The sequence below is a fragment of the Mycobacterium sp. E802 genome, from assembly GCF_001666875.1.
Taxonomy (GTDB): Bacteria; Actinomycetota; Actinomycetes; order Mycobacteriales; family Mycobacteriaceae; genus Mycobacterium.
The window spans coordinates 1-56,031 of the sequence record NZ_LZJD01000130.1; the positions used below are offsets into that span (position 1 = coordinate 1).

Below are 56,031 nucleotides of genomic sequence, written 5' to 3' on the forward strand. Positions count from 1 at the left end.
GCCACCACCGACCTCCCGACCGCGCAGCGCTGGTTCGACGAGTTCGAAGGGGCGGGTCTGGACGGCGTGATCGCCAAACCACTCGATCTGACCTACCAGCCGGACAAACGCGTCATGTTCAAGATCAAACACGAGCGGACCGCCGACTGCGTGGTCGCCGGCTACCGCGTCCACAAATCCGCGGACGACGCCGTCGGCTCGCTGTTGCTCGGGCTCTACACCGACGACGGTGAGCTGGCCTCCGTCGGCGTCATCGGGGCGTTTCCGATGGCGACCCGGCGCAAGCTGTTCACCGAATTGCAGCCGCTGGTAACGAGTTTCGAGCATCATCCATGGAACTGGGCCGCGCAGGTGGCCGCCGACCCGGATGCGGCCCGCAGATATGGCGGCGGCTCACGCTGGAACGCCGGCAAGGATTTGTCGTTCGTACCGCTGCGACCCGAGCGGGTGGTGGAGGTGCGTTACGACCACATGGAGGGGCGGCCCGGGGCGAGCGCAGCGACGGGGAGAAATCTACGATTCCGCCACACCGCGCAGTTCAACCGGTGGCGGCCCGAGCGCGACCCGCACTCGTGCACCTATGGCCAGCTGGAGCAGCCGGTGACGTTCCGGCTCGACGACATCGTGCCGGGCCTCATCTGAGCCGACGGCTGCAACCACACCGCCAGATTCCGGACGTAATCCTTGAACACCGCCAGATGCGACGGATCGGCCTTGATCTGGCATCCGGGCCGGTCGGTGACGAACGACGGCGCCCCGCAGTCCAGATCCCAGTTGTAGTCCGCGAAGTGGTGGAAGGTCGACTCGGCCACGGCCCGGCCCATCAGCGTGCCGTCGGCGTTGCGTTCCCCATCAAGGGCAACCGCAAGGTTGAACTGCCTGCCCGTCGCGGTGCTGCGGCCCTGTGCCACCACGGTGGCGAACGGCACCGCGGCCGAGACCGCACCCTCGTGCGGATGGGCCGGGAACCACTCGATCCGTCCGCTGGCGGTCCTGGCGGTGCGCAACAGTGCGTGCGCCGGCGGCGGCGCCAGCACGGGCTGATAGTCGCCATTGGCGCCCGAGTGGTAATTGGGCCAGGAGATGTCAGGGTTGTCCTGGTCATCGCACCGAGACACCGGGTCGAGGCCCGGGTCGTGGAACTCGTTGACCAGTCCCAGCGAACCCAGGCCCAGCAGGCAACTGCCGAGGTCCTGGTGGTCACGCGCGGTGAGCACGCCGCCGCCGAGCTCGCGGAACCTGCCGATCGCCGCGCACTCATCGGCGGTCAGGCCGTTACCGACCTCCACCGCCATCAGCCACAGCTGGTCGAATCCGAGTGTGTCGAGATGACCGAGCACCGGATCCTGCTCGCCGCGCTCGGTCCGGTTGCGCGCGAGCACGTCGTGCCCGGCGGCCCGGAGCTCGGCGGCCAACATGGTGAAACGGCTGACATCCCAATCGTCGGGGTCCGCCGGGATGGTGGTCTGCAGCAAGATCGTCGCCATGTGACGAGCCTGGCGGTTGCGATGACGCTGCGGACCCTTGAAACCCCGTGGTTCAGGCAGTCCACGACGCTGATCGCAGCTGCCTGCGCGAGCTCACGCCGAGCTTGACGAACACCTTGCGCAGGTGCCATTCGACGGTGTGCGTGCTGATGAAAAGTTGGGCACCGATCTCCTGATTGGTCAGCCCCTCACTGGCCAACTGCGCGATCTGCGCCTCCTGCGCCGTCAGGTCGTCGCCGCTGCCCACGGGTTGCTTGCGCACCTTCTCCCCGGTGGCGGTCAACTCACGACGGGCACGTTCGGCGAACGCTCGGGCACCCATCTTGGTGAACATCTCGTAGGCGGTGCCGAGATGTTCCCGCGCCTTGGTGCGCTGCTTGCGACGGCGCAACCATTCCCCGTACCGCAGGTGGGTGCGGGCCAGCTGCACCTTGACCCGACTGCGGCCGAACCGCTCGATGGCCTCTTCGAACAGCGCGTCGGCCTCCCCGTCACCGGCGAGCATGGCCCGCGCGGCAGCCACAGTGCCCGAGCCCCAGTCGGTTCCGCTGGACCCGGCACCCGCCTCCAACCGGCGCACCGCATCTTCGGCCACCGCGCGCTCCCCCATGCGGGCCGCGGCCTCGGTCAGCTCGAGCAGACACCACCCGTAGAAGCCGAGATCGTGGTATTCGCAGGTCTTCTGCGCCGCGGCCAACGCCTCCTCGTACCGGCCCAGGCCGTTGTAGAGAACCGCGGCGGCGTATCCGGTGACCCCGAGCAATCGCCCCTCGCCCTTGGCGGTGCCCTCTGCCGTGCCGGCCTCGATCAGATCGCCGGCCTCACGCAGATCGCCGCGCCACGCCGCCAACTCGACCCGGTGGTATTTCATCGGACGGTGACCGATCGCCTCCGAGATGGATTCGGCCTCCTCCAGAAGCCTTGCTGCGGTGACGAATTCACCTTCGTGGACGTGCACACCGGCCTCGAAGGCGATCGCTGACGGGAGGAGGGCCAGCGCTCCGCCGGCGCGCGCGTAGGCGACCATGTCGGTGGCGAGCCGAGCGATCAACTCGTCGTCCCACATTTCACCGGCAACGGATTCCTGTACCACCGGGAAGGCAAGCGACAGCCACCGCAACGCCCGGCCGTCGTGGCGACGGGCGTGTTCCGACCAGAGTTCGAGCGCGGTGCGCAGGTGGCCGACGGCGGCTGGCAGGCCGTCGGTGACCAGGTTGGCCATGCCGATGAGCAGGAAGTCGATGGGCCGCGTGGGTGCGGTGATCTTCGCGACCGCGATACCGGCGGCCGCTGCGGCCACCTCAAGGGCCTCGGGCTGACTGCGCGAGGCATACATCGCCGCGGACAGCGCCTCGATGTAAGTCTCGCGGGCCAGGTCGTCGTCGAGCGTCTCCAGCCGGCCGGCCGCGTCGAGCAGCAGGGCCGCCGCGTGCCGCACCGGTGGTGCACCAGGCTGGCCGCCGCGGCTGCGGGTGAACTCCATCTGCGCCCGCAGCCGGCCCACCTGCGCCCGCTGCAGTTCGGACAGCGGGTTCAGTTCCGCAAGGGCCAGCAGTTCGTAGGCCGCCTCCGAGGCGGCCGCATCGCGCTTGGCCTCGGCGGCCGCGATCGCCCGGGCACCCCGCAGGCCGGAGTCGGCGGTCAGGACCGCGGCGCGTTCCAGAAACGAGGCGGCCGCGGCGATTCCACCACGCGCCTGTGCGCGCCACGCCGAGGCTTCGAGTTCGGCGGCCACCGCATCGTCGGGACCGGCGGACGCATTGGCCGCATGCCAGGCCCGGCGGTCTGGGTCCAGCTCCGGATCGGTCGTCATCGCCAACGCCTGGTGTGCCTCGCGACGCTCCGCCGCGTCCGCCGCCCGGTACGCAGCCGACCGGACCAGCGGGTGGTAAAAGCGCATGCGGGAACCGAACTCGATCACGCCGGCAGCCTCGGCCGGTGCCAACGCCTCCAGATCGATGCCCAAATGACTTGCGGAACGGGCGAACAGCACCGGGTCGCCGACCGGGTCGGCCGCCGCCACCAGTACCAGCCGGCGGGTGTCGGCCGGCAATGCCCGGATGCGGTGGACGAAACTCTCCTCGACCTGCCCCACCGAAGGGCGGGTCCCGACGTTCCAGAATCCGCCGGCCAACTCGGCGGCCGAGACATTGTGCGGCACTTCCAGCAGCGCCAGCGGGTTGCCCCGGGTTTCGGCGATGACGCGGTCGCGCACCCGCTCGTCGAGCCGGCCGAGCACCACCGAATCCAGCAGATCCCTGGCGTCGCTGTCGGCCAGCCCGGGTACCCGCAACTCCGGCAGACCGGGCAGCGCGTCCACGGCGCCGTCGTGGCCGTCACGTACCGCGAACACCACCACCACCGGCTCGGCCAGCAGCCGCCGCGCCACGAAACCGAGGGCCTGCACCGAGACCTGGTCGAGCCATTGCGCATCGTCGATCACGCACAGCAGCGGCTTCTCGTCAGCGGCGGCGGCCAGCAGGCTCAATACGGCCAGGCCGACCAGGAACCGGTCCGGGGCCGGGCCGACCCCGCGGCCGAAAGCCACCTCGAGCGCATCCCGCTGCGGCTCGGGAATCTCACCGAGGCGGCCCAGCAGCGGTGCACACAGGTGATGCAATCCGGCGAAGGCGAGTTCCATGTCGGACTGGATCCCGGCCACCTGCGTGACCCGGAATTCGGACGCCTGCGCAACGACATAGTCCAGCAGCGCCGTCTTGCCGACCCCCGCCTCGCCGCGCAGCACCAGCACCGCGCTGCTGCCCGAACGGGCCGCCGAGAGCAGCCCCCGAAGTGCCGTACATTCGCTGGCGCGGCCACGCAGGGGTACGCCTGCGCCCGTCATCACCATCAGCACCACCAGGTCGGATTTTTGCCGAAACTTTATCAAGTCCGCCGTCAGTCGAACACCAAACGACCAGCCGGTAGCGATTTGGTCCCGTGGTGCGCGAATTGCGTCCAGCGGGTGCGCAATTCGATTCCCAGTCGCTCATCGATCGACGCGCCGGCTAGGACACAGCGCGACCGCCGTGCCCGATCCAGGTGGCGGCCAGTTCTTCGGCGGGCAGGCCACCACCACCCCTGGGACCGTGACTGAGCGCGGCGGTCGATAGATTGCGGGCGTGAGCCCGACCCGCGCCGGGCGGTTCGCGCCGAGCCCGTCGGCCGACCTGCACATCGGCAACCTCCGTACCGCGGTGCTGGCATGGTTGTTCGCCCGCTCGACCGGACGACGGTTCTTGGTGCGGGTCGAAGATCTCGACGACCGGACGTTTCCGGAGATCGGGCACCGCCAGGTGGCGGATCTGGCCGCGATCGGAATGACCTGGGATGAGCCGGTCCAATGGCAATCAGCGCATCCCGAACACTACGACGCGGTGATCGGCGAATTGTCCGACCGCGGCTTGTTGTACGAATGCTATTGCAGCCGAAGAGATATCGCGCAGGCCCCGCGGGCGCCGCATGCTCCCGAAGGCGCGTATCCGGGCACCTGCCGGGACCTGACCGAAGCCGAACGTGTCGCGCGCCGCGCGGAAACCGGCCGCCCGCCGGCGCTGCGGCTGCGCACCGACACGTTCGTCGGCACCGTCACCGATCTGGTGCACGGGCAGTACACCGGAATCATCGACGACTTCGTGGTGCGCCGCGGTGACGGCGTACCCGCCTACAACCTGGCCGTGGTGGTCGATGACGCGGCCGGCGGCGTCGACCAGGTGGTGCGTGGCGACGACCTGTTGAGCTCGTCCCCGCGCCAGGCCTATCTGGCCCGGCTCCTGGACTATCCCGAGCCCGTCTACGCGCATGTACCGCTGGTGCTCAACGAAGACGGCGCCCGGCTGGCCAAACGCGACGGCGCCGTCACCCTGGCCGAGATCGGCGTCGAGACCGCGCTGGAGCAGATCAGTGCGTCACTGGGCTGGCCGCCCGTGGACCTCGACGGGATGCTGGACCGGTTCGACCCGGCACGGCTGCCGCGCCATCCCTGGATCTATCGGCCGGCCGCTCAATAGTGGTACCGGGCCTTGAGAATCTTCACTTCGGTATCGGTGGCGCGGTAGATGAGCCGATGTTCGTCGTCGATCCGGCGTGACCAATATCCCGACAGATCGCCTTTCAGCGGTTCGGGCTTACCGATCCCGGCGAACGGATCGCGTTGGATCTCATCGATGAGCCGGGTGATCCGTCGCGCGACCTTGCGGCCCGAGGCCAGCCAGAACAGAAAATCGTCCCACCCGTCAGGATCGAAGTGGATACTTCTCACTCCTGGCCGCCGGCCATCTCCCGGAGTGTGTCTATCGACGTGGTGTGATCAGAGGTGGCCGCGCCCGCCCTGTCGCGAGCGACCGCCTCCATGAGACGACGGGCATTTTCCGGTGAGCGCAACAGATAGACGGTTTCCTGCCAGGAGTCATAGTCATCAGCCGACATCAGCACCGCTTCACCCGATTTCGATGTGATCCGCACCGGTTCGTGATCGGTGTTGACCTGTTCGATAAGCGGAAACAAGCGTTGCCGGGCCTCGCTGGCACTGATCGTCATATCCGGGCCTTCCGTACCACTGTGGTACAAGATTACCGTACAAGCCCGGCCACGCGACCCGCGTGAGCAGAACCCTTCGCCCCACCGGCCGATATTGCTACGTTGCCGCAGTGAGATTCCCCCCGAACAGCCTCCCGAAGAGGATTCTGCTCGCCTTCGTCTTGCTCGCCACTCTTCTGAGCGCGGCGTGCGGATCGAAGGGCGACAGTGCCGACAAGGCCGACGGACCGCTGAGTTCCGGTGTGCTGAGGGTGGGCACCGAGGGCGTGTACGCCCCATTCAGCTATCACGACGCCACCACCGGGCAGCTCACCGGCTATGACGTCGACGTGGCCCGCGCGGTCGCCGACAAACTCGGTGTGCGCGTGGAATTCGTCGAGACACCATGGGATTCCATCTTCGCCGCCTTGGAGGCCAACCGGTTCGACGTCGTCGCCAACGAGGTGACCATCAACGACGAACGCAAGGCGAAGTACGACCTGTCCGAACCGTATTCGGTCGGCGAGGGGGTGATCGTCACCCGCGCCGACGACAACTCGATCACCTCCCTGGCCGACCTGAAGGGCAAGGTGGCCGCCGAGAACGCCACCAGCAACTGGTCGGAGATCGCACGGGCGGCCGGCGCCCGGGTAGAAGCCGTCGAAGGTTTCACCCAGGCCATCAAGTTGCTCAACCAGGGCCGGGTCGACGTGGTGGTCAACGACAGCATCGCCGTCTACGCCTACCTCGCCGAAACCGGCGACACGACCGTCAAGATCGCCGGCAAGGTCGGTGAGAAGGCCGAACAGGGCTTCGCCGCCCGCAAGAACAGCGGGTTGCTGCCGGAACTCAACCAGGCCCTCGACGAGCTACGCGCCGACGGCACGTTGGCCGCCATCTCGCAGCGTTACCTCAAGGCCGACGCCACGGGTGCGCCCGCATCGGCGGAGAACCCGAAGCAACCGCGCTCGACGTGGCAACTGGTGCTCGACAGCCTGGGCCCGCTGCTGAAAGCGGCGATCACCATGACGATCCCGCTCACCATCGTCAGCTTCGTCATCGGCCTGGTGATCGCGCTGGCGGTGGCGCTGGCCCGGCTGTCGGCCAACCGCGTGCTCAGTTCCGTTGCGCGGTTCTACATTTCGCTCATCCGCGGGACCCCGCTGCTGGTGCAGTTGTTCATCGTGTTCTTCGCGCTGCCCGAGTTCGGGGTGAAGATCGATCCGTTCCCGGCCGCGGTGATCGCCTTCAGCCTCAACGTCGGCGGCTATGCGGCCGAGATCATCCGCTCTGCCATCCAGAGCATCCCGAAGGGACAGTGGGAAGCCGCCGAGACGATCGGCCTGAACTACACCGGCACGCTGCGGCGCATCATCCTGCCCCAAGCCGCCCGGGTGGCGGTGCCACCGCTGTCGAACACCTTGATCTCCCTCGTCAAGGACACCTCGCTGGCGTCGACGATCCTGGTCACCGAACTGTTGCGGCAGGCCCAGATCATCGCGGCACCGACCTTCGAATTCTTTGCCCTCTACGGCACGGCCGCGATCTACTACTGGGTGATCTGCCTGGTGTTGTCGTTCGGCCAGAGTCGTCTGGAACGCCGACTGGAAAGGCACGTTGCGCGATGACCACAGAACGCGAAGACCGGATCGTCGCCACCGACGTGCACAAGGCATTCGGTGACTACCAGGTGCTCAAAGGCGTGTCGTTCACGGTACCGCAGGGTTCGGCGACGACGGTCATCGGCCCGTCGGGGTCGGGCAAGACCACGCTGCTGCGCACCCTCAACGCACTCGATGTGGCCGATTCGGGCGTGATCCGGGTCGGTGACACCGAACTGGACTTCTCCAAGCCCGTGGCCAAGGACCAGCTGCGCCGCTACCGGGCACAGAGCGGGTTTGTGTTCCAGTCCCACAACCTGTTTCCGCACAAGACGGTGTTGCAGAACGTCACCGAAGGCCCGCTGGTGGTGCAGAAACGTCCACACGACGAGGTGGTGGCCGAGGCGGCCGAATTGCTCGGGCAGGTGGGACTGGCCGATCAGCAGGACAAGTACCCCTATCAACTCTCGGGCGGACAGCAGCAACGGGTCGGCATCGCCCGTGCCCTGGCGCTGAAACCCAAGGTCGTGCTGTTCGACGAGCCGACCTCGGCCCTGGACCCGGAGCTGGTCGGTGAGGTGCTCGGCGTGATCCGCGACCTCGCCGCCGAGGGCTGGACCCTGGTGATCGTCACCCACGAAATCCAGTTCGCCCGGCAGGTTTCCGATCAGGTGCTGTTCACCGATCGCGGGGTGATCCTGGAGCAGGGGCCGCCGGCCTCGGTGATCGGTGATCCGAAAGAAGAACGCACCCGCCAGTTCCTGCAGCGGATTCTCAACCCGCTCTAGTCCGGTCGACCGCCCAGGCGACCAAGGAGCGCAAATGGCCGAGCACCGCCTCGTCGGGATGGGCTTTTGGATCGTCCAGGTGGATCCGCGCAAGTTCTTCGATGGCGGCCAACAGGATTCGCACGGACGCGCCGTCGGGGTCGATGTCGGCCCCGGCGGCCCGGGACAACCGGCGGGCGCTGATCTTCCTGGCGTAACTGCGGCCCAACTCGATGCGCTCGCGCACCTGCGGTGGTGCACCGTCAGGCGGACGCAAGATGATGCGCCAACTCGTCGGCGCGGCATGCAGGTAGTCCAGAACACCGCGGCCGAGATCATCTGCCCCGAGATCGGGGTGGTCGACCGTGCTCATTCCCGCGAACGCGATGGCCGATTCCCGGTCGAGCAGCGCGGTCATCAGGCCGGACAGATCGGTGAACTGTTGGTAGACCACGGTTCTCGTCACACCGGCCTGGTTCGCCACCCGCTCGATGGTCAACGCCGGGTAGCCGTCGTCGGCGACGATGTCGCGGGCGACGTCGAGCAGTTGCGCCCGACGGTCCGCTGCGCTGAGCCGGCGCCGGGTCATCGCCGGAGTTCCAGCAGCAGGTCGACGGCCTTGGCGGCGCTCTGCACGGCGCTTTCCATCGTGGCCGACCAGTCGGTGGCCGTCCAGTCTCCGGCCAGTACCAGCGACGGCACCGAGGTGCGTTGCGACGGACGCAGCGCGTCGGTGCCGACCACCTGCGAGAACGTCGCCTTGGGCATCTTGACCACTTGCGCCTGAAGCACTTTCGCCTCGCGGGCGGCGGGATAGTACCGACGCAGCAGGGCCATCTGCTCGTCGACGATCTCGTCGTTGCTCTTGTGGATCTGCTCGTACGCCCCGCTGGTCGTCAGGCAGTACAACCACGCCTGGTCGGTGTTGCGACCGTGCATGATCTGCCGGTCGAACACCTCGTCGATGACGCCGGTGCCGCCGATCAACCCCTCGAACGCCGACTCGGTACCCAACGGGCGGTCGAGATAGAGGTTGGTGCTGACGATCGGCGTGTAGCCCAACTTGTCGGCGGCGGCATAGATTTCGGGGTGCTCGGGCAGATCGTCGAGCAGCCCACCGATGTTCGAGTTGGGTACCGCGCACACCACAGCGTCGGCTGGGACCTCGGTGCCGTCGGCCAGCAGCACACCGGTGACGGCGCCGTCCTCGATGCGGATCCTGCGGGCCACCGCGCGGTAGCGGACCTCGACACCCCGTTCGGCGAACACCTTCAGCGCACCGGTGACATACAGCGTGTCGAGATCGACGGTGGGATAACCGATGGTGACCGGGGTGCGGTGTTTGATGCCCAACCGGATGCCGGTGGCCATCACGTTGGCGAACACCTTCGCCGATTCCCGGGACACCGGCTCGGCGGCGATGCCCAGGGCCAGCCAGTCCCACAACGCTTCTCGGGCCGGGGCCGGCATGCCGACCCGCTCGAACCACTGCTCGGTGGAGATGTCGGCCAGGTCTGCCGGCGGCCTCAGCGCCTGCCAGCCCAGCAGAACCGTCGCCCGCGCCGCCCGAAAGCGATCGGCCCAGCCGGCGTCGGGATGGACCCCGAACAAGGTGCGGATCGCTCCGAGACCCGTGGTCTGCATGGTGACCTTGCGCCCGTCGGGCCAGCGCAGCGTCGAGCTCTTGGGAAATTCGAGGTACTGCCGGGTGCCCACACTGGTCAGATACCGGTACAGGTGTTGATACCCGCTGGCGATCACGTGCTGCCCGTTGTCGGGGATGTCGTCGACCGCGTCGGCCCGCATCGCGTGGGTGCGCCCGCCGAGTTGACCGCGTCGCTCCAGCAGCGTGACGTTCTTGCCCGCCTCACTGAGCCAGACCGCGGCAGCCAGGCCGGCGAGACCGCCGCCGATCACCACATACCGGTCGGTTTCGCCCATGGCCGCCTCCCCCGCGTTCAACTTACGATTTGTAAGTTAAGTCGCGGCCGGCGGTGCGGTCAATACCGCGCTCAGCTCACCGAGGCGCCGTAGTAGCGGCCCAGCACTTCAGCACGCAGCTCGTCGAACTCACCGGCGACGATCGCCGCGCGGATCTGATCGACCAGGCGGATCACGAACCGCTCGTTGTGGATCGTGCACAGCGTGGCCGACAGCATCTCCTTGGCCTTGAACAGGTGCCGGATGTAGGCGCGCGAGTAGTTGGCGCAGGTGTAGCAATCACATTCGGCGTCGATCGGGGTGAAATCCCGCTTGTACTTCGCACCGGTGATGTTGAACCGCCCGGTCGCCGAGTACACCGCGGCGTTTCGGGCAACACGTGAGGGCGACACACAGTCGAAGGTGTCTGCGCCCGCGGCGATCGCGTCGAACAGATCGTCGGGCTCGCTGATGCCCAGCAAGTGCCGGGGTTTGTCGGCGGGCAGCTCACTGCTGACCCACCCGACGATCGTGGCCAGGTTCTGCTTCTCCAGCGCGCCGCCGATCCCGTAGCCGTCGAAGCTCAACCCCTCGGCCGGGCCGGTCTGCCCGCCGATCGTGGCCAGGCCGCGCGCGGCCTGCCGACGCAGGTCCTCGTACTGGGCGCCCTGCACCACCCCGAACAGCGCCTGGCGTGGCCGTTCCGGTGCCAGCGCCTGCAGGCGATGATGCTCGGCCACGCACCGCACCGCCCACTCGTGGGTGCGCTGCACCGAACGTTCCTGGTAACCGCGGGTGTTGACCAACGTGGTGAGCTCGTCGAACGCGAAGATGATGTCGGCACCGAGCTGGTTTTGGATGCCGATCGAGACCTCCGGGGTGAACCGGTGTTTCGAACCGTCCAGATGCGAGCGGAACGTGACACCGTCGTCGTCGACCACGGCCAGCCGTTCCTTGCCCTCGGCGATGATGTCGTCGGCCTGAACCCGGCTGGTGTCCATGGCCAGCACCTTCTTGAAGCCGACACCCAGCGAGAGCACCTGGAAACCACCGCTGTCGGTGAACGTCGGGCCCGGCCAGTTCATGAACGCCCCCAGGCCACCGGCCTCGGCCACGATGTCGGGGCCGGGCTGCAGGTAGAGGTGATAGGCGTTGGCCAGAATCGCCTGGGCGCCAATCTGTTTCATGGTCTCGGGCAGCACCGATTTGACGGTGGCCGCGGTGCCGACCGGGATGAAGGCGGGCGTGTGGATATCGCCGTGCGGAGTGTGGATGGTGCCGACCCGGCCGAAGCGGCCGTCCAACTCGGCCTCCACGGTGAAATACGGCTGGTCCACACCCGGTATTCAACCGGATGCGCGTCCGATTTCCGTCATGGGGGCGGACGCACCATACTGCGGACGTGAATTTGGTCATGAGCCGCGGGATCGTCGCCGCCACCGGATGTGCACTGTTTCTGGCCGCTATCGCCGGATGCTCGTCGCAGGACTCGAGCTCGTCGGAGAAGACCGGTGAAGGCCGGGTGACCTTCGGTCCCAACGACGCCGGTCCGGTGACCAGCGTCAGCTGCGAAACCAAGGACGGATTGACCACCATCGGCATCGAAGGCAAGATGCCCACCTCCGTCGTGCTGACCGAGGGCGAGGCCCCCGTGGTGCAGTCGGTGAACATCGGTGACGTCAACGGTGAAGGCGCCTCACTGACGTATCTCGCCGGACTGTCGAGCGCACCCGTGGTCGCCGCGCGCGACGGCAAGGGCTACACCATCACCGGCACCGGCATGGGGATCGACCCCAACGACCCGGGCACACCGGTGGACATGCCGTTCGACATCGCCGTCACCTGTCCCTAGCGGGGTGACCGACCGGAGTCATTGCACATGCAATGACTCCGGTCACCGCATCGGGCCGGCAGCCACGGCGCTGATTCAAGATCGGAACACCTTGACCTGTCAGGGAATTCACAGCATCCGGTGCGCTCGCCGCTGCCGCTGACACCGCCCGTCCCAGCACGCCAATTCATCCAAACTCACGCCCACGACCTGCGCAAACCCCATACTTCTGGCTGACAGTCCGCCATCGGAGACGGGCTGCGCAACCGTGAGGAGAGCAGTGGTGAAGCGTGAGTTCCTGGTCGCCGTCAGCGGCGCCGCGATCGTCGTCGCAGGCCTGTCCGGCTGTTCGTCGAGCGACAAGAAAGAGACCTCCGGTGAGACGACGGTCAGCGCGTCGCCATCGGCAACGACGTCGATCGAATCCGGCGACACCACCGCCACCACCGGCTCTGGCACGGCCCGGGTCACCATCGACGGCAAGGACCACCAGCTCGAGGGCAGCGTCATGTGCGCCACCGTCGCGGGCAACGTCAGCCTCAACGTCGGCCAGGGGATGTCCGGCGTCAGCGCCACCCTCAGCGAGGGCGACCAGCCGTCTGTCACCGCGCTGGCACTGGGCAACATCGACGGCGTCAGCCTCGGCTACACCCCCGGCGTGCCCGGCGGCAGCGCCGACGTGGTCAAGGACGGCAAGAAGTACACGATCAAGGGCAACGCGACCGGAGTCGACGGGATGAACCCCGTGACCAAGCCTTTCGAGCTCGAAGTGACGTGCCCCTAGCAAATCCGCAAATCTGTGTGTGGGCCCGGCCAATGCCGGGCCCACACGTTCTCCGCCCGGCCGGCGCGGAAGGCAAATCAGTCCGCGATCGCTTGCCCCGACCCGACCCGGACCGGGCGATATCCCCTAGCAGGCAAACCATTACAGTTCTGCTACACCGCGCAGATTCTTGGTGCAAAATGCTGTGCGGACTGGGGAGACGACACCGAAGCCGACGCGGATCGGTGTCCGGGCAGCTTATTAGGAGACGTCGCGGATGCGTTGGAAGATGAGTTCGCTGGGCATGGCCATCGCGGCACCGATCGGAGCGGCCACCATCGCTTGGTCCGGCGCCGGGCCGATACCCCTGCCGATCGTGCCGGCTCCGACGGAACTGCTCGCCCAGTCGCTGTACATGCGGGGCACGAAGATCGGCAGCTACACGGACAACGACGTGTCGTTCGTGGATTTCGCCAATGGCGTCATCACCCAGACCACCGGTTCGGCGGGCGATCTCGCCGTCGACAACGGCGATGACTGGATGACCGGCGATCAGGTCGAGTACAACGGCGGCTTCTGGCCCATCTCGCAAGGTGGGTTGAACGATCTGACCTATGGGGCGTCCGTCGGGCAAGGCCTCCAACGGCTCGGCCAACGCGTCGCCGCCGAAGACCCGGACGAACCACTGGTGCTCGTCGGATATTCGCAGAGCGCGGTGATCCTGAGCCAGTACAAGGCGAACACCACCAACGGCAACATCGTCTATGTCATGGTGTCCAACCCGACTCGGCCGAACGGCGGCATCCTGTCCCGCTTCCGCGGCTTCACGATTCCGGTCCTGGACATCCCGCTCTCCGGGCCGGCACCGACCACCAGTCCGGGTTGGGAGGAAGGTGACCCGCCGACCACCTATGACGTCGCCCAGCAGTACGACGGCTGGGCCGATTTCCCGCTGTATCCGCTCAACGTGTTCGCCACGGCCAACGCGGTGCTCGGAATCGTCTATCTACACGGTAATTACGAGACCACGGTGGATCCGGACACCGACCTGGCGCCAGGCGCCCCCAACACCGACACCCGCACCTACGGCGACACGACCTACTACACCGTCGGCACCGACCTGCTGCCGCTGTTGCGTCCGCTCGAGCAGATCGGCATCCCGCGGCCGCTGCTGCTGGCCCTGGACGCACCCCTGCGCGTCGTGGTCGAGCAGGGGTATGACCGCACCTTGAGTCCCGGCGCCGACGCCGCGGCCCGCCTGTTCCGGATCTCCAACCCGATCACCGACCTCGCCAACTTCATCAACGCGATCCCCGTCGGGCTCGACGACGGCTTCGAGGCGGCTGGGATGGGACGCCCGTTCGGCACCACCTCGGCCGGTATGTACGGCGTCGGTGGGCCCGCGGTGCAGCCACCGACCGAGACCCCGCAGCAGCAGACGACCCAACCGGATGAGTCGTCACGGCAACCGGCGTCGACCCCGGCCAAAACTCCGCTCAAGAGCTTGACGCCGGTAGAGCCTCCCCGGGACGACAGCACGGTGCAGGACCCCGACGTCCCCGGGGACGTCGACGAACCGGCCGACACCGCGGCGCCGGCCCCTGCCGTCACCGTGGCGCGGACCAAGCTGCGCAGCTCGGTGGGCCTGACCGACTCGACCGTGACGTCCGCGACCGAAGTTGACGCCGACGAGAGCGCCGACAAGTCGGAGACCGCGGAGACCTCCGAACAGAACGGCAAGATCACCCGATCGACCGCCAAACATGCCGCCGCCACCGACAAACCCGACCGGATCCGCGGATACGTCGGCAAGCACCGCAAAGCGGCCACCGACAAAGCGCAGGCCAAGACCGCACCCAAGACCCGCGCACACGCCGAGAAGAGCGCCGATCAGAAATAGGGCACGCCCAGCTGGAAAGCTGGGGGCATGATTCGACGGCACCGTCCCGCCAGCATCGTGCTGCTGTTGCTCGGCTTGTTGCTCTCCATCGTGGGATGCTCGTCGGCGCCGGACCCGGCTGACCGCTTTGCCGCGTTCGCCGACGCGTTGCAGCGCAAAGACGCTCACGCTGCCGCCGCGCAGACCGATGACCCGGCAGCGGCAGAGGCGGCAATCACCTCGATGTTCGACGGCATGGGCGAGGCGGCCGCGGTGAAGGTGGGTGCCGATACCGACGACGAGACCGGCGCGACCCTCAAGTACCAGTGGTCATGGGGTGAGGGACGCGGGTTCGACTACGACACCACCGGCACCGCCGCCAAAACGGGAGACGACTGGCTGATCACCTGGTCGCCGACCCTCCTCCACCGAAAGCTGCAGGACGGCTTGACGTTCCAGTACAGCACCGACAGTGATCTGCAGACTCCGGTGCTCGACCGCACCGGCCAGCCGCTGATGACGTGGCAGACCGTAGGGGTGATCACCCTGGACCGCGCGCACCTGGAGTCCGTGGCGCCGCTGGCCGCGCTGCTGGCCCCGTTCGACGCCTCCACCACCGCCGAATCCATCGGCGCACAGTTCACGTCGTCCTCCGATGACCGCGTGACGGTGATGAAGTTGCGCGAAGACGACCTCGCCACGGTGCGTGACCAACTCGGCCAGCTTCCGGGGGTCACGGTGGCCGAACAAGGGGAACTGCTGACGGCGGACCGGCAGCTGTCCTCGCCGGCCATCGGCGGTCTGCAGCAGCTGTGGCATGACCGGATCACCAAGGGGGCAGGTTGGTCGGTCTACCTGGTGGACGGGAAGGGTGCGGCGGCGCAACGGCTGGCCTCGCAGCCACCGGCAGAGACCGACCCGCTGCGCACGACGCTGGATCTGCGGCTTCAGCTGCTGGCCCAGCAGGCCGTCGCCACGGAGACCCGCCCCGCGGTACTGGTGGCGATCTCCGGATCGACGGGCGGTATCCTGGCCGCCGCACAGAACGCCGCCGCGGATCCACAAGGCGCCATTGCCTTTTCGGGTTTGTATCCGCCGGGGTCGACGTTCAAGACCATCACGACCGCGGCCGCACTGGAAGCAGGGCTGGCGACGCCGGAAACCCCGGTGGCCTGTCCGGGCCGATTGACCATCGAGAACCGCACGATCCCCAACGACGACGAGTTCGACTTGGGCACCGTCCCGTTGGCGTCGGCCTTCTCCCATTCCTGCAACACCAGCATGGCGGCGCTGTCGGACAAGCTTCCCGGTGATGCACTGACCAACACCGCGCGGCAGTTCGGTATCGGCGTGGACTTCACGATCCCGGGCCTGACCACGGTGACGGGCCGAGTGCCCAACGCGGACAACGCGGCCCAGAAAGTGGAGAACGGTATCGGTCAGGGCACCGTGACGGTCAGCCCGTTCGGTCTCGCGGTGGCCGAGGCCAGTTTGGCGCACGGCTCGACGATCCTGCCGAGTCTGGTGGACGGCGAAAAGGTCACTGCCGACGCCGAATCGGTGACGCTGCCGGCCGACGTGACCTCGGCGCTGCGCGACATGATGCGCAAGACCGTGACCGAGGGCACCGCCACGCAGCTGCGCGACATCGCCGATCTGGGCGGCAAGACCGGGACGGCGGAATTCGGCGATAACACCCATTCGCACGGCTGGTTCGCCGGCATCGCCGGTGACATCGCCTTCGCCACCCTGGTGGTGGGCGGCGACAGCTCGACACCGGCGGTGCAGATCTCCGGGGACTTCTTACGCCCCGCGCTCGCCGGCTGACTCCGCACAGAGATGGACCAACCCCGAGGCCACGGCGAACCGGGGACCGTGCACGCCGTCGATGTTGGCTCGTCCCACCACCACGTTGACGCTGCGCAGGGATTCACCGACGGTGCGCAACAGCTCGTCGTCGAGGGCCCCGCCACCGGCGAGCACCAGCGCGGTCGGCATCTTCTCGAAAACCCTCAGGCAGCGGGCGATGTTGGCGGCCACGGTCTCCTGTTTGATCGCCAGCCGGAGGCTGCGCCATTCCTCGGCGGCGAGTTTGGTGGAGAACGGCACCAACCCGGCGGTGCCGCGGGTACATAGGCGGCCGATCGCGTCAGCAGGGGCCGGGGCGTCGAGAAACAGGCGCCGCCCGTCCTCCTCATGCGCGACGTGCGGGCCTTCGACGCGGATCGCCGGGTGGCGCTTGACCCGCTCGGCCAGCGCCTTGGGGATGTTGAGCATCCGGGCCACCGCCACCGTGATCGTCTCCCCCGCGCCTGCGGCCGTCACCGCGTGCTCGGTGCCGACGAGATCGATGGTGCCACCGCCGATATCGCACACCACCGAGTCCGGCGGCAGGCCAGGCGTGGTGCGGGCACCACGGGCCGCCGCTTCCGGTTCTCCGGCGAGGGTGCGGGCCGGCCGCCCGGTCAATTCGGCCAGGGTGGCCGCGGCGTCCTCGACGTGGTCGGCGGCCAGCAGCGCCACCACCGTGCCGCGGGCCTCGGCGATGCCGCGCCGCAGCCAGGTTCCGTTGTCCAGCGCGGTGAGGTCGGTGAAAAAGGCGTCGTCGACGGGCATCTCGTGATCGGCGGTCGGTATCGACCGCAGCCGTACCCGCACCACGCTGCCCGGCGGTTCGTGCCGCAGCAGGGTGTGGGCCTGCGCGGGCGAGTAGCGCGTCACCTTGCCATCGGTGCGGAACTCGACGTAGTCGTCGTCCATTGCGGGCGGTTCCGGCGGCTCGGTGCGTGGTGTCACCGCGATCGCCGGTGAGTCGGACAGCTCCCTGGTGAACGCGGCCACGTCGTGAATCTGCTCATGGCCCAGTTCCAATGCGGCGCACAGCGCAATCGGATCGGCCAGGGCGCGGTAGGCACGGCCCTCGGCCACCACCTCCACCGCCACCAGCGCATCGGGGGCCAATCCGTCCAGGAGCACCTCGTCGACCACCGGAACGTCGAGGTGAATGCGGTTGCGAATCAACACCGCATCGTCCTGGGCAGCCAGCACACCGACGACGGTCCACCCCCGATCGACGGCGTCGGTGATCCCGGCGGCGGCCACTTCGAAGTCGGTGTCGGCATCCACCGAGACGATCACCGGGCCCTCGTAAGGCTGCCCGGTGAGGTGCTGCAGCGGGACGTGCCGGCCCACCGCGTAACCGGTGCCGGCCGGGGTGCTGGCGTCGGGTTTGCGCAGGCTTCGTACCGGTGCGCGTGGCGATGGTGCGGGAGCCAGCGGTGCGGTCTCGGTGTCGACCGGCCGGATGGCCGAGAGCACCAGTTCGTCGGCGACGATCCCGGCGTCGACCTCGATGCGGTGCAGCAGCGCGGCCGCCCCCTCGAGCGACTCCCGAGACCCCTTGCGGCCCCGGGTCGGCGCCTGGCCGTGGGTGATCGGCTCGACCCGACCATCGACAATCCGGGCCAGGACGATCTCGGTGGTGTGGTTGCCCACGTCGATCCCGGCGACCACGCGTCCGGTCGGGGTCACCGCAACAGGCCTCGGCGGGCGTAGACCGCAGCCGCCTGGCGCACGAGTTCCGCACAGCGGGCTGCGCCTCGGCTCTCCAGCGAGGCCTGCAGCGCGTCGAGTTCGGCGGCGGTGGAACGGTGCGGCCGCAGCGCCTCGTACAGGCCCATCACCTCTTCGTCGTCGATAATCGCCAATTCGGCTGCGCGCAGGAAATTCTCGGCGAGTTGCGGATTGCCGTGCTCCTCGGCCACGACGGCCTGATGGGCCAGCACCGCCGGGTCCATCCGCAGATCCGACAGGTCGAGCTTGCCGTCGACGGCGGCGGCGACGGTGAATCTCTGCTCGCTCATGCCCGTCGCACCTCCACGGTCACCGGGGGCTGTCCCGGCTCGCTCGCCTCACGCTCCAACGCCACCAGAGCCACCGCCCGGGCGTGATAGCGGGCCGAGATCGACTCGTCGGTGCCGCCGGTGAGGATGGGCACCGGCGCCATGCCCTTGGCGTGCCGGGCGGCGTTACGGCCGAGTTCGCGGTAATTACGCGCGGTCAGCAGCGGGGCCACGCTGAACAACTCGAGGTTGGCCAGCGGCGCCAGATCCCGCCGGTGGATGAGCGCGGTTCCCTTGCCTTGCAATCCGATTCCGATGCCCGAGCCCGACAGCTTGGCCGCGGTCAGGCCGATGAGTCCGACGTCGATCGTCGAGCGCACCCGGACGAACCGCGGCACGCAGCCCTCCTCCTCCAGGCCGGCGCACAGCTGTCGGATGACCTCGCCGATCGGCAGGCCGCACAGGCTCAGCCAGACACTGCGGCCCAGCGCCGGTGACAGCCCGATGACCACCTCACGGGGGTCGCTGCCCTGGCGGGCCGGTTCGACGTCGGTGACCACGAGGTGGCCGGCATGCTCGGCCTGATCGGTGGTGAGTTCGGCGGCGCTGCGCTGCTGGCGGATGTTGTCGATCTCGGCGCGGCGCTCGTCGGTGAGCGTGTAACCCGTTCCCGGACCGGCATAGTCATTCGGATCGGTGATCTTCGACAGCACCCGGAAGCTCTCGTCGAAGATCGCCGACGTCTGCAGCTGATCGCCGCGCAACCGTTCGGCGGTGAGCCGCATGATGGCCTCGGCTTCTTGGGTGTAGCCGGTGCGGTGCAGCGACGCGACGACGTCGAACACGGTGAGTTGCTTGGCCTCGATCGCGTTGGCTGCCTCCGCGACGGCCTTCGGATCGCCGGGCGGCAGATCACGCGAGCCGTTGGCGACCACCACTTCCTCGATGTGGCTGTCGTCGAAATCGGCCAGGCCGAGGTCGCGGTACACCGCCTGCACGGCCGTCGCCGCGCGTCGTCGCACCGTGGCCAGATGCCCCGGCGTCACGGTGCGCAGTCCGCCGTCGGCTCCCCAGTCCCGTTGCAGGACAAGGAAATCGTCCATGTCGTCGGAGTTGAAGTTGGACAGCGCGAACGCGTTGTCGTAGCGCGGAATGGAGCCGAAGCCCGAGAAGATGAAATCTGCACCGGCCAGCAGCACCGGCAGGGTGTGCGCGCTGCGGCGGATGTCGGATTCGGAGATCAGGTTGTCGTTACCGGCACACGATTCCAGATCCCGCATCATCACCATGAGGTTCTCGGCGAGCAGTTCCTTCATGCCCTCGGGTACCGAGGCCACCACCCCGACCCCGTCGATGCCGCCGTTCTGCACGCCTTGCGCGCCCAGGGCGCGAGCCAGCGACACGCAGCGCGACTCCAGGTAGAGGATCGAGCATTTCTCGGCCGCCCCCATCAACACCTCGGCGCCACCACCGCTGGTGACGCGCATCTTCAAACCGCGCGAGGCGTAGGCGCTCGTCAGGATCGCCTTGGAGAACGGGGTGTCGTCACCGTCGACGAACACCTGCTCGGTGCCGTAGATGGAGATGGTCTCGGCGTAGCTGGTCAGCCCGCGCATGCCGAGCCGCAGCTCCAGCGCCTCCTCGATCGCACATTGTGCCATCGCGCCGGGAACGCCGACCTGCGAACCGATCAGCAGCGCAACGGCATTCGACGACGCGTCGCCGAGCACCGGCACCGTCGTCTCCACCTCACGGAACCCGTAGGCCACCGCACTGGCCGCGTCGGCGGCGATCAGCATCGGATCGTCGAGCTGATTGGTGACGTGTGCCTGGTTGCTGGGAGTGCGCCGGACCCGCATCTTGGCCATCGCCATCTGGATCTCGACCGGGCTGAGCAGCGCGATGACCTTGGTCAGCTTGGCCGGGGTGGTCCCGCCGATCAGCCGCACCACCTCGGCGCGCGGCACGTTGAGGTCGACGGTCATCCGGGCCAGCTCGACATCGCTGAGCGCCATCGCTTCCGCCGCGACATCGAGGTCCAGTCCGTAGCGGGCGATGAACTCGTCGATCACGTCGAAGTCCGCCACGGCTTTGCCGTCCATCTCGACGACCTGTCCGTCGACGATGACCAGCGACGGTTCCGGATCGTTCGGACTGGCCATCGCGGCCAGACCGAGATCGGGATTCGCGACGCTGAACCCGTCGAGGTTCACCGGTTTCGCATCCAGGATCCGCATCCTGCCGAGGTAGGCACCGCCGTCGTCCGTCACGGGAGACCATTTTGCGCGAGGAACACTATTTGGTCTACCCATTGCGCCTTTGGGTCAGGAGCCCGTCGCCACCTCAAGGGCCTTGAGGGAATCCTCCAGATGGCTGAGCATCCGCTGCAGGTGGGGCACACTGCGCCGGCAACCGACCAGGCCGAAATCCAGATTGTCGGCGTTGGTGGCCAGCGTGATGTTCATAGCCTGCCCGTCCAGCGCGATCGACAGTGGGTAGTTGCCGTCGAGCCGGGCGCCCTTCCAGTACAAGGGGTTTCGCGGGCCCGGCACATTGGAGATGACGAGGTTGAACGGCGGCGACGTGGCCTTGACGAAACCGGGGAACGCATTGAGGCCGAGTGGGGCGATCATCATCGCCGACAGTGCCAGGGCCTGAACCCGCGGCAACTCCGAGAACACTTGCTTGTTGCCGCGCATCGACTCGCCGACCGCCGTGAGCCGGTCCGCCGGATCCTCGAGGTCGGTGCCCAAATTGCACAGCACCGTGCCGACCATATTGCCTCCGGCGTCGGCCTCGTGCTCGGCGCGCAGACTTACCGGCACCATCGCGATCAGCGATCGGTCGGGCAGTGCATCCTGCTCCAACAGGTAGGCCCGCAACGCCCCGGCGCACACCGCGAGCACCACGTCGTTGACGGTGAAACCGGCGGCCCGCGAGATGCGCTGGAACCGCTCCAACGGCCACGACTGCGCCGCCACCCGGCGCGCGCCACCGATCTTGACGTTGAACATGGTCTTGGGTGCCGCGAACGGCAACGTGAGCTGCTGCTCCAGCAGCGCCGAGCGGGCCAGCTTGACCGTCGACGGTGCCAACCCGGCGACCGAGCCGAGCGCATCCGAGGCGGTTTGCCTCAATGACGCACTCTCGCGCGGACGCTTCTTGCGCGGCACCGCCCACGGCACCCGCACCTCGGTGTCGGCCGGATCTTCCGACAGCGTGCGCATCAGCAACTTGAGCGCCGACACTCCGTCGATCAACGAGTGGTGCATCTTCGTGTACACCGCGAACCGGCCGTCGGCGAGCCCCTCGATCAGGTGCGCCTCCCACAGCGGACGGTGCCGGTCGAGCAGGCCACCGTGCAGCCGCGACGTCAGCTCCAGTAGATCCCGCACCCGGCCCGGGGTCGGCAGCGCCGAGCGGCGGAGGTGGTAGTCCAGGTCGACGTCGTCGTCGTAGGTCCAGCCGACGTTGGCGATCCCACCGAGGATCGTGGCCGGGTGCTTGCGGAACACCGGCTCGAATTCCGTGTGGGCCACCATGTCCTCGTGCAACTCCCGCACGAATTCGCGGTCCGCGCCGGCCGGAGGTTCGTAGAGCGCGAGGCCGCCGACGTGGAACGGATGCTCCCGGGTCTCGGCGATCAGAAACATCGAATCGGTCGGCGACATCAGTTCCATGAACACATTCAACGCGGCCAAAACCAGGCAAAACAAGTAGCCGGCTACTCATGCGTCGACGCCGTGAGGCGCTCAAGATCTATCCATGCCGGGCCCTACTTCTCGCCAACCCGTTCCCGATCGCGGCGGCATGACCGGCTCCCTCAACGGCATCCCCCGGGTCGACCTTCGGGCTCGGCCCCGCTGGAAACGGCAGCTCGCCTGGTGGACCGGCGGCAAGGTGTTCACCACGGAAAAGGCCGCGGCGCTGTGGCGACGGTTCGTGGTGCCGCTGGAGGCGCCGGTGATGAAGGCGACGCATGGGCGGGTGCGGTTGAGCGTGGGCATCCCGGTACTGGTCCTCACCGCCACCGGAGCCCGCAGCGGCAAGAAGTATGAAACCCCGCTGGCGTATTTCACCGACGGCGACGACGTCGTGCTGATCGCCTCGAACTACGGCGGTGGCAAGCACCCAGGCTGGTATCACAACCTGCTCGCGCACCCGGAATGCGAGCTGCACATCGGGCCACGCGGCGGGGCGTTCATGGCGCGAGAGGCCACCGGTGCCGACCGCGACCGGCTCTATGCCCTGGCCGCCGACCGGTTGAACAAGGGGTGGGACACCTACGAACGACGCACCGAAGGGATCCGGACCATCCCGGTGTTGCGGTTGTCGCCGGTGAGCGGGACGTGAGGGAGAGTCCGCCGAGGAGGTCCAGCGCCACACACAGTCCACAGGATCGTGGTGCCACCCCGAAGCCGCCGCACCGCAAAAAACCCGCTACCTGCGAGAACAGGTGCGGGTTTCTATGGCGGTGGCGGAGGGATTTGAACCCTCGGACGGGGGTTACCCGTCACACGCTTTCGAGGCGTGCTCCTTAGGCCGCTCGGACACGCCACCGTGTGGCAGCTTACCGGGAGAGGGCCGTCAAGCCCTAATCGTGCCTCCGGCGCTCACACTCGGTCCGCGAGTGTGAAGAAGATGGCGAAGAACGGGCGAAAACTCGCAATCAACTTCACGCTCGGCGAGGGTCTCACCGCTGGGCCGCGAAGAACTCCTCCAGCAACCCCGCGCACTCGTCGGCCAGCACCCCGCCGACCACCTCGGGACGGTGATTGAGCCGGCGATCACGCACCACGTCCCACAGCGAGCCGACCGCCCCGGTCTTGGGTTCCCACGCGCCGAACACCACCCGCGCCACCCGGGCCAACACCAACGCGCCCGCGCACATCGTGCACGGTTCGACGGTCACCGCCAGCGTCGCACCTTCCAACCGCCACCCGTCGCCGAGCACCCGGGCGGCCTCGCGCATCGCCACGATCTCGGCATGCCCGGTCGGATCCCCGATGGCCTCACGGACGTTGGCGGCCCGGGCCAGCTCGGTGCCGTCGGCCGCGAACACCACTGCGCCGATCGGCACATCGCGCGGGCCGGCGGTACGCGCAGCTTCCAGCGCGCTGCGGATCAAGGCCTCGTCTGAGGCCCTCACCGTCCCAGCCGGTCGAGCACCGCGGCCAGCTCATCGGCGAAGCCCATCTCACGGGCGATCCGGCCGATCTGCTCATCGGCGTACAGGTCGATCTCGGACAGGATCACGCCGAGCACATCCTCATGCAGACCGATGTCGGACAGCACCGACAGATCGCCCTCCTCGAACGGGTCTGTGTCCTCGAGGTCCTCTTCTTCGAGGTCGGCGTCGAGGTTCTCCAAGGCCTCGGCGGCGATGTCGTAGTCCAGCGCGGCGGTGGCATCCGACAGCAGCAGCCGGGTCCGCCCAGGTGCCGGCCGAACGATCACGAAGAATTCGTCATCGACGTCGAGCAGCCCGAAGACCGCACCGGAGCTGCGCAGTTCACGCAGCTCGGTCTCCGCGGCAGTCAAGCTCTTCAGCGAGGAGGACCGCATGGGGGCACACCGCCACTTGCCGTCCTCACGAACAACGGCCACCCCGAAGCCATCGGGCAGGTCTGCCGGCGCACGCTGTGCTCCCATGCCCGCCTACGGTAGTCGCCGACCAGCGTTTTTGACCAGGGATCACCCTCGGCACCACCAGCACCGGTATGCCAACCTTGAAGCGTGACGAACACACCCGTGTGCGTGCTGGGTCTCGGCCTCATCGGCGGTTCCCTCATGCGCGCCGCCGCCCGGACCGGCCGTGAGGTTTTTGGCTACAACCGGTCGGTGGAAGCCGTCGCGGCCGCGAAGTTCGACGGTTTCGACGCCACCGAGAACCTCGGCGAGGCGCTGCGCCGGGCCGCCGACCGCAACGCCCTGATCGTGCTGGCCGTGCCGATGCCCGCGCTGCCGCAGCTGCTCGAGCACGTCCGCGATACCGCGCCGCAGTGCCCGCTGACCGACGTCACGAGTGTCAAGGGCGCAGTCCTGGAAGAGGTCGGCAGGTTCGGATTGCTGCCGAACTTCGTCGGCGGCCATCCGATGGCGGGCACCGCGCACTCGGGCTGGGCGGCCGGCGACGCGAAGCTGTTCACCGGCGCGCCGTGGGTGGTCAGCGTCGACGATCACGTCGACGCGAAAGTGTGGACACTGGTCGCGCAGCTGGCGCTGGATTGCCACGCGGTCGTGGTGCCGGCCCGCTCCGATGAGCACGACGCCGCCGCGGCCACCATCTCCCACCTGCCGCACATGTTCGCCGAAACGCTGGCCCAGATCGCCGGCGAGGTGCCGCTGGCCTTCGCGCTGGCGGCCGGCTCTTTCCGTGACGGCACACGGGTGGCGGCCAGCGCACCCGACCTGGTGCGCGCCATGTGTGAGGCCAATGCCGACCAACTACTGCCCGCCTTGGAGCACGGCATCGAACTGCTCACCCGCGCCAAGGACACGTTGGCGGCCACGGGCTCGGTGGCCGATCTGGTCGAGACGGGTCACGCCGCCCGCATGCGTTATGACAGCTTCAGCCGGCCCGAGATCATCACCACGGTGGTCGGCGTCAACAACTGGCGCGCCGAGTTGGCGGCCGCCGGACGCGCCGGCGGGGTGATCAGATCCGCTCAGCCAGTCCTGGGTAATCCAGGATGAAGCCGTCGGCGTCCACCGTGATGGTGGTGTCGGCGATCGGCGAGTGCAGCTTCATCCCGGCCCCGGGCTCGCCGGTACTGCGGTACGTGATGTTGGCCGGCTCCACCGAGAAGTCCGGCAACCGCACATAGACCACCGGGACGGTCACCGTCTCAGCTTGCTGATGCAGGCCGGTCCGCCGGATCGGCAGTGCGTTGAAGAACGGGCTGAACACGACGTCGACATCGAGCGCACCACCGAAGTCCGACCGTTTGGTCTGGTTGTGATCCTGCACCAGCCACATGTTCTCCTCGTCACGCGCGATGGAGAGCTGACGCTCGCGCTCGGCCAGGGTGACCGACAGCGAGAGCCGCTTGGTGGCGCCCGTCTCATCGGTGACCAGGTCATAGGAAGCAGAGAACGCCGGGTGAGCCTCGGTGGCGGCAGCCACAATCCGGCCGTACGCCTTGATCCGGTTGCCCGACAACTGAACCCGAACCGATTCCATCCGAGGTTCCTCGTGCGCCCGCCACGTCAACACCGCAGGCCAGGCACTGTCCTTCTGGTCACTCACCCTCCTACCGTATGCGACGCCGCTCGGCCGTTGTAGTCGAGTCCAGAACTCCCGCGGTCGGCCCGCGCGGACCTCGAGTCGAGCACCACCTCGTCGTCGAGCAACGGCTGCGGCATCCGGCGCCATCCTCCCAACCGGCCACGACCGGGCACCGACAGCCACACCGCGAACGCAAGTGCGGCATCGAGGATCAGGGCCAGCGCGGTCACCATGAGCGCACCCACCAACGCGACGTGGAACTGGCGCACCTTGATCCCGTCGATCAGATACCGGCCGAGCCCACCGAGGCTGGCGTAGGCAGCCACCGTCGCGGTCGCCACGATCTGCAACGTCGCGGTGCGCAGCCCGCCCAGGATCAGCGGCAGCGCGTTGGGCACCTCGACCCGCAGCAGCACCCGGCGTTCGGTCATGCCCATCGACCGGGCCGCGTCCACCACGGTGGGATCGACATTCGCGACGCCGGCATAGGTGCCGGCCAGCAGCGGCGGGATACCCAGCAGCATCAGCGCGACCGTCGGCGGCACCAGCCCGAGCCCCCACAACAGCACGCCGAGCAACAGCACACCGAGGGTGGGTAGCGCGCGCAACGCATTGACCCCGGTGACGACGAGGAAGGTGCCCCGCCCGGTGTGCCCGATGAGCAGGCCGACGGGAATCGCGATCAGCGCCGAGGCCACCACCGCGACGACGGTGTACTCGAGGTGCTCGAGCAGACGGGCACCGAGGCCGGCGGGCCCGGCCCAATTGGCGGCGGTGAAGATGAAGTCGAGGGCCTGCTGCAGAAAGTTCATGCCGCGGCCCGAATCCGGGGAGTTCGCGGGCCGCGCGCGGTGCGGGTCCACGGTGTGATCGCCCGTCCCGTGAGCATGATGAGCGTGTCGATGACGATGGCCACCACGAAGATCGCGATGATCCCGGCGATGATCTGGTCGCTCTTGTTGGACTGATAGCCCTCGGTGAACCAGGTGCCCAGACCCCCGATGCCGATCACCGAACCGACCGACACCATCGAGATGTTGGTGACGGCGACCACCCGCAGACCGGCCACCAGCACCGGGATGGCCAGCGGAAGTTCCACCTTGAGCATCCGTACCAATGGCCGGTAACCGATCGCGGTGGCGGCGTCACGCACCGGCTCTCCTACCGCGTCGAGCGCCTCCGGAACTGCCCGCACCAACAGGGCCGTGGTGTAAAGCGTCAGCGCCACAATGACATTGGCCTCGTCCAGGATGCGGGTCGGGATGACCAGCGGCAGCACCACGAACAATGCCAGCGACGGGATGGTGAAGATGATGCTGGCGGTCAGGGTGGTCAGACGCCGCAGCGTCGTGGTGCGCTGAACCGCCGCGCCCAACGGGACCGCGATCAGCAGACCGAGCACGATCGGCACGAGCGACAACCGCAGGTGCACGACCGTCAGTGTCCACAGGTCGTCGAGGTGGTTCAGCAGGTACCGCATCACGGCTCCAATGCCGGGATCTGCCGTTGAGTCTTCAGGGCTGCCAGCACGTCTTCAGCCCGCACGCCGCCGATCACCTGCCCGTCGGCGTCGACGGCGACACCCAGGCCCGAGGGTGAGGACAGTGCCGCGTCCAGCGCCTGACGCAGGGTGCCGTCCGGCCGAAACAGCGAACCTCCGGCAATCGTGCTGTCGTACAACGATTTTCCGGCCCGATGCACGGTGACGCCCTCGGCGTTCACCCAGCCGTACGGGGAGCCGTCGGGCCTGGTGATCAGCACCCAGTCCGCAGGACCGAGCTGCAGCCCGTCGAGTTCGGCCTCGGCGACATGACGAATGGTGTGCAACGGCAGCCCGGTGGCATGGAAGAACTGCAACCCGCGGTAGCCGCGGTCGGCGCCGACGATCCCGGCCACCAGATCGTTGGCCGGATTGGACAACAGCCGGCCGGGCGAATCGTATTGCTGCAGCACTCCCCCGCGACCGAAGACGGCCACCAGGTCGGCGAGTTTGATCGCCTCGTCGACGTCGTGCGTGACGAACACGATCGTCTTGCGCAGTTCGCTCTGCAACCGCAGGATCTCGGTCTGAAGATCCTCCCGCACCACCGGGTCGACGGCGCTGAACGGCTCGTCCATCAACAGGATCGGCGGGTCGGCGGCCAAGGCCCGGGCCACCCCGACGCGCTGCTGCTGCCCGCCGGACAGCTGCGCCGGGTAACGGTCAGCCAGTTTCGGGTCCAGCCCCACCCGCTCCATCACCCCGATCGCGGCCTTGCGGGCGCTGCGCCGGGATTCACCCCGCAGCACCGGAACCGTCGCGACGTTGTCCACCACCCGCAGGTGCGGCATCAACCCGGCACTCTGGATCACATAGCCGATACCGAGCCGCAGCTTGACCGGGTCGACGGTGCTGATGTCGTCCCCGTTGACGGTGACGGTGCCCGACGTCGGATCGATCATCCGGTTGATCATCCGCATCGAGGTCGTCTTGCCGCAGCCTGACGGTCCGACGAAGACCGTCAACGTGCCCTGTGCCACTTCGAGATTGAGATTGTCGACGGCGACGGTGCCGTCGGGATACTGCTTGGTGACGTTCTCGAAGCTGATCATCTGGTCACCGGCTTGTCGAAACCGTTGTCCCGCACCCACTTTTCGGCGGCCTCGTCCGGGTCGACGCCGGCGTTGCCCTCTACTGCGGTGTTCAGTTCGATCAATGCTTCGGTGGTGAGTTTGGCCGACACCGCGTCGAGCACGGTCTTGAGTTCGTCCGACTTCTTCTGCGAGGCGACCAACGGCACCACGTTGGCGGCCAGGAAGGCGTTCTTCGGATCTTCCAGGACCACCAGATTGTGCTGCTCGATCGCCGGTGAGGTGCTGAAGATGTTCGCCGCGGTGACGGCGCCGCTGTTGAGTGCCTGCACGGTGGCCGGGCCGCCGCCATCGCTGATCGCGACGAAATTGGCCGGGGCGATGTCGAGGCCGTACCGCGACTTCAGGCCGACCAGACCGGTCTGACGGGTCTGGAATTCCGACGGTGCACCGACTTTCACCTCGGCCGAATGGGCGGCCAGGTCCGCGATCGTCTTCAGATTCCAGCGCTGGGCGGTCTCGGCGGTGACGGCCAGGGTGTCCTTGTCCTCGGCCGGTGAGGGCGACAGGATCGACAGATCCCCGGGCAACGCCTTGAACAGGGCCAGCAGCACGGCGTCCGGGGTGGTGGCGGTGGTGTGCTCGTCGAAATACTGCAGCAGGTTGCCGGTGTATTCGGGAATCAGATCGATCGAGTGATCCTGCACCGCAGGCACATACGTCTCCCGGCTGCCGATGCCGAACTGTCGGCGGACCTGAAAGTCGTTGGCCTCCAAGGCCTGGGCGTAGATCTCGGCGACGATCTTGGACTCCGGGAAGTCGGCAGACCCGACGGTGATCGTCAACAGATCACCCGAGATCTCTCCACCACCCAGCGGATTCGCGCTGCCGCACGCCACAGCCCACGGCAGCACCAGGGCGAGCAGGGTCATCGCGGTGGCCAGGGTTCTGCGCGGCACAGGCGCGTCCTTTCGGCGACGGCGGCTCGACGATCAGCCACTGACGACCCTAACGCCCACACCCGACATGCCGCCCGCTTTACCTCGGGGTGTTTGCTTTGCCGCCGTTAGGGGCAAAGATGGCAGAATGACCAGCGATCAACCTGTATCGCCCGATTTGCCAGAGCCGGCGCCGTACACACCGGGTACGCCACTGCCCGACGACGGCAAACCCGAGCCCGGCAAAACGCCTGCCAAATCCGGTAAGGCCACCGAACCCAAGCTCACCCGCGCCGCGGCCTTGTGGACAGCACTGATCCTGGGTTTCCTGGTGCTGATCGTGCTGTTGATCTTCATCGCGCAGAACACCGAGCCGGTGCCGCTGACGTTCCTCGGCTGGCACTGGTCGTTGCCGACGGGCGTGGCCATCTTGGGCGCGGCGGTGGCCGGCGGGTTGTTGACCGTGGCCGCCGGGTCGGCGCGGATCTTCCAGTTGCGCCGGGCCGCCAAGAAGAATTTCAAGGCCGCCCAGCGCGGCTGACGCTAGCCCACGGCGCGCAGGCCCGCCGCGATCAGAGGTGCCACGGCCTCGCCGACATGCTCGGGGCCGTCGGCCCCCTCGCGCCGTCGATAGTCGATGCCGGCGGCGATGATGGCCAGCTTGAAATCGGCCAGCGCCATGTAGAAGTCCCAGTGCGCCAGCTCGCGCCCGGACACCTTGGCGTACCGGTTGGCCAGTTCGTCGGCCGTGGGCAGTAACTCGGAGGTCCAGGCGGCGTCGGCATGGACGTGGCCGAACATCGGGTCGCGGTACACACACATCAGCGCGGTGTCGGACAGCGGGTCACCGAGGGTCGACATTTCCCAGTCGAGCACCGCGCGCACCACGGTGGCGTCCTGGGCGTCGAGGATCGTGTTGTCGATCCGGTAGTCCCCGTGCACGATCGAGGTGCCGCTCTGCGGCGGAACCGCCTCGGACAGCGCCTGATGCAGGCGTTTGACGTCGTCGTCGCGCGGATCGTCGGGTAACCGGACCAGGTCCCACTGCGAGCCCCAGCGGCGCACCTGGCGGGCCAGGTAGCCGTCGGGTTTGCCGAAGTCTCCGAGGCCGACCTCGGCCGGATCGACCGCGTGCAGGTCGGCCAGCGCCTGGATCAGCGCGTCGACGCAGCCGTCGATCACGCTCTGATCCCCCAACGCTTCGAGTTCTGGGGCGGTGCGCACCACCCGGCCCTCGACGTGCTCGACCATCTGGAACGGCGCCCCCAACACCGAGTCGTCGTTGCGCATGGTCACCGCGCGGGCGACGGGGACGGCGGTACCGGCCAGCGCCGCCACCACCTTGTACTCGCGGGCCATGTCGTGTGCCGAGGGAGTCAGACCGTGCAGCGGCGGACGGCGCAGCACCCACGCCGAGGCGTCGTCGTACACCCGGAAGGTGAGGTTGGATCGGCCGCCGGCGATGAGTTCAGCGCGGAGCTCACCGCTGCGGGCGATGCCCTCGGAACGCAGGTGCCGGTCCAGGGCGATGAGGTCGAGCCCCTCGAGATTCGTCACGGTCTTTGTTTACCAGGTTAGATTTCTCGGCAGCAGATCCCATACATGTTCGGTGCCGTTGACCGACGCGACGGCCAGCCGCCCCGAGCGCGACGACAGCACCCGGGTCACCGAGGCGTAGTCCACATGGAACGACAGCAACCGCTCGGTCTGCAGGATCCGGTGCAGCAACACATTGATCACCCCGCCGTGGCTGAACACCGCGACCGTCTCGTCATGGCTGCCTGCGGTGACCAGGTCCTCGACGGCGGCACCAATGCGCGCCAGAAACGCCGTCTCGTCCACGCTGCTGGGCAGGTGACCGCTGGCCAGGCGGGCCAATTCCTCGGGGTTTTCCTTGGCGATGTCCTCGATCGGGACGTAATGCGACATGTCGCGGTCGTACTCGGCGAGTCGCTCGTCGACATCGACCGGCAGGCCCAGTGCCTTCGACAGCGGTCCGGCGGTCTGGATGGCGCGCCGCTGCGGGCTGCTGACCAGCCGGCTGACCGGGAACCGGGACAGCGCGGCCGGAAGGCGCTCGGCTTGGGCGAGACCGTCCGGCGACAGGTCGGGGTCGGACCCTTGACCCGGCTCGCTGCGCAGCGGTAGAGCATGTCGGACCAGAAGCAGTTGCACCGTGCCACCATAGGGCCGCGGTGCGCGACGGCCGGAGAGGGTCAACATGGGATACGCCGACGAGTTGTTCGATCTGAGCGGCCGGGTCGTCCTGGTCACCGGTGGCAGCCGGGGCCTCGGCCGGGAGATCGCGATGGGGGCGGCGCGCTGCGGCGCCGATGTGGTGATCGCGAGCCGCAACCTGGATTCCTGTGTCACCACGGCCGAGGAGATCGTGGCCGCCACGGGTCGGGCCGCCCTGCCGTATGCCGTGCATGTGGGCCGGTGGGATCAACTCGACGGGTTGGTCGAGGCCGCCTATGACCGGTTCGGGAAGGTCGACGTATTGGTCAACAACGCGGGGATGTCACCGCTGTACGAATCGTTGGGCGCGGTGACCGAGAAACTCTTCGACTCGGTGTTCAACCTGAATCTCAAAGGGCCGTTCCGGCTCTCGGCGTTGCTCGGTGAGCGCATGGTGGCCGACGGCGGCGGCGCGATTATCAACGTCAGCTCGTCCGGATCCCTGCGCCCCGACCAGTACATGCTGCCGTACGCCGCGGCCAAGGCCGGGTTGAACGCTATGACCGAAGGGCTGGCCAAGGCCTTCGGTCCGACCGTGCGGGTCAACACTCTGATGGCCGGACCGTTCCTCACCGACGTCAGCAAGTCCTGGGACATGACCGGTGAGCCGTTCGGCCACCTGGCTTTGCAGCGGGTCGGCAATCCGCCCGAAATCGTCGGTGCGGCACTGTTTCTGATGTCGGACGCGTCGAGCTTCACCACCGGTTCGATCCTGCGGGTGGATGGCGGCCTGCCCTGAGCCGCGCACGGTATGGTGACTCAGACAGCAAACTTGTCATGACAACCTGACCGGAGGGTGGAGCGATGTCGGAGCCGCGGTCGCGCCACGAACACGTCGCGGCCGAACTTCGCCGGCGCATCAGACGGCGGGACTACGCCATCGGTCAGCCGCTGCCCGCCGAGAGCGCGCTGTGTGCCGAGTTCGACGTATCCCGCGGGCCGGTGCGCCAGGCCCTGGCCACGCTGAAGAACGAAGGGCTGATCCGGGTGTCCCGCGGCAAACCCGCGGTGGTGCGCAGCCACGACGCCACCCAGACCCTGGACACGTTCACCCCGTTCACCCAGTGGGCCGAGCGCGCCGGACGCACCGCAGGTAACCGCACGATCGAGGTGGCCCGGCGCCGCCCGTCCGAAACCGCAATCGAGGCTTTGGGTTTGACGGCTGAGGACTTCGTGGTCGACGTGCTGCGGGTGCGGCTTCTCGACGGTGAACCGGCGATGATCGAGCGCAGCACGTTCATCGACTCCGTGGGTTCGATGCTGTTCGAGTTCGACACGGACTCCGGCTCGATGACCGATTACCTGGCCGGCCGTGGCGTGTACTTCGACTCGATGGAGCACGTGCTCGACGCAGTGGCCGCCGGGCCCGAGGACGCCGCCAACCTCGGAATCCCGCCCGGCAGCCCGCTTCTGCGTGAGCGTCGGGTCTCCCGCGATCAGCATGGCGTGGTGTTCGAATGTGCCGACGACCGGTACCGCCCCGACATGGTCATGTTCAGCATCGTCAACGCGCGCACCAAGTTCTCGCCCGCCGGTTAGTCCGCGGCCGGCATCCGGTTCCAGTGCGGCAGGAGCAGCAGCATGGAAAGCAGTGCAGCACCGGCAAATCCGTAGAACAGGGCCGAGGTGCCGAGGTAGCCGGGGAGCAACCCACCCAGGATCGCGCCGACCGAACCGCAGCAGTTGATGAACCCGGCCGCAGTGCCGGCATGCTTGGAGGTTCCGAAGTCGACCGCCGCGACGCAGGAGATCATCGCGTCGGCGCCGTAGACGCTCAGGCCGATCACGCCGAGCACGATCACCATGACCCAGGCGTTTCCGGTCGCGGTCAGCGGGCCAAACAAGGCCAGCACCGCCACCAGGATCCCCAGGCTGATCACGCAGGCGGGCACGCGCCGTGCACTGAACACCCGGTCGGAGATCCGGCCCAGCAGGATCGGGGCGACGACGCCGGCGACGCCGAATGCCACCGGGATCGTCACGGCCTGGAACTTGTCCCCGTCGGCGAGACGTTCGGCGACGATCACCGGGCCCCACAGCAAGATCGCGTACCGCGCCGGTTTCAGCAGAAAATACGACGCACCAAGGGTTCTCACCATCCGGTCACGCAGCACGACCGACAGCGAGTCGCGCCAGGACGCCTTCGGTTCTGCGACGGCCTCCGCGTCGGGCGAGTCGTCGAGTTCGACGCCTTCTCGGGCATCCTGACCCGCGCGGTACTCCTCGATCGGCGGCAGCCCGACATCCTGCGGCCGGTTGCGCTGGAGCATCAGGACGAGGACGAACACCCCGGCCACCACGGCAGCCCCGGTGAAGAACGCCGCCCGCCATGAGCCGAAGACGTCATAGGCGGCCCACCCCAGGACCGGAGCGGCCACCAGACCGCCGAATGCGTAGTTGGTGCTCCACAGGCCCAGCACGCGGCCGCGTTCTCCGATCGAGAAGAACTGGGCCATGTTGCTCAGCGTCGGGGACCAACCGGTGGACTGGGCCAGCCCTTGGACGATCATGAGCGGCAGCAGGAACACCAGCGCGGGCAGCAAGCCCATGAACACGGTGGCGACCGCCGAGATCGCCAGGCCACCGAGGATCACCACCCGGGGACCGAACCGGTCGGAAACCTGGCCCCAGACGAACTGCCCGGCGGCATACGCCGCGAGGTAGGCGGCGTCGAGGTTGGCCAGGGTGCTCTTGGTCAGGCTGGTGCTGAGAATCGGGTCTTCGAGAATGCCCAGTTTGGCCACCGAGAAGGCCTGTCGGGTGAAATAGAAGCCGGCATAGGCGATCCAGGTGACGGCGAAGATCTGTATCCGCCAACGGCGGTAGCGCACAGCGGTTGACGGGTCGGTGGAAGTCGTTGCTTGGGTCATGAGAATGCACCTCTGGTGGGTGTGCTGCAGACGGTGTGCTGACGGGCCGGGGCAGATAGCCGAGTGAGTTGGCCGAACGTCACACGCAGGTTTCTCGGATGAGAACGACGTGAAGAAGCGGTTGCGGCGGTCGGGAGGCGGGGCCTGCGACCGACCGCCGCGCGATCAGTGAGCTACCGCAGCGCGGCCACCAGGGCGGGCAGATCGGCGACGCTGTCGAGGATGTGCGTGGCACCCGCCTCGGACAGTTGTGCCCGGTTGTGGGCACCGGTGAGCACCCCGATCGAGGCGCGGGCCCCGGCGCGCAGCCCGCAGATGACGTCCGAGGAACTGTCGCCCAGAACGATCATCGAACGCACCGAATCGGTTTCGGTCTGCATCAGCGCGGTCAGCGGCATGTCCGGATACGGCCGGCCCCGCACGCCCGGGGACGGGCAGAGCACCACGTCGGCGAGGTTGTGCCACCCCAGCGCGTCGATGATGGCCGACTGGGTTTCTTTGGCGAAGCCGGTCGTCAGTGCGGTCTTGACCCCGGCCGACCGCAAGGAGGTGATGACGTCTTCGGCTCCGGGGATCGGACTGCAGTTACCCTCGGAGACCAATTGGGCGTAGCAGCGCTCGAATTCCTTGTTCGCGGCCTGGGCTTGCTCTTCGTTTCCTTTGGCCAGGTGACGGAACACCATGATCTTGGACTGCCCCATGGTGTCGGAGACGTAGCGCAGCATCTCCTGCCGATCGGCCTCCGTCTTCGACAGGCCGGCATGGCTGTCGGCGGCCAGGAATGACTGCTGCACCAGCCCGCTGTCCTCGACAGTGGTCCCGGCCATGTCGAACACGACCAGACCGATTGAATCAGTTGCTTTGGCACTCAATGGTTTAACCTTTCCTTTGATCGTTCAGGCGGGTGCGACGACTTTGTCGCGGGTCAGCGCGTTCTCGACGCTGTCGTAGGCGAGGCCCATGCTGGTGGTCATGCCGATACCGGTGGTGACGGTGACGACGTGGGTGCCCTCGATGGGCTCTTCGATCAGGAACTCCTGCCCTGGCGCCGACGTGTATATCCCCTGCCAGCGCTCGGAGACGTCGATCTCCTTGGTTCCGAACAGTTTCCGGGCTTCTTCGAGGAGGACGGCGAACCCCTCTTCGGATTGGAAGGGCGGCGCGGAGACGTCGCGGTAGTGGGTATCACCGATCAGCAGTGAGCCGTCGGGCTGCGGGGTGTACATCTGGTGCAGGTCGATCGCGACATAGTCGGGATGCTCGGCACGCAGCCGCTGGGCGACGGCCTCAGTGGAGGGCAGGTTCTCGAAACCGGAGTAGCGCAGCAACGACCACCCGGTGAACAACGGTGCGGGCAGCGCGAAAGCCAGCGGTAGGCGCGCCCGCAGCATGTGCAGGCGGCAGCGCAGCAGGCCGTCCCGTTCGGCGAGGTGCGGGAAGAGGCGGTCGATGTCGTAGTTGACCGTGACGAAGGTCGTCGTCGCCCGCAACGGCGCGCGTGAAGTGTGCACGACACCGGGTTCGAAACCGACAGCCGCAGTGCGCCAATGGAAGTCGACCCCCTCGTGGGCCAGCCAACGGGCGATCGACGGGGCCGCCGCGCGGGGGTCGACCTGCAGGTCGTTCGGCAGGTACATGCCACCGGTCACGCGGTCGCCAACCACCGGGATTCGCTCCAGGATCTGATCACGGCTCAGCAACCGCACCTCGGACGGCTCACGGGTAGTGGCGAACTCGCGCATCACGGCAAGTTCGTCGTCATGACGCGCCACCACGAAGGTGCCGGATTCGGCCGACCAGAAGCCGGCTTTGCGCGACAGGTCGAGCCAGTGCTGGCGCCCGGTGCGGCCGTAGTCCCGCGCGACACCGGACTGCGCAGTGATGCAGGCATGGCCGAAGTTCTGCACCGACGCACCGACGATGCCGTCGGCGTGGTCGACGACGGCGACGCTGAGTCCGCGCTGATGCGCGTGGTAGGCGTGCGCCAGACCGACGATGCCGGCGCCGACGACCACGACGTCGTAGCTCTGATTTCCCATGCGGATACTGTGGTCCGCATCACCACACTTGTCAATACAAGTGGAGAATTTTTACCTGGTGTCTATATATGTAAGGTTTCGTTCACCTCACGGCGTGACGATGTCGAAGTTGGGATCCGGCCGGTCCAGCGCCGACAGCAGGGCCTGCAAGGCCTCAGCGTCACCGGTGACCTCCAGGCCGGGTGAGGTCGCGTCACCCGCGATGACGGCCAGCAGCCGCAGCTTGTTTGCCAGCGTCACGGTGACGTGCGCACTCGCTCCGTCCGCCGTGGTTTTGCGGTAGACCAGCACTCCATTGCGGACGGTCAGCCGGTAGTTGACGGCGGCATCCAGGAAGGTCACGTCGATGGCCAGATCGAGATCCCACGCCCGCGGACCATTGATGCTGATCGCGAGGACGTCGAACATCTGCTCCGGACTCAGCTGGGCGAGCATCGTCGGCGCGGTCACCTGACCGACGGTGCCGACCTTGCCGTCGCGCAGTTCCTTGGCGCCGGTGAGGAAGAAGTTGCGCCACGTGGCGTTCTCTGCGCCGTAGGCCAGCTGCTCAAAGGTGTCGGCGTACAGCGTCCGGGCGTCGGCATGATCGGCATCGGTGAACATCACGTGATCCAGAAGCGTTGCCGCCCAGCGGAAATCGCCCTCGTCGAACGCCTTACGGGCCAGCTCGACGACCCGGTCGATTCCGCCCATCGCCTCGACGTAGCGGGGTGCGAGCGCTTCGGGCGGGTGCGGCCACAGCCGGCCGGGGTTGCCGTCGAACCAGCCCATGTAGCGCTGGTAGATCGCCTTGACGTTGTGGTTGACCGACCCGTAGTAACCGCGGGCGTGCCAGGCTTTTTCCAGCGCGGGCGGCAGCTGGAACTGCTCGGCGATCTCTGCTCCGGTGTAGCCCTGGTTCAGCTGACGCAGCGTCTGGTCGTGCAAGTAGGCGTACAGATCCCGTTGCAACGACAGGAATTCCACGATCCGCTCCCGGCCCCAGGTAGGCCAGTGGTGCGAGGCGAAGACGACGTCGGCGCGGTCGGCGAACGTGTCGATGGCCTCGGTGAGGTAACCCGCCCAGGCGTGCGGATCACGCACCAACGCACCGCGCAGGGTCAGCAGGTTGTGCAGATTGTGGGTGGCATTCTCGGCCATACACAGCGCACGGAACTTGGGAAAGTAGAAGTGCATCTCGGCCGGCGCCTCGGTGCCGGGCGCCATTTGGAACTCGATCTCGACACCGTCGATCGTGTGCGTCTCACCGGTGCGGCGGATGTCGACCGTCGGAACGATCATCGCTACCTCACCCGTCGAGCCCACCTGCCCCAGCCCGCAGCCCACCTGCCCTTGCGGCCCGCGCGAGAGCCCCATGCCGTACATGTAGGTGGCGCGCCGGGTCATCGCCGTCCCGGCATAGACGTTCTCCTGCACCGCGTGTTCGACGAAGCCCTCGGGTGCCAGCACCGCAACCTTGCCCGCATCGACGTCGGCCTGGTTGGTGACACCCAGAACTCCGCCGAAGTGATCGCCGTGGCTGTGCGTGTAGATCACGGCAACCACCGGCCGGTCCCCGCGGTGTTCGCGGTACAGACCCAAGGCCGCCGCGGCCACCTCGGTGGAGAGCAACGGATCGATGACGATGACACCGGTGCCACCCTCGACGAAGCTGATGTTCGAAATATCCAGTCCGCGCACCTGATAGATGCCTGGAACAACCTCGTACAGGCCCTGTTTGGCGCACAGCTGCGACTGCCGCCACAAGCTCGGGTGCACCGACGTCGGCGCATCGCCCTCGAGGAACGTATACGCGTCGTTGTCCCACACCACCGTTCCGTCCGCGGATCTCACTACGCACGGGACCAGCGCCGCGATGAAGCCGCGGTCGGTGTCCTCGAAATCACGGGTGTCCTCGAACGGCAGGCTCTTCAGATGTTCACGATGGGCGGCTTCGATGACCGCGGCGGGTGACTTCTGCTCCATACGAAGAGCCTGCCACCTCAGGGTGTCCGCGTCACGAACGTTCGAGTGGGTGCAGACTGACCTCGGACAGCACACCGGCACTGATACGCGCCGTCATGTACGTGCAGTACGGCTGGCGTCGACGATCGGTCGGCGACCCTGGATTCAGCAGGCGCAAGCCGGTTTTCGCGGTGGTGTCCCACGGAATGTGGCTGTGCCCGAAGACCAGGACATCGGTTCCGGGGTAGTCCCGCGCCATCCTGGCCTCCCGGCCGGTGGCTGCACCGGTCTCGTGGACGACGGTCAACCGCACCCCGTCCAGCGTCACGTCGGCACGCTCGGGGAGCCGCCTGCGGAGTTCGGCCCTGTCGTTGTTGCCCCAACAGCCGATCAGGCGGGCCGCACGCGCGCTCAGCGCGTCGAGCAGGGCGACGTCCACCCAATCACCGGCGTGGACAACGACATCGGCCCGATCCACCTCGTCCCACACCTGAGCCGGCAGATCTTTGGCACGCTTGGGTACATGAGTGTCGGCAATGAGCAGCAGCCGCATCCAGCCGACCCTACGTGACAGACGTGTCTGCACGTGGGAGGCCGGCGCCACGTCCTACACTCCCCCCATGGAGCTACTACGCAACGTAGTTGTTTATGCGCATCTGATCGGTTTCGCCGTCATGGTCGGCGCCTGGGTGGCCGAGGCGGCGGCCCGCCGTTTCGAGATCACCCGGGTGATGGATTACGGCATCACCCTCTCCCTTGTCACCGGTCTGGCCCTGGCCGCGCCGTGGCCGGCCGGCATCGAGCTGAACTACCCCAAGCTCGCCACCAAGCTCGTCATCCTCGTCGCGCTCGGCGCGGTGCTGGGCATCGGACGGGCACGGCAGCGTCGTACCGGTCGGCCGGTCATGCCGCTGTTCGTCGCCGCCGGTGTACTGCCGCTGCTCGCAGCCGGGATCGCCGTCCTCTGGACCTGAGGTCACGGCCGAACCTGAGACCGTCCCGTAAAGTTAACTGGCAAACCACATGTCGGCAGGTACGGGAATCGATGGGTCACAGACACGCCATGGCAACCGCCAGGGTCATGCGCACGGCGGCATTCACCGGGTGCGATTCACCGCACGGTGACGATGGCGTGCGGGCCAGGACCCGCCGCAGCGACCGGTCGCGCCAAGTTCATCACGGCGTCTTCGCGCAACGGCGGCAGCGCCGCTACGCCGGGCAACTGAAGTCCACGGCGGCCGCGGCCATCGACCGCTCTCCCTGGATGAACGATCGTGTGACCGTGCTGCGCCGTTTCCTGTCCGAACAGCACGGGTTGCATCTACCGCCGGAGCTGGCCCGGGTTCAGGTGGCCGGCCACGTCGAACTGCTCATCTCGGTGCTGCGGCTCGACCGCCAGGCCGCACGCCAGCTTGTCACCGACGACGTCCTGCGGGAGATCGCCATCGACATCGCGACCGCGGTCGCCTCGGAGTAGGGCGCCGACGTCGCGGCGCCGAGATCGACGTCAGGGTCGTTGGCTCGCGCGGAGCACAGCCCTGGTGTCGATCTCGATGAGACAGATCTAAAGCCTACGACGCCGCGAAGTCGACCGTACGCGCATCGCGTGCGCAGGCCGGGTGCCCCATTGCGGCCGAGACCTGCACTCCGTGCGGCCGACGCACAACGTATTCAAGAAACATCCCGACCGTGGCGTCGGCTCCAGGCGCGTCGTCACCAGTCAAAATGTCATCAGGCTCAGGTTCGCCGATCGCGCAGGCAGTTCCGATCACTGAGGCGGCCCACACTTTTCCACCCTCAGCTTCGACGAACAGGTTGGCGTACCCACCAACTGCGCGGATTCGGCCGAGCACGGTGGACCATCGCTCCTCGCTGAGCGCGACGATGACAGGAAACTCTCCGTCATCGTTCGTGACCTCAAGATCCACCTCAGCCAGCGCGCCACACGCCAGCTGCCAGTTCACCTCACGCCGGAAAGCGTCGAGCCGGGATTCGCTCATCAACATGCTCCCTTATGGACCTTCCGCCCGGATGATACGCGCACGAGTGTGAGATTCCCCCTCAACCTGCGCAAAAGCCAGCTGCACGTCGTCGATCGAATCTAGCCGAACAAAGCTTCGCGGGACCTCGCCATTTTGCGTGTGTAGATGGCAGTGGCCGTGGCAGCAATCGAAATACTCGACTGTCTCCCAACCCTCTGAGGTGAGGACTTGGACATTGATCACGAAGTCGGCAAGCCGACCGTTGAATCTCCACAGGAAAAATTGCAGACGGACGGTATTGGCTTCGTCGTAAGGTGATTCCCACTGCCTTGGAGGCCCGCACCGTCGACGCATCTGCTTTGCGTCGTACTGTCCCTGGGAAGACTCAATCTGACGGCTGGCTTCCCGCTGTGCCTTGCGCAGCTCGTGCCGACCCTGTTGCCCCCGCCGAACCATGCGGACACGATAGTCACAGCGATTTCCGGCGAAGTCGGCAAGCGAACATGCCCCGAAAGCAGCGACTCCGGGCGTATTACCTAGGCCTCGGGAGTCGATACAGGTGATCAATGGTGCGCCCGAAGGGATTCGAACCCCTAACCTTCTGATCCGTAGTCAGATGCTCTATCCGTTGAGCTACGGGCGCCTAGCGCTATTCAGTTGTGCGGTTGACAAGTCAACCGTGGCGGAGGCGAGAGGATTTGAACCTCCGGTCCCCGGTAAGGGGGACAACTCATTAGCAGTGAGTCCCATTCGGCCGCTCTGGCACGCCTCCTTTGAACTTCTGTGAGGGTACCGGACTCCGTCCTGTCGCCCGAAACCGCCGAGGGCACACAGTACACAGCCTCCCCTATTCTGGCCAAGTGAGTATCCGTCTGCGCCCCGAAATGGCCGATCTTCCGGCGTACGCACCAGGCAAAACGGTTCCGGGCGCAATCAAGATCGCGAGCAACGAAACCGTGCATCCGCCGCTTCCCAGCGTGCGCGAGGCGATCCTGAAGGCCACCGAGAACATCAACCGCTACCCCGACAACGGCTATCTTGACCTGCGCGAACACCTCGCCAAGCATGTCGATTTCGCGCCCGAGAACATCGCCGTCGGCTGCGGTTCGGTGAGCCTGTGCCAGCAGTTGATACAAATCACATCCACCGTGGGCGACGAAGTCGTGTACGGATGGCGCAGTTTCGAGATCTATCCGTTGCAGATCCGCACCGCGGGAGCGACGGGCGTGCCGGTCCCGCTACGTGACGAGACTCACGATCTCGACGCGATGCTCGCGGCCGTCACCGACCGCACCCGGCTGATCTTCGTGTGTAACCCGAACAACCCGACTTCCACCGTCGTCGACCCCGAGGCCCTGGCCCGATTCGTGGCGGCGGTGCCCGACGACATCCTGATCGTCCTCGACGAGGCCTACGTCGAGTACATCCGCGACCGGTGGGTCCCCGACAGCCTCGGGCTGGTGCGGGCCCACCGCAATGTGGTTGTTCTGCGCACCTTCTCGAAGGCCTACGGTCTGGCCGGTCTGCGGGTGGGCTACGCCGTGGCCGACCCGGAGATCGTCACCGCCCTGGGCAAGGTGTACGTGCCGTTCAGCGCCACCACCGTGTCGCAGGCCGCGGCCATCGCCAGTCTGGAGGCCGCGGACGAACTTTTGGCCCGCACCGATGCCGTCGTCGCCGAACGCACCCGCGTCAGCGACGCCTTGCGCGAGGCGGGTTTCGAGCTGCCGCCCTCGCAGGCCAACTTCGTCTGGCTGCCGCTCGCCGAACGCACCCTCGACTTCGTGGCCAGGGCCGCCGACAACCGCATCATCGTGCGCCCGTACGGTGAAGACGGTGTGCGGGTCACCATCGGTGCGCCGCATGAGAACGACGCCTTCCTGGAGTTCGCCAAACGCTGGAATGCGCCCGGTCTGGCCGGGCCTCGAACAGGAGACACCAAGTGACCGACGCACGCGGCACGTTCGATGGATTCGTCAGCCGCGAGGGGCAGATCCCCGACGCCGAACTCGACGCCTTCTGGGCCCTGCTCAAGCCGGCCGGCATCGACTTCATGCTCGGCGAGTGGAAGGGCGGCGAGTTCCAGACCGGGCACAAGGCCAACGGGTTCATGAAGAAGCTCAACTGGTTCGGCAAGACGTTCCACTCGGCCGGCGACGCCAAGCCCCTGGTGTGCCTCGACGCCGAGGGCAACAAGTTCTCCAACACCGAGGCGATGAAGGGCGAGGCCAGCCTGTGGCTGGAGGAGTTCCGCGGTGAGGTGACCGCCACCATGGTGTACGACGGAGCGCCCGTGCACGACCACTTCAAAGTGGTCGACGACAACACCGTGGTGGGCATCATGAACGGCAAGGGCGCCGTCGTCGACGGCCGCTACCTGTACTTCTACCTGCAGCGCGTCTAGGAGCGACCCATGGCTGACACGTACGAGTCCGTCTCCGTCGAGATCAAAGATCACGTCGCCCAGGTGACGCTGCTCGGCCCCGGCAAGGGCAACGCGATGGGCCCGGCGTTCTGGGCCGAGATGCCCGACGTGTTCGGCACTCTCGACGCCGACCCCGAGGTGCGCGCGATCGTGCTGACCGGGTCGGGCAAGAACTTCAGCTACGGCCTGGACCTGCCGGCGATGGGCGCCGAGATGCCCGGGCTGGACGCGGGTGCCGCCGATCGCGCCGGGTTCCACAAGCGGCTGATGAAGATGCAGGGCGCCATCACCGCCGTCGCCGACTGCCGCACCCCGACCATCGCCTCGATCCACGGCTGGTGCATCGGCGGTGGCGTGGATCTGATCAGCGCGGCGGACATTCGCTACGCCAGCGCCGACGCCAAGTTCTCGGTGCGCGAGACCAAACTGGCCATCGTCGCCGACGTGGGCAGCCTGGCGCGACTGCCACTGATCCTGTCCGACGGACACCTGCGCGAGCTGGTGTTGACGGGTAAGGACGTGGACGCGGCGCACGCCGAGAAGATCGGTCTGGTCAACGACGTGTACGACGACGCCGACGCCTCACTGGCCGCCGCGCACGCCACGGCCGCTGAGATCGCCGCCAACCCGCCGCTGACCGTCGCCGGGGTGAAGGACGTGCTCGACCAACAGCGGACCGCCAGGGTGGCCGAGAGCCTGCGCTATGTGGCGGCATGGAACTCGGCCTTCCTGCCGTCGAAGGATCTCGCCGAGGCGGTCACCGCGATGTTCCAGAAACGCCCGCCGCAGTTCACCGGGGAATAGGCGTCCACCCCAGTTCGGCTTTGGCCTTCGCATTCGACAGCGGCAGCCAGGTGGAGCCGAAGGCGGTCGCGGCGTACGGGGCGACGAGTTTGACCACCGACCGCGGCAGCGGCCACGGGCGGGGCCGGTTCCGCTTCGCGTTCAGTTCCCGGATGTAATCGCCGAAGGACTGCGGCCGGTCGTCGACGACGTTGTAGATCTGGCCGCCCCGGCCATTGTCGAGGGCATCGGCGGTGACGCGGGCGACGTCGTCGATATGCACCCAGGACAGCATCCCGTTACCGGTCATCGCCGGCATCGCCCACCAGGTGGCCAACCGGTGGAACATGTCGTCATGAGTGACGCCGGGGCCGTAGAAGACGCCGTAGCGCAACACGATTCCCTCGGTGGCACTCGTGCGCCCCGCGGCCAGCACGTTACGTTCCATCCCGCGCAACGCCTCCAGCATCTGTTCTCCACGCGGTGGCGGCGGACCGAAGTACGGGTCGGTTTCGTCGATCCGGTCCGGCCCGGCGGTCGGGTAGCCATACGCGAAGATCACCGACTCGGCGACCACCCGGCGCACCCCGGCCCGTTGCGCTGCGGCCACCAAGTTTCCCGCGCCGCGGCTCCACAGCTGCTTGGCCGGATCGAAGTCCTTGATCCGCATGGGGCCGAGCTTGGGCAGCGTGGTCAGCAGGCTCACCACGGCCTCGGGCTTGAATTCGCCCACTACCGAGTCGATCTGATGGGCGTCGAGCACGTCGACCACCACGGGTTCGGCGCCTTCGGCGGAGATCTGCGCGGCCTTGCCCGACGAGCGCGTCACCCCGATCACCTCGTGACCACGTGCATTGAGTTCCCGTAGCAACGGGATTCCCGGGACGCTCGTCGCACCGGCCACCAGGACACGCATCTATCGCTCCCTGTCGTCAGACAGGCCGGCCCGCAAGGCGATTGTCAACAGCACCGTGGTGAACACCAGGCCGCCGGCTTCCAGCCAGCCGACCCAACTGCCGGCGGCATGGTCGGTGTCGACCAGATGGCTCAGCGCGTGCAACGCCCAGTGCGCGGTGGCGAAGGCCAACGCCGGCACTCGCCAGCTACGCCATCTGAGCGCGGCCAGCATCAGTAAACCGAGCGGCAGTTCGAAGGACGCATTGTCGAAGATGTAGTGGTCGTTGCGCGTGCCGAATGCACCGAGGGTTTCGAAAAACACGCCGGGGGCCACGAGCATGAACACGCCCAGCGCCACCGAGTAGACGCCGAACACGGCGAGGACCACTTCTGGGTAGCGCCGGGTGTGAGTCACCGGGCCCGCGGCGTTGGCCATGTCATCACGCTAACGCTGCAGTGGCCGCCGGCGTAGCGCGTCAGTGCGGCCTATTTGGCCGACTTGCGCTCAGCGAGCTTGTACTTCACAAGAGCGACCAGCGCCTTCGGATTACGGGCGAACGCGCCTGCAGCCTGCAAATACAACTTGGCCTTCTGCCCGAACGTCAGTTGCTGCTCTTGTTCCGTCACTAACTCTCCCCTATCCGACAGATGTGACCGAACAATAGCGTGCGCCGTCAGGAGGCCGCACCGACCTCCTGGCGCTGGCGCTTCTCCTCGTAGAACCGCGCCCGCTCGTCGAGTGCGTCGAGGAACTGGGCGAGCTCCTCCCGGGCCTTCTCCCCCTCGGGCCCGAAATCGGTTCTGTCGAACACGCGCCAGAAGCGCAGGACGGGCTGCAGCACGTCGTCGTGGTGGACCCGCAGATCGTAGATCCCGGCTTTGGCGATGGTGATCGCGTTCGAGGCGAAGTCGGTCATGCCGATGCCCGGCATGGCGAAGTTCAACACCTCGTCGCGGATGGCCGCCATCGCGGCGTCGGGCGCGATGTCCAGCGCGGCCGCCATGAGATTGCGGTAGAAGACCATGTGCAGGTTCTCGTCGGTCGCGATCCGGGCGAGCAGCTGATCGGCGATCGGGCAGCCCGAGGCTCGCCCGGTGTTGCGATGCGACACCCGGGTGGCCAACTCCTGGAACGACACATAGGCCATCGCCGCCAGCGGCGTCTTGTCCCCCGAGTCGTACCCGGCGACCGTGTGCTCCATCCGAAGCCGTTCCAGGGCAACGGGATCCACCCCACGGGTGACGACGAGGTAGTCACGCAACGCGATACTGTGCCGGCCTTCCTCTGCCGTCCACTGCCCGACCCAGCTGCCCCACGCGCCATCACGAGAGAAGCGGGTGGCGATCTCCCGGTGATACGACGGCAGGTTGTCCTCGGTGAGCAGGTTGACCGTCATGGCCACCTTGGCGACCGGGTCCAGCGGCGAATCCTCCGGCCGCCAATCCTCGCCGCCGAGGAAGCCGAAGTCACGTCCACGACTCCATGGCACATAGTCGTGCGGGAACCATTCCCGCGCCATCGACAGATGCCGGTCGAGGTTGCTCGCGACAACCGGTTCGAGTTCGTGGAGCACTCCGCTCTGGGCGTCCATTCCTGTCCTCCCATTTCCTTCAACGCGTCCGATCTCAACCTACGCTACCGTAGGTTACGGAACCGTAGGTTAGGTTTCGCGCCGATTTCTACCGCAGGGTCGCTTGACCTCGACGAGTACCGCCCAGACGTAGGAAACGGCGCAGCGATCCTCGACCTCACGTAGACCGAACCTGGTGTGCTGCCGTCGCATCCACCTGCGAGTGGAACTCGATCGATAAGGTCACTCGCATGTGCACACGAGTCATCTGGCCGGACACCGGCGGCAAGACCGGGAACTCCGTCTTGGTCGGCAGGAACATGGACTTCCACAGGGATCTGATGAGCAATCTGTGGAAGCAGCCCCGCGGCGTAGAGCGTGACGACGCCGTTTCGGGCAAGCTCACCTGGACCTCCCAATACGGCAGCGTCGTGGCCACGGCCTTCGACATCACCTCCGTGGACGGGATGAACGAAGCGGGACTGGCGGGGCACATCCTGTGGCTGGCCGAGTCCGACTACGGCAAGCCGGACGACTCGAGACCCCAACTCGGCCAAGCTATCTGGCTGCAGTACTTCCTCGACAACTTCGCCACCGTCGCCGAGGCCGTCGCCTGGATCGCCCAGACCGATGTGCAGGTGGTGCAGATGGACGACCCCACCGGCGGCGCCCGCCCGGGCCTGCACCTGGCACTCGACGACGCGACCGGCGACTCCGCGATCGTCGAGTATGTCGACGGGCACGCACGGGTGTACCACTCGAAGGAGTTCACGGTGATGACGAACTCGCCGACCTTCGATCGGCAGCTCGAGCTGGTGAAGTCGTTCACCGGTCTCGGCGGTGACCAACCGCTCCCCGGATCTACCCTGGCCAGTGACCGATTCGCCCGGGCGAGCTACTACGCCGAGCGGCTCCCCACCCCGAACACCCAGGTCGAGGCCATCGCCGGCATGTTCTCGGTGATCCGGAACGCCGCACAGCCCTTCCGCATCCCCGACCCCGGCAAACCCGATGCCTCACAAACCATTTGGCAGACCGTCCTGGACCTGACCAACAAGCGGTACGTCTATGAGTCCACCACCCGACCCAACATCGTGTGGGTCGACCTCGCCGATCTCGACTTCTCCGAGGGCAGTCCACAGCTCAAGCTCGACCTCACGAGCAAGCTGTCCATCGAGGGCGGCATCGCGGGAAACGTCGCCGACAAGTTCGAGGACGACGGCCCCTTGACGTTCCTGTCCGTGAAGATCATGGAGGCACTGGAGGCCTACCCGAAGCACGCAACCTGATGGCGGTGGCGGAGGGATTTGAACCCCCGGACGGTGTTAGCCGTCTCTCGCTTTCAAGGCGAGTGCATTAGGCCGCTCTGCCACGCCACCGCCGACAAGAGTACGGGGTGTCAGACCCGACCGATGTGAGCGGGCGGCGATCCGTTCTTCAACGCGACGCTGATGCGCCGGCAATTCTCCCCCATCGCGGCGATCTGCGGACGGGAGAGCCGGCCGAGAAAGTGCGCGCGGACGCCTTGTCCGTAGGTCACCATCGCCTCACGCACAGCAGCTCGGCCTTCTTCGGTGATGGAGGCGACCACCCCGCGTCCATCGTCGGGACTGGCGCACCTGGTCACCAGGTTCTGCACTTCCAAGCGGCGGATCTGGCGAGTCACCCGGCTGGGCAGCGACATCAGGCGTTCGGCCAGATCGCCCATGCGCGCAGAGCCGGTCGGTGACTTGTCCAAGATGTCGAGCAGGCGCACATCGTTGAGTGTCAGGTGATGCGCGTCCACCAGCGACCGATTCAAGGTCGCGTACATACGTAAGGCCGAGTCCAGATAGTTCTGCCACGACCTCTGCTCAGCGATGTCCAGGCCCGGCATGTCGCCAGCCGTGCGCCCCGCAATCATCCCCACCATGGGCGCAATCGTAAGCGACGTAAGTATTGCTGCGCGGCCGAAACCGGATGCTTGTAGCGTTGAATAAATGCATGCAATTGTGGCCTCCTCGGAGGGGCATCTGACCTGGGAAAACGTCGCTGATATCGCTCCAGCAAACAATGAGGTTTTGATCAGGGTCCATGCAACGGGCGTGAACCGGGCGGACTTGCTACAGGCCGCCGGCAAGTACCCGCCCCCACCAGGGGCCAGCGAGATCATCGGGCTGGAAGTAGCAGGCACCATCGCCGCTGTCGGCGCCGACGTCGCCGACTGGTCAGTTGGGCAACCGGTATGTGCATTGCTTGCCGGTGGCGGCTACGCCGAGTACGTCGCGGTGCCGGCAGCGCAGGTGCTGCCAGTGCCAGATGGCGTTGCTCTGACCGCCGCTGCGGGTCTGCCCGAGGTGGCCTGCACGGTGTGGTCGAACCTGGTGGACACCGCAGGCTTGTCCGCAGGTCATCTTCTGCTGCTGCACGGCGGCGCCAGCGGTATCGGCACCCACGCCACCCAGGTGGCTCGCGCACTCGGCGTCCGGGTCGCCGTGACCGCCGGCTCGGCCGAGAAACTCGCGCTGTGCCGCGAGCTGGGCGCCGACGTGACGATCAACTACCGCGACGAGGATTTCGTCGAGCGGATACGCACCGAGAGCGGCGGGGCGGGCGCCAACGTGATCCTCGACATCATGGGTGCGGCCTACCTCGACCGCAATGTCGACGCACTCGCCGACGGCGGCCGGCTGGTGATCATCGGCATGCAGGGCGGGATCAAGGGAGAACTCAACATCGCCAAGCTGATCGGCAAGCGCGCGGGGGTGATCGGCACGGCTCTGCGCTCCCGCCCGGTCGACGGCCCCGGCGGTAAGGCCGGGATCGTCGCTGCGGTGGTGGACAACGTCTGGCCGATGATCGCCGACGGGCGGGTGCGCCCGATCATCGGCGCGGAACTTCCCATCGACCAGGCCCAGCGAGCCCACGAACTGCTGGCCTCGGGCGAGGTGGCGGGAAAGATCGTCCTGACGGTCTAACCCAACGAGGCCAGGGCCCGCACCAGCTGATCCACCTCGGCACCCGTCGAGTAGTGCGACAGCCCGACCGTCACCGCGCCGCCGATGTCGTTCACACCGATCACGTCGAGCACCCGCGAGCTGGCATTCGAGATCGCCAGGATGCCGTTGTCGGCCAACCGCTGCACCACCCGCTCGGCGGGGATGTCACGCACGACGAAGCTGAGCACGGGAATCTGGGACTCGGGCCTGCCGATCACCATCACCAGCGGCAGTGAGCGCAGCGAGGCGACCAGGTACTCGAACAGCCGGTCCAGGTACGCGCCGGCCGACTGCATCGACACCGCGAGCCGTTCACGTCGCGAGCCGCTGGCCGTGTCATCCAGGTTGGACAGGTACTCGATGCTGGCCACCACCCCGCCCAGCAGGCCGTACTGGTGCATCCCCACCTCGAGGCGGGCTGGACCGGTGGCCTGCGGGTTCAGCGATACCGAACCCAACGAATCGATCGTGGCGGGGTCGCGGAACACCAGGGCCCCCACCGGCGGGCCACCCCAGGGCACCGCGTTGAGCGCGACGACGTCGGCATCGATCTCGTTGATGTCGATGAGCCGGTACGGCGCCGCCGCCGAGTGGTCGACGACGACCATTCCGCCAACCTCGTGGGTGAGCTTGGTCACCTCGCTCAGATCGGTGACCGTGCCCAGGGTCGACGAGGCCGAGGCGATCGCCACCAGCCGAGTCGGCTTGTCGATCAACCCCTCCCACTGCCACGACGGCAGTTCGCCGGTTTCGATGTCGACCTCGGCCCACTTGACCTTGGCGCCATAACGATTCGCCGCCCGCAGCCACGGGGCGATATTTGCCTCGTCGTCCAGGCGGGTGACCACCACCTCGTAGCCGAGCCCGACGCGGCTCGAGGACGCCTCGGCCAGAGAAGTCAGCAGCTGTGCACGATCTGCACCCAGCACCACGCCGCGAGGATCGGCATTGACCAGATCCGCCACAGCCTGGCGGGCGGCGGCCAGGACTGCCGCGCTGCGGCGGGCCGACGGGTGCGGTCCGACAGCGGTGGGCATCGAGCCGCGAAAGGCGGTAGAGACCGTCGTCGCGACGGAATCGGGCACCAACATGCCGTTCTGGGCATCAAAGTGAACCCACCCATCGCCCAAAGACGGGTGCAGACCCCGCACCCGGGCGACGTCGTATGCCATGCCAGCCACCTTAGAGCGTCCGCAGATATCACAAACCGACACGATTTGGGGAGCGCCCGACGGCACGTTTGCACTTGGCGAGACCATGCTCGGACCGGGTCACCCTGGGCAGCCATACTAGTCCAGTGGGCTTCGGGTTCGGAGTGCTAATCGCACTGTTGTTGCTGGTGATCCCCGGGGCGCTGATAGCCAGGGTGGGCGGGCTGCCCGTGCCGATCGCGGTCGCGGCGGGCCCAGCCTTGACCTATGGCACCGTCGCGTTGATGATCGTCCCGCTCGGAGCGGTCGGCGTGCCGTGGAACGCGTGGACGGCTTTGTTTGCTGTGGTCCTGGTTTGCGCGGTTGCCGCCGGGTTGCGCAGGCTCCTGGCCCGCTATCGCGACCCGGACGCCGAAGCGTCGGGAGTGGCAACGCGTCCGGCCTTGCTGGTGGCGTCCGGCGTACTTCTCGGCGCCGCGCTGATCGGCGCGGCGGCGCTCACCGGACTGGTGCACTGGCAATCAGTGCCCAGCACCTGGGATTCGGTGTGGCACGCCAACACCATCCGGTGGATTCTCGACACCGGGCAGGCCTCGCCCACCCACATGGGTGAACTGCGCAACGTCGAGACCCACGACGCGCTCTACTACCCGTCGGCCTTCCATGCCTTGGCCGCCGTCTACTCCCAGCTCACCGGCGCCGCCGCGACCACCGCCTACACCGTCAGTTCGGTCGCCGCGGCGGTATGGCTGTTCCCGGTCAGCGCCGCGGTACTGACGTGGAAGATCGTCCGCCCGCGCACCAGCGAGGTGCGCTCAGCCGTCGCGGCGGCCACTGCCGGGGCGCTGGCCGCCTCGTTCACCGCGCTGCCCTACGTCGAGTTCGATGTGGCGGCAATGCCCAACCTGGTCGCCTACGGGCTCGCGGTGCCGGTGTTCGCGCTGATCGCCTCGACGCCGGCACACCGCGACCGCATCGGCTTGGCCGTGCTGGCCACCGTCGGCGTCTTCTCCGTGCATCTCACCGGCGGTGTGGTGACCGTGTTGCTGGTCGGCATCTGGTGGCTGGCCGACGCCCTGTGGCACCCGGTCCGCGGTCGGCTGACCGACTTCCTGGCCTTGTCCGCAGTCGCCATACCCGGCCTGCTGATCCTGCTTCCGCAGTTCCTCAGCGTGATCGGGCAAACCGACATCATCGTCGGGCACGCCTTCGTCAACCACCTGGGTAAGAAGTTCTCGCTGTTCGCCGCGGTCTTCCAGCACACCCGTCACCTCAACGACTTCCCGATCCAGAACGCGATCCTGGCGTTGGCCGCCATCGGCGGACTGGTCCTGCTGTTCAAACGGATCTGGTGGTCCGTGGTGGTTTGGCTGGTCCTGATCGCCTCGATCGTGCATTCCGGCGCGCCCTTCGGCGGGCCGCTCGGGGTGATCACCGGCACGTTCAGCGATCTGTTCTACAGCGATCCGCGCCGGCTGTCGGCCGTGGTCGCCATGCTCTACGCACCGATGGCCGCGATCGGCCTGTGCACCGTGGTGCTGCTCGCCGCGATGCTGGCGCGGCGGGCCGGGGCACGCCCCACGTGGATCAGGGCGACGGCCGCCGTGGCGCTCGTCGCCACCGCCGTCGGGCTGGCCTGGCACTACTTCCCCCGGCACCAGTACCTGTTCGGCCAGAAGTACGACTCGGTGATGATCGGCGCCAAAGACCTGGAGGCGTTCGCCTATCTGGCCCAGCTGCCCGACGCGCACACCACCTTGATCGGCGACGCCAACACCGACGGCACCGCCTGGATGTACGCGGTTTCCGGGCTGCACCCGCTGTGGACCCACTACGACTACCCGGTGCAGCAAGGGCCCGGGTATCACCGGTTCATTTTCTGGGCATACGCAGACGATGCCGACACCGATCCGCGAGTTGCTGAGGCAGTCGACGCGCTGAACATCCGCTACGTGATCACCAGCACCCCGGTGGTCCGAGGTTTCGTCATGCCGGACGGACTAGTGTCGCTAGAACGCTCACGGTCGTGGGAGAAGATCTTCGACAACGGTGAGGACCGCATCTACCGCTGGCATGGCGAGAACGCGGCAACCAGGGCGACGAACTGACGAGCCAAAGGAAAGGCCATGACCATCAACCCCGACGACGACAACATCGAGATCCTGGCCAGCACGGCCGGTGAGTCCGATGCCGACGCTGACGGCAAGTCGCTGACCGACCTCGTCGAACAACCGGCGAAGGTGATGCGCATCGGCACCATGATCAAGCAATTGCTGGAGGAGGTGCGGGCAGCTCCGCTCGACGAGGCCAGCCGCAACCGCCTGCGCGACATCCACCGGACCAGCATCAGTGAGCTCGAGGACGGCCTGGCACCGGAGCTGCGAGAAGAACTCGAGCGGCTGACGCTGCCGTTCACCGACGACAGCGTCCCCTCGGACGCCGAGCTGCGCATCGCCCAGGCACAGCTGGTCGGCTGGCTGGAAGGACTCTTCCACGGCATCCAGACGGCATTGTTCGCCCAGCAGATGGCCGCCCGTGCCCAGCTCGAGCAGATGCGTCAGGGCGCCCTCCCGCCGGGGCTGCAGGGCCCGGGCGGGCAGCGCGGCGGCCCGTCGCACCCCGGCACCGGCCAGTACCTGTAGGTCTGCGTTGTCCGATCCGTACATCTCGACGCGTGAAGCGTGGGTTGAGTTCCCTATCTTCGACGCCAAGACGCGTTCGCTGAAGAAGGCGTTCCTGGGCAAGGCCGGCGGCGCCATCGGACGAAACGAGTCCAACGTCGTCGTGATCGAAGCGCTCCGCGACATCACGATGTCACTGAAGATGGGCGACCGAGTCGGTCTCGTCGGCCACAACGGCGCCGGGAAATCCACACTGCTGCGGCTACTTTCGGGAATCTACGAGCCGACGCGGGGCTCGGCCACGGTGAGCGGCCGAGTGGCCCCGGTGTTCGATCTCGGCGTCGGGATGGACCCGGAGATCTCCGGATTCGAGAACATCATCATCCGCGGACTGTTCCTCGGGCAGACGCGCAAGCAGATGCTGGCCAAGGTCGACGAGATCGCCGAGTTCACCGAGCTCGGCGAGTACCTGTCGATGCCACTGCGCACCTACTCGACCGGTATGCGCGTGCGCCTGGCGATGGGCGTGGTCACCAGCATCGACCCCGAGATCCTGCTGCTCGACGAGGGCATCGGCGCGGTGGATGCGGAGTTCCTGAAGAAGGCACAATCGCGGCTACAGAGCCTGGTGGAACGGTCCGGAATCCTGGTGTTCGCCAGCCATTCCAACGAGTTCCTGGCCCGGCTGTGCAAGACCGCGATGTGGATCGACCACGGCACGATCCGGATGACCGGCGGCATCGAAGAGGTCGTCGGCGCCTACGAGGGTCCCGATGCGGCCCGGCACGTGCGTGAGGTGTTGGAGGAAACGGCTCGTGGCGCCTGACACCGTCATCGATGAGCGCTCGCGCGAAGAGCAGACCGTCATCGCCGTCATCGTCACGCACCGGCGGCGTGAGCTGCTGGCCAAGTCACTGGCCGCGGTGGCCGGGCAGGACCGCAAGCCCGATCACTTGATCGTCGTCGACAACGACGACGACGACGCGGTGCGGGAGCTGGTCACCGGACAGCCGGTGCCCTCGACGTACCTCGGCTCGCGTCGAAACCTCGGTGGCGCAGGCGGTTTCGCGTTGGGCATGCTGCACGCATTGGCCTTGGGCGCCGACTGGATCTGGCTGGCCGACGACGACGGCCGTCCCGCCGACGACACCGTGCTGTCGACCCTGCTGGCCTGTGCGGAGCAGTACAGCCTGGCCGAGGTGTCCCCGATGGTGTGCAACCTCGACGAGCCGCAGCGGTTGGCCTTCCCGCTGCGCCGCGGGCTGGTCTGGCGGCGGTTGGTCAGCGAACTACGCACCGAAGGCGAGGGCGACCTGCTGCCCGGCATCGCCTCGCTGTTCAACGGCGCCCTGTTCCGGGCCGCCACAGTGGAGGCCGTCGGGGTGCCCGATCTGCGCCTGTTCGTCCGCGGTGACGAGGTGGAGTTGCACCGGCGCCTGGTCCGCTCCGGCCTGCCGTTCGGAACGTGTTTGACCGCAAGCTATCTGCATCCGTGTGGCACAGACGAGTTCAAACCGATCCTCGGCGGACGGATGCACACCCAGTACCCCGACAACGACACCAAGCGGTTCTTCACCTACCGCAACCGCGGCTACCTCCTGGCCCAACCCGGGTTACGCAAGCTGGTCCCGCAGGAGTGGGTGCGCTTCGGCTGGTACTTTCTGGTGTCCCGCCGCGACCCCGCAGGTCTGCGTGAATGGATTCGTCTGCGGCGGTTGGGCAGACGCGAAAGGTTCCAGAGATGAGCTTTACCGACGCGGCGTCCGACTCCAAGACGATGACCCGGGCGGTTCGCGACCTCACCGAGGGCTTCGGCAAACGCGAACTGTGGCTGCACCTGGGTTGGCAGGACATCAAGCAGCGCTACCGACGCAGTGTGCTGGGGCCGTTCTGGATCACCATCGCCACCGGCACCACCGCGGTGGCCATGGGCCTGCTGTACTCGAAGCTGTTCAAGCTGCCGCTCGAGGAGCACCTGCCCTACGTCACGCTCGGGCTGATCATCTGGAACCTGATCAACGCCTCCATCCTCGAAGGCTCCGAGGTGTTCATCGCCAATGAAGGCCTGATCAAACAACTTCCGACACCGCTGTCGGTGCATGTGTACCGCTTGGTGTGGCGGCAGATGATCCTGTTCGGACACAACATCGTCATCTTCGTCGTGATCGCGATCATCTATCCCAAACCGTGGAAATGGGTTGATCTGGCCGTCATCCCGGCGCTCGGGCTGATCGTGCTGAACTGCGTGTGGGTGTCGATCTGTTTCGGCATCCTGGCCACCCGTTACCGCGACATCGGTCCGCTGCTGGCGTCAGTGGTTCAGTTGTTGTTCTTCATGACCCCGATCATCTGGAACGAATCCACACTGCAGCAGCAGGGCGCCGGTTCCTGGGCCAAGATCGTCGAGATCAATCCCTTGCTGCATTACCTCGACATCGTGCGGGCCCCGCTGTTGGGTGCCGATCAGGAGGTGCGGCACTGGCTGGTGGTCCTGGTGCTCACGGTGGTCGGGTGGGGCTTCGCCGCGATCGCCATGCGGCAGTACCGTGCCCGCGTCCCGTACTGGGTGTAGGCCACTACCCATCGCCAGGGTTGGGGCCGAACACGAATCGGCGGCCGGAGATCTCCCTCGGCTCGATACGCACATACCGACGCTTCGTCGTGGACAGCCAGGACAGTAGTTGGGCCTGTTCGGCTTCGGCGATCTCGGCCGGCGTCTCAAGAAGGTGCGGCACGCCGCGCACGATCACACTCCAGCCGCCGACGACAGTGTGATCGTCGACTTCGAACAGCACGCGGTCGCTGAGCAGGGTGCTGATCAACTTGGTGCCCTCAGCGGTCCGGAACAGCACGGTGCGACGCTGCGCGACGAAGTTGACCGGGAAGATCTCAAGCCGGGTGCCGATCGTCGAGACCAGACGGCCCAGGGTCACACTCGACAGCAGTTGCCAACACTCGTCTTCCCCGAGCACGGAAACCGGGCCCTGCGGCGTCATGGGGCAACCCTAACCGCCAGATAGCAATCGGCGCGCCAGGCTTCCGCAGAAGCAAGACGCGCCGACTGATTGTTTCTGTTGGTTATGTGCTCAGTTCATGTGCTCAGTTCATGAGCTCAGTTCATGTTCCAAGGCTCGCCGTAGGTGGTGACGCTGTCACCGGTGGAGGCGATCAGCCGGGCGAACGGCCG

58 protein-coding genes, 4 tRNA genes and 1 pseudogene are annotated in these 56,031 nt (G+C 67.0%); 25 read left to right on the forward strand and 38 right to left on the reverse strand.

All coding sequences use genetic code 11. The annotated features are described in order from the left end of the window. Positions 1-642, forward strand: a 642-nt coding sequence (locus A5699_RS18780) for an ATP-dependent DNA ligase (protein WP_157561334.1), incomplete at its 5' end; no start/stop codon positions are given. Here the strand turns inward: A5699_RS18780 and A5699_RS18785 are convergent. Next, positions 579-1,487 carry a hypothetical protein gene (locus tag A5699_RS18785; protein ID WP_067772078.1) on the reverse strand — a complete coding sequence of 303 codons (909 nt, stop codon included), beginning with the start codon at positions 1,485-1,487 and terminating at the stop codon, positions 579-581. The two genes, A5699_RS18780 and A5699_RS18785, sit on opposite strands and share 64 nt — an antisense overlap. Before the next feature lie 52 nt (positions 1,488-1,539). Continuing rightward, a complete protein-coding gene (locus A5699_RS18790) occupies positions 1,540-4,338 on the reverse strand; it encodes a LuxR family transcriptional regulator (RefSeq protein ID WP_067772226.1) in 2,799 nt (932 codons plus the stop codon). Between the two features lie 271 nt (positions 4,339-4,609). Between A5699_RS18790 and gluQRS the strand changes: the two genes are divergently transcribed. Continuing rightward, positions 4,610-5,497: a tRNA glutamyl-Q(34) synthetase GluQRS gene (gluQRS, locus tag A5699_RS18795; RefSeq protein WP_067772081.1), complete on the forward strand. Its 888-nt coding sequence runs from the start codon at positions 4,610-4,612 to the stop codon at positions 5,495-5,497. Here the strand turns inward: gluQRS and A5699_RS18800 are convergent. Beyond that, entirely contained in the window at positions 5,491-5,748 is a 258-nt protein-coding gene (locus A5699_RS18800) for a Txe/YoeB family addiction module toxin (RefSeq protein ID WP_067772084.1), read from the reverse strand. The two genes, gluQRS and A5699_RS18800, sit on opposite strands and share 7 nt — an antisense overlap. Beyond that, complete coding sequence (locus tag A5699_RS18805; protein WP_067772087.1) at positions 5,745-6,026, reverse strand: type II toxin-antitoxin system Phd/YefM family antitoxin; 282 nt, start codon at positions 6,024-6,026, stop codon at positions 5,745-5,747. Before A5699_RS18805 ends, A5699_RS18800 begins: the two co-directional genes overlap by 4 nt. 110 nt (positions 6,027-6,136) lie before the next feature. On the opposite strand from A5699_RS18805, the gene A5699_RS28670 reads away from it, so the two are divergent. Next, positions 6,137-7,633, forward strand: a complete 1,497-nt coding sequence (locus A5699_RS28670; protein WP_231965761.1) for an ABC transporter permease subunit — start codon at positions 6,137-6,139, stop codon at positions 7,631-7,633. Next, a complete protein-coding gene (locus tag A5699_RS18815) occupies positions 7,630-8,394 on the forward strand; it encodes an amino acid ABC transporter ATP-binding protein (protein WP_067772090.1) in 765 nt (254 codons plus the stop codon). The genes A5699_RS28670 and A5699_RS18815 overlap by 4 nt, the downstream gene beginning before the upstream one ends. On the opposite strand, the gene A5699_RS18820 is transcribed toward A5699_RS18815, so the two are convergent. The 3 genes from A5699_RS18820 to tgt all read right to left on the reverse strand — a co-directional run bounded on the left by A5699_RS18820 (position 8,381) and on the right by tgt (position 11,630). Further along, positions 8,381-8,962 (reverse strand): TetR/AcrR family transcriptional regulator, encoded by a 582-nt coding sequence (locus A5699_RS18820; RefSeq protein ID WP_067772093.1) that lies wholly within the window; start codon positions 8,960-8,962, stop codon positions 8,381-8,383. The genes A5699_RS18815 and A5699_RS18820 overlap by 14 nt on opposite strands. Continuing rightward, positions 8,959-10,314 (reverse strand): hydroxysqualene dehydroxylase HpnE, encoded by a 1,356-nt coding sequence (gene hpnE / locus A5699_RS18825; protein ID WP_067772096.1) that lies wholly within the window; start codon positions 10,312-10,314, stop codon positions 8,959-8,961. Before hpnE ends, A5699_RS18820 begins: the two co-directional genes overlap by 4 nt. A gap of 71 nt (positions 10,315-10,385) precedes the next feature. Continuing rightward, entirely contained in the window at positions 10,386-11,630 is a 1,245-nt protein-coding gene (tgt, locus tag A5699_RS18830; RefSeq protein WP_067772099.1) for a tRNA guanosine(34) transglycosylase Tgt, read from the reverse strand. A 65-nt stretch (positions 11,631-11,695) separates the two neighbouring features. Here tgt and A5699_RS18835 point away from each other — a divergent pair, with 65 nt between their 5' ends. The 4 genes from A5699_RS18835 to A5699_RS18850 all read left to right on the forward strand — a co-directional run bounded on the left by A5699_RS18835 (position 11,696) and on the right by A5699_RS18850 (position 16,593). After that, entirely contained in the window at positions 11,696-12,145 is a 450-nt protein-coding gene (locus A5699_RS18835) for a lipoprotein LpqH (RefSeq protein ID WP_067772103.1), read from the forward strand. 262 nt (positions 12,146-12,407) lie between these two features. Beyond that, a complete protein-coding gene (locus tag A5699_RS18840) occupies positions 12,408-12,908 on the forward strand; it encodes a lipoprotein LpqH (RefSeq protein ID WP_067772232.1) in 501 nt (166 codons plus the stop codon). Between the two features lie 256 nt (positions 12,909-13,164). Further along, the gene (locus A5699_RS18845; RefSeq protein WP_067772106.1) at positions 13,165-14,787 is read left to right on the forward strand and encodes a PE-PPE domain-containing protein; all 1,623 of its coding nucleotides are present in this window, start codon (positions 13,165-13,167) and stop codon (positions 14,785-14,787) included. A 27-nt stretch (positions 14,788-14,814) separates the two neighbouring features. Beyond that, entirely contained in the window at positions 14,815-16,593 is a 1,779-nt protein-coding gene (locus A5699_RS18850; protein ID WP_067772109.1) for a penicillin-binding transpeptidase domain-containing protein, read from the forward strand. Here A5699_RS18850 and A5699_RS18855 read toward each other — a convergent pair. The 4 genes from A5699_RS18855 to A5699_RS18870 all read right to left on the reverse strand — a co-directional run bounded on the left by A5699_RS18855 (position 16,570) and on the right by A5699_RS18870 (position 22,288). Next, positions 16,570-18,297, reverse strand: coding sequence for a diol dehydratase reactivase ATPase-like domain-containing protein (locus A5699_RS18855; protein WP_067772113.1), 1,728 nt, complete (start codon positions 18,295-18,297; stop codon positions 16,570-16,572). The two genes, A5699_RS18850 and A5699_RS18855, sit on opposite strands and share 24 nt — an antisense overlap. After that, positions 18,294-18,629: a diol dehydratase small subunit gene (locus A5699_RS18860; RefSeq protein WP_067772116.1), complete on the reverse strand. Its 336-nt coding sequence runs from the start codon at positions 18,627-18,629 to the stop codon at positions 18,294-18,296. Before A5699_RS18860 ends, A5699_RS18855 begins: the two co-directional genes overlap by 4 nt. Next, the gene (locus tag A5699_RS18865) at positions 18,626-20,845 is read right to left on the reverse strand and encodes a propanediol/glycerol family dehydratase large subunit (RefSeq protein ID WP_067772235.1); all 2,220 of its coding nucleotides are present in this window, start codon (positions 20,843-20,845) and stop codon (positions 18,626-18,628) included. The genes A5699_RS18860 and A5699_RS18865 overlap by 4 nt, the downstream gene beginning before the upstream one ends. A gap of 87 nt (positions 20,846-20,932) precedes the next feature. Then, positions 20,933-22,288 (reverse strand): wax ester/triacylglycerol synthase family O-acyltransferase, encoded by a 1,356-nt coding sequence (locus tag A5699_RS18870; RefSeq protein ID WP_067772237.1) that lies wholly within the window; start codon positions 22,286-22,288, stop codon positions 20,933-20,935. An 85-nt stretch (positions 22,289-22,373) separates the two neighbouring features. Here A5699_RS18870 and A5699_RS18875 point away from each other — a divergent pair, with 85 nt between their 5' ends. Beyond that, entirely contained in the window at positions 22,374-22,961 is a 588-nt protein-coding gene (locus A5699_RS18875; protein ID WP_231965762.1) for a nitroreductase family deazaflavin-dependent oxidoreductase, read from the forward strand. 116 nt (positions 22,962-23,077) lie between these two features. Here the strand turns inward: A5699_RS18875 and A5699_RS18880 are convergent. From A5699_RS18880 to A5699_RS18890, 3 genes are all read right to left on the reverse strand, one after another. Then, positions 23,078-23,168: transfer RNA gene (locus tag A5699_RS18880), tRNA-Ser, on the reverse strand. Between the two features lie 133 nt (positions 23,169-23,301). Next, positions 23,302-23,757: a nucleoside deaminase gene (locus A5699_RS18885; RefSeq protein ID WP_067772122.1), complete on the reverse strand. Its 456-nt coding sequence runs from the start codon at positions 23,755-23,757 to the stop codon at positions 23,302-23,304. Beyond that, entirely contained in the window at positions 23,754-24,260 is a 507-nt protein-coding gene (locus A5699_RS18890) for a tRNA adenosine deaminase-associated protein (RefSeq protein ID WP_067772125.1), read from the reverse strand. The genes A5699_RS18885 and A5699_RS18890 overlap by 4 nt, the downstream gene beginning before the upstream one ends. 99 nt (positions 24,261-24,359) lie before the next feature. Here A5699_RS18890 and A5699_RS18895 point away from each other — a divergent pair, with 99 nt between their 5' ends. Beyond that, the gene (locus A5699_RS18895) at positions 24,360-25,304 is read left to right on the forward strand and encodes a prephenate dehydrogenase (RefSeq protein WP_067772127.1); all 945 of its coding nucleotides are present in this window, start codon (positions 24,360-24,362) and stop codon (positions 25,302-25,304) included. On the opposite strand, the gene A5699_RS18900 is transcribed toward A5699_RS18895, so the two are convergent. From A5699_RS18900 to A5699_RS18920, 5 genes are read right to left on the reverse strand one after another with little or no spacing between them, the layout of a single operon-like run. Further along, on the reverse strand, positions 25,267-25,857 hold the full coding sequence (locus tag A5699_RS18900; protein WP_067772130.1) for a putative glycolipid-binding domain-containing protein: 591 nt from the start codon (positions 25,855-25,857) through the stop codon (positions 25,267-25,269). The two genes, A5699_RS18895 and A5699_RS18900, sit on opposite strands and share 38 nt — an antisense overlap. Continuing rightward, complete coding sequence (locus A5699_RS18905) at positions 25,854-26,648, reverse strand: ABC transporter permease (protein WP_067772134.1); 795 nt, start codon at positions 26,646-26,648, stop codon at positions 25,854-25,856. Before A5699_RS18905 ends, A5699_RS18900 begins: the two co-directional genes overlap by 4 nt. After that, the gene (locus A5699_RS18910; protein ID WP_067772240.1) at positions 26,645-27,316 is read right to left on the reverse strand and encodes an ABC transporter permease; all 672 of its coding nucleotides are present in this window, start codon (positions 27,314-27,316) and stop codon (positions 26,645-26,647) included. Before A5699_RS18910 ends, A5699_RS18905 begins: the two co-directional genes overlap by 4 nt. Beyond that, positions 27,316-28,428, reverse strand: coding sequence for an ABC transporter ATP-binding protein (locus A5699_RS18915; RefSeq protein WP_067772137.1), 1,113 nt, complete (start codon positions 28,426-28,428; stop codon positions 27,316-27,318). The genes A5699_RS18910 and A5699_RS18915 overlap by 1 nt, the downstream gene beginning before the upstream one ends. After that, a complete protein-coding gene (locus A5699_RS18920; RefSeq protein ID WP_067772243.1) occupies positions 28,425-29,339 on the reverse strand; it encodes an ABC transporter substrate-binding protein in 915 nt (304 codons plus the stop codon). Before A5699_RS18920 ends, A5699_RS18915 begins: the two co-directional genes overlap by 4 nt. Positions 29,340-29,493: 154 nt before the next feature. Here A5699_RS18920 and A5699_RS18925 point away from each other — a divergent pair, with 154 nt between their 5' ends. Beyond that, positions 29,494-29,886: a lipopolysaccharide assembly LapA domain-containing protein gene (locus A5699_RS18925; RefSeq protein ID WP_067772139.1), complete on the forward strand. Its 393-nt coding sequence runs from the start codon at positions 29,494-29,496 to the stop codon at positions 29,884-29,886. Positions 29,887-29,888: 2 nt separating this feature from the next. Here A5699_RS18925 and A5699_RS18930 read toward each other — a convergent pair whose 3' ends face one another. Together A5699_RS18930 and A5699_RS18935 are read right to left on the reverse strand one after the other, a co-directional pair. Continuing rightward, complete coding sequence (locus A5699_RS18930) at positions 29,889-30,902, reverse strand: phosphotransferase family protein (protein WP_067772142.1); 1,014 nt, start codon at positions 30,900-30,902, stop codon at positions 29,889-29,891. A 9-nt stretch (positions 30,903-30,911) separates the two neighbouring features. Next, positions 30,912-31,520 carry a histidine phosphatase family protein gene (locus A5699_RS18935; RefSeq protein ID WP_067772246.1) on the reverse strand — a complete coding sequence of 203 codons (609 nt, stop codon included), beginning with the start codon at positions 31,518-31,520 and terminating at the stop codon, positions 30,912-30,914. A gap of 46 nt (positions 31,521-31,566) precedes the next feature. On the opposite strand from A5699_RS18935, the gene A5699_RS18940 reads away from it, so the two are divergent. Beyond that, positions 31,567-32,322, forward strand: a complete 756-nt coding sequence (locus tag A5699_RS18940) for an SDR family NAD(P)-dependent oxidoreductase (protein WP_067772145.1) — start codon at positions 31,567-31,569, stop codon at positions 32,320-32,322. 65 nt (positions 32,323-32,387) lie between these two features. After that, complete coding sequence (locus A5699_RS18945; protein ID WP_067772148.1) at positions 32,388-33,122, forward strand: GntR family transcriptional regulator; 735 nt, start codon at positions 32,388-32,390, stop codon at positions 33,120-33,122. Here A5699_RS18945 and A5699_RS18950 read toward each other — a convergent pair. The 5 genes from A5699_RS18950 to A5699_RS18970 form a co-directional block, all read right to left on the reverse strand. After that, positions 33,119-34,453 carry an MFS transporter gene (locus A5699_RS18950; protein ID WP_067772151.1) on the reverse strand — a complete coding sequence of 445 codons (1,335 nt, stop codon included), beginning with the start codon at positions 34,451-34,453 and terminating at the stop codon, positions 33,119-33,121. The two genes, A5699_RS18945 and A5699_RS18950, sit on opposite strands and share 4 nt — an antisense overlap. A gap of 173 nt (positions 34,454-34,626) precedes the next feature. Further along, the gene (locus A5699_RS18955) at positions 34,627-35,280 is read right to left on the reverse strand and encodes a phosphonatase-like hydrolase (RefSeq protein ID WP_067772249.1); all 654 of its coding nucleotides are present in this window, start codon (positions 35,278-35,280) and stop codon (positions 34,627-34,629) included. A 69-nt stretch (positions 35,281-35,349) separates the two neighbouring features. Further along, positions 35,350-36,492 (reverse strand): TIGR03364 family FAD-dependent oxidoreductase, encoded by a 1,143-nt coding sequence (locus tag A5699_RS18960; protein ID WP_067772154.1) that lies wholly within the window; start codon positions 36,490-36,492, stop codon positions 35,350-35,352. Between the two features lie 87 nt (positions 36,493-36,579). Beyond that, positions 36,580-38,457: an alkyl/aryl-sulfatase gene (locus A5699_RS18965; protein WP_067772157.1), complete on the reverse strand. Its 1,878-nt coding sequence runs from the start codon at positions 38,455-38,457 to the stop codon at positions 36,580-36,582. A 31-nt stretch (positions 38,458-38,488) separates the two neighbouring features. Next, positions 38,489-38,989: a metallophosphoesterase gene (locus A5699_RS18970; protein WP_067772161.1), complete on the reverse strand. Its 501-nt coding sequence runs from the start codon at positions 38,987-38,989 to the stop codon at positions 38,489-38,491. Between the two features lie 67 nt (positions 38,990-39,056). Between A5699_RS18970 and A5699_RS18975 the strand changes: the two genes are divergently transcribed. After that, positions 39,057-39,410, forward strand: coding sequence for a Fe-S protein (locus A5699_RS18975; protein ID WP_067772164.1), 354 nt, complete (start codon positions 39,057-39,059; stop codon positions 39,408-39,410). 89 nt (positions 39,411-39,499) lie between these two features. Continuing rightward, positions 39,500-39,913 (forward strand): hypothetical protein, encoded by a 414-nt coding sequence (locus tag A5699_RS18980; protein ID WP_231965763.1) that lies wholly within the window; start codon positions 39,500-39,502, stop codon positions 39,911-39,913. Positions 39,914-40,007: 94 nt separating this feature from the next. On the opposite strand, the gene A5699_RS18985 is transcribed toward A5699_RS18980, so the two are convergent. The 3 genes from A5699_RS18985 to A5699_RS19000 form a co-directional block, all read right to left on the reverse strand. Beyond that, entirely contained in the window at positions 40,008-40,436 is a 429-nt protein-coding gene (locus A5699_RS18985; protein ID WP_157561336.1) for a hypothetical protein, read from the reverse strand. Between the two features lie 549 nt (positions 40,437-40,985). Beyond that, a tRNA-Arg gene (locus tag A5699_RS18995) sits at positions 40,986-41,061 on the reverse strand. A 37-nt stretch (positions 41,062-41,098) separates the two neighbouring features. Next, positions 41,099-41,190 (reverse strand) — tRNA-Ser (locus A5699_RS19000). 88 nt (positions 41,191-41,278) lie between these two features. Here A5699_RS19000 and hisC point away from each other — a divergent pair. Genes hisC through A5699_RS19015 form a run of 3 tightly spaced genes read left to right on the forward strand, consistent with a single transcriptional unit; the run spans position 41,279 to position 43,647 of the window. Next, positions 41,279-42,364, forward strand: a complete 1,086-nt coding sequence (gene hisC, locus A5699_RS19005; RefSeq protein WP_067772177.1) for a histidinol-phosphate transaminase — start codon at positions 41,279-41,281, stop codon at positions 42,362-42,364. Then, positions 42,361-42,822 carry a DUF4334 domain-containing protein gene (locus A5699_RS19010; RefSeq protein ID WP_067772179.1) on the forward strand — a complete coding sequence of 154 codons (462 nt, stop codon included), beginning with the start codon at positions 42,361-42,363 and terminating at the stop codon, positions 42,820-42,822. Before hisC ends, A5699_RS19010 begins: the two co-directional genes overlap by 4 nt. Before the next feature lie 9 nt (positions 42,823-42,831). Then, positions 42,832-43,647 carry a crotonase/enoyl-CoA hydratase family protein gene (locus tag A5699_RS19015; protein ID WP_067772182.1) on the forward strand — a complete coding sequence of 272 codons (816 nt, stop codon included), beginning with the start codon at positions 42,832-42,834 and terminating at the stop codon, positions 43,645-43,647. Here A5699_RS19015 and A5699_RS19020 read toward each other — a convergent pair. The 4 genes from A5699_RS19020 to A5699_RS19030 are packed head-to-tail and all read right to left on the reverse strand — an operon-like array spanning position 43,634 to position 46,115. Then, positions 43,634-44,542, reverse strand: a complete 909-nt coding sequence (locus tag A5699_RS19020; protein ID WP_067772185.1) for an NAD(P)-dependent oxidoreductase — start codon at positions 44,540-44,542, stop codon at positions 43,634-43,636. The genes A5699_RS19015 and A5699_RS19020 overlap by 14 nt on opposite strands. Beyond that, positions 44,543-44,959, reverse strand: a complete 417-nt coding sequence (locus A5699_RS19025) for a hypothetical protein (RefSeq protein WP_067772188.1) — start codon at positions 44,957-44,959, stop codon at positions 44,543-44,545. Positions 44,960-45,009: 50 nt separating this feature from the next. Continuing rightward, positions 45,010-45,150, reverse strand: coding sequence for a hypothetical protein (locus tag A5699_RS29285; protein WP_157561337.1), 141 nt, complete (start codon positions 45,148-45,150; stop codon positions 45,010-45,012). Between the two features lie 47 nt (positions 45,151-45,197). Then, the gene (locus tag A5699_RS19030; RefSeq protein WP_067772191.1) at positions 45,198-46,115 is read right to left on the reverse strand and encodes an acyl-ACP desaturase; all 918 of its coding nucleotides are present in this window, start codon (positions 46,113-46,115) and stop codon (positions 45,198-45,200) included. Positions 46,116-46,345: 230 nt separating this feature from the next. On the opposite strand from A5699_RS19030, the gene A5699_RS19035 reads away from it, so the two are divergent. Beyond that, the gene (locus tag A5699_RS19035) at positions 46,346-47,383 is read left to right on the forward strand and encodes a linear amide C-N hydrolase (RefSeq protein ID WP_067772194.1); all 1,038 of its coding nucleotides are present in this window, start codon (positions 46,346-46,348) and stop codon (positions 47,381-47,383) included. On the opposite strand, the gene A5699_RS19040 is transcribed toward A5699_RS19035, so the two are convergent. Beyond that, positions 47,384-47,473, reverse strand: a tRNA-Ser gene (locus tag A5699_RS19040). 20 nt (positions 47,474-47,493) lie between these two features. Beyond that, positions 47,494-48,006: a MarR family winged helix-turn-helix transcriptional regulator gene (locus A5699_RS19045; RefSeq protein WP_067772198.1), complete on the reverse strand. Its 513-nt coding sequence runs from the start codon at positions 48,004-48,006 to the stop codon at positions 47,494-47,496. Between the two features lie 67 nt (positions 48,007-48,073). On the opposite strand from A5699_RS19045, the gene A5699_RS19050 reads away from it, so the two are divergent. Beyond that, positions 48,074-49,051: an NAD(P)H-quinone oxidoreductase gene (locus A5699_RS19050; RefSeq protein WP_067772201.1), complete on the forward strand. Its 978-nt coding sequence runs from the start codon at positions 48,074-48,076 to the stop codon at positions 49,049-49,051. On the opposite strand, the gene A5699_RS19055 is transcribed toward A5699_RS19050, so the two are convergent. Beyond that, complete coding sequence (locus A5699_RS19055) at positions 49,048-50,244, reverse strand: cysteine desulfurase-like protein (RefSeq protein ID WP_067772206.1); 1,197 nt, start codon at positions 50,242-50,244, stop codon at positions 49,048-49,050. The genes A5699_RS19050 and A5699_RS19055 overlap by 4 nt on opposite strands. A gap of 125 nt (positions 50,245-50,369) precedes the next feature. Between A5699_RS19055 and A5699_RS19060 the strand changes: the two genes are divergently transcribed. From A5699_RS19060 to A5699_RS19080, 5 genes are read left to right on the forward strand one after another with little or no spacing between them, the layout of a single operon-like run. Next, the gene (locus A5699_RS19060) at positions 50,370-52,331 is read left to right on the forward strand and encodes a DUF6541 family protein (RefSeq protein ID WP_067772209.1); all 1,962 of its coding nucleotides are present in this window, start codon (positions 50,370-50,372) and stop codon (positions 52,329-52,331) included. Between the two features lie 18 nt (positions 52,332-52,349). Beyond that, a complete protein-coding gene (locus A5699_RS19065; RefSeq protein WP_067772212.1) occupies positions 52,350-52,865 on the forward strand; it encodes a bacterial proteasome activator family protein in 516 nt (171 codons plus the stop codon). A gap of 7 nt (positions 52,866-52,872) precedes the next feature. After that, on the forward strand, positions 52,873-53,670 hold the full coding sequence (locus A5699_RS19070; RefSeq protein WP_067772216.1) for an ABC transporter ATP-binding protein: 798 nt from the start codon (positions 52,873-52,875) through the stop codon (positions 53,668-53,670). 7 nt (positions 53,671-53,677) lie between these two features. Then, positions 53,678-54,589, forward strand: a complete 912-nt coding sequence (locus A5699_RS19075; RefSeq protein WP_067772252.1) for a glycosyltransferase — start codon at positions 53,678-53,680, stop codon at positions 54,587-54,589. Further along, positions 54,586-55,416 (forward strand): ABC transporter permease, encoded by an 831-nt coding sequence (locus tag A5699_RS19080; protein WP_067772220.1) that lies wholly within the window; start codon positions 54,586-54,588, stop codon positions 55,414-55,416. The genes A5699_RS19075 and A5699_RS19080 overlap by 4 nt, the downstream gene beginning before the upstream one ends. A gap of 4 nt (positions 55,417-55,420) precedes the next feature. Here the strand turns inward: A5699_RS19080 and A5699_RS19085 are convergent, their stop codons facing one another. Both A5699_RS19085 and A5699_RS29290 read right to left on the reverse strand, forming a co-directional pair. Further along, entirely contained in the window at positions 55,421-55,840 is a 420-nt protein-coding gene (locus A5699_RS19085) for a pyridoxamine 5'-phosphate oxidase family protein (protein WP_067772223.1), read from the reverse strand. A gap of 116 nt (positions 55,841-55,956) precedes the next feature. Then, positions 55,957-56,031, reverse strand: a pseudogene (locus A5699_RS29290) (MspA family porin); the annotation flags it as partial.

Coding starts and splice junctions, on each gene's coding strand:
- A5699_RS18815 (WP_067772090.1), top strand. CDS start 7,630: ATGACCACAGAACGCGAAGACCGGATCGTCGCCACCGACGTGCACAAG.
- A5699_RS19030 (WP_067772191.1), bottom strand. CDS start 46,115: ATGGACGCCCAGAGCGGAGTGCTCCACGAACTCGAACCGGTTGTCGCG.
- A5699_RS18950 (WP_067772151.1), bottom strand. CDS start 34,453: ATGACCCAAGCAACGACTTCCACCGACCCGTCAACCGCTGTGCGCTAC.
- A5699_RS19085 (WP_067772223.1), bottom strand. CDS start 55,840: ATGACGCCGCAGGGCCCGGTTTCCGTGCTCGGGGAAGACGAGTGTTGG.
- A5699_RS18915 (WP_067772137.1), bottom strand. CDS start 28,428: ATGATCAGCTTCGAGAACGTCACCAAGCAGTATCCCGACGGCACCGTC.
- A5699_RS18865 (WP_067772235.1), bottom strand. CDS start 20,845: ATGCGGATCCTGGATGCGAAACCGGTGAACCTCGACGGGTTCAGCGTC.
- A5699_RS18970 (WP_067772161.1), bottom strand. CDS start 38,989: ATGCGGCTGCTGCTCATTGCCGACACTCATGTACCCAAGCGTGCCAAA.
- A5699_RS18980 (WP_231965763.1), top strand. CDS start 39,500: ATGGCAACCGCCAGGGTCATGCGCACGGCGGCATTCACCGGGTGCGAT.
- A5699_RS18870 (WP_067772237.1), bottom strand. CDS start 22,288: ATGGAACTGATGTCGCCGACCGATTCGATGTTTCTGATCGCCGAGACC.
- A5699_RS18955 (WP_067772249.1), bottom strand. CDS start 35,280: ATGGCCGGGACCACTGTCGAGGACAGCGGGCTGGTGCAGCAGTCATTC.
- A5699_RS19050 (WP_067772201.1), top strand. CDS start 48,074: ATGCATGCAATTGTGGCCTCCTCGGAGGGGCATCTGACCTGGGAAAAC.
- A5699_RS18850 (WP_067772109.1), top strand. CDS start 14,815: ATGATTCGACGGCACCGTCCCGCCAGCATCGTGCTGCTGTTGCTCGGC.
- A5699_RS18805 (WP_067772087.1), bottom strand. CDS start 6,026: ATGACGATCAGTGCCAGCGAGGCCCGGCAACGCTTGTTTCCGCTTATC.
- A5699_RS18905 (WP_067772134.1), bottom strand. CDS start 26,648: ATGAACTTTCTGCAGCAGGCCCTCGACTTCATCTTCACCGCCGCCAAT.
- A5699_RS18920 (WP_067772243.1), bottom strand. CDS start 29,339: ATGACCCTGCTCGCCCTGGTGCTGCCGTGGGCTGTGGCGTGCGGCAGC.
- A5699_RS18860 (WP_067772116.1), bottom strand. CDS start 18,629: ATGAGCGAGCAGAGATTCACCGTCGCCGCCGCCGTCGACGGCAAGCTC.
- A5699_RS18845 (WP_067772106.1), top strand. CDS start 13,165: ATGCGTTGGAAGATGAGTTCGCTGGGCATGGCCATCGCGGCACCGATC.
- A5699_RS18925 (WP_067772139.1), top strand. CDS start 29,494: ATGACCAGCGATCAACCTGTATCGCCCGATTTGCCAGAGCCGGCGCCG.
- A5699_RS18960 (WP_067772154.1), bottom strand. CDS start 36,492: ATGGGAAATCAGAGCTACGACGTCGTGGTCGTCGGCGCCGGCATCGTC.
- A5699_RS18890 (WP_067772125.1), bottom strand. CDS start 24,260: ATGGGAGCACAGCGTGCGCCGGCAGACCTGCCCGATGGCTTCGGGGTG.
- A5699_RS19035 (WP_067772194.1), top strand. CDS start 46,346: ATGTGCACACGAGTCATCTGGCCGGACACCGGCGGCAAGACCGGGAAC.
- A5699_RS18965 (WP_067772157.1), bottom strand. CDS start 38,457: ATGGAGCAGAAGTCACCCGCCGCGGTCATCGAAGCCGCCCATCGTGAA.
- A5699_RS18875 (WP_231965762.1), top strand. CDS start 22,374: ATGCCGGGCCCTACTTCTCGCCAACCCGTTCCCGATCGCGGCGGCATG.
- A5699_RS19015 (WP_067772182.1), top strand. CDS start 42,832: ATGGCTGACACGTACGAGTCCGTCTCCGTCGAGATCAAAGATCACGTC.
- A5699_RS19055 (WP_067772206.1), bottom strand. CDS start 50,244: ATGGCATACGACGTCGCCCGGGTGCGGGGTCTGCACCCGTCTTTGGGC.
- A5699_RS19020 (WP_067772185.1), bottom strand. CDS start 44,542: ATGCGTGTCCTGGTGGCCGGTGCGACGAGCGTCCCGGGAATCCCGTTG.
- A5699_RS19025 (WP_067772188.1), bottom strand. CDS start 44,959: ATGGCCAACGCCGCGGGCCCGGTGACTCACACCCGGCGCTACCCAGAA.
- A5699_RS18945 (WP_067772148.1), top strand. CDS start 32,388: ATGTCGGAGCCGCGGTCGCGCCACGAACACGTCGCGGCCGAACTTCGC.
- A5699_RS18940 (WP_067772145.1), top strand. CDS start 31,567: ATGGGATACGCCGACGAGTTGTTCGATCTGAGCGGCCGGGTCGTCCTG.
- A5699_RS18910 (WP_067772240.1), bottom strand. CDS start 27,316: ATGCGGTACCTGCTGAACCACCTCGACGACCTGTGGACACTGACGGTC.
- A5699_RS18820 (WP_067772093.1), bottom strand. CDS start 8,962: ATGACCCGGCGCCGGCTCAGCGCAGCGGACCGTCGGGCGCAACTGCTC.
- A5699_RS19080 (WP_067772220.1), top strand. CDS start 54,586: ATGAGCTTTACCGACGCGGCGTCCGACTCCAAGACGATGACCCGGGCG.
- A5699_RS18975 (WP_067772164.1), top strand. CDS start 39,057: ATGGAGCTACTACGCAACGTAGTTGTTTATGCGCATCTGATCGGTTTC.
- A5699_RS18785 (WP_067772078.1), bottom strand. CDS start 1,487: ATGGCGACGATCTTGCTGCAGACCACCATCCCGGCGGACCCCGACGAT.
- A5699_RS18985 (WP_157561336.1), bottom strand. CDS start 40,436: ATGAGCGAATCCCGGCTCGACGCTTTCCGGCGTGAGGTGAACTGGCAG.
- A5699_RS19065 (WP_067772212.1), top strand. CDS start 52,350: ATGACCATCAACCCCGACGACGACAACATCGAGATCCTGGCCAGCACG.
- A5699_RS18790 (WP_067772226.1), bottom strand. CDS start 4,338: ATGGTGATGACGGGCGCAGGCGTACCCCTGCGTGGCCGCGCCAGCGAA.
- A5699_RS19045 (WP_067772198.1), bottom strand. CDS start 48,006: ATGGTGGGGATGATTGCGGGGCGCACGGCTGGCGACATGCCGGGCCTG.
- hpnE (WP_067772096.1), bottom strand. CDS start 10,314: ATGGGCGAAACCGACCGGTATGTGGTGATCGGCGGCGGTCTCGCCGGC.